This window comes from Virgibacillus halodenitrificans JCM 12304 (assembly GCF_001310895.1).
Taxonomy (GTDB): Bacteria; Bacillota; Bacilli; order Bacillales; family Amphibacillaceae; genus Virgibacillus_Q; species Virgibacillus_Q halodenitrificans.
This window is the reverse complement of the sequence record NZ_BAZS01000006.1, coordinates 57,672-115,342: the sequence shown is the minus strand read 5'-3', so window position 1 is coordinate 115,342 and position 57,671 is coordinate 57,672. Positions and strand designations below refer to the sequence as shown.

Here is a 57,671-nt window from a genome sequence, read left to right as displayed (position 1 = left end):
AAAGACTCATCCAGTTCATAAATCCGCTTAAAATTCTTATCAGAAGTATTTGCTTTCTCTACAACTTTTTGAGCAAGCTCAATGCCACCTTCTCCTCCATGTGCAAATACATCTGTTAAAGCTACTTCAAATCCCCTGGATTCGCACCAGTTACTGATAAAGCCTGTTTCGGCCTTAGTATCTGAAGGGAATTTATTAATAGCAACTACGAAAGGCAGGCCAAATGTTTCAATTGTTTCAATATGTTTTTTTAAATTTTCCATACCTGCTTTTAATGCTTCAACATTTTCTTGCTCCAGCTCAGCTTTCGCCATGCCTCCATGCATTTTTAAAGCTCTTACTGTTGCTACTATAACTACTGCCGCAGTATCAATATCTCCAGCCCTAGTCTTAATATCTAAGAACTTTTCTGCACCTAAATCAGCGCCAAATCCTCCTTCAGTGACAACATATTCACCAAGCTTAGCGGCTGTTTTTGTTGCGAGCACACTTTTACAACCATGGGCTATGTTGGCAAATGGCCCTCCATGTACAATGGCTGGAGTGTTCTCTATTGTTTGGACAAGATTTGGCTTAATTGCCTCTTTAAGTAGTAATGTTAATGCGCCTTCTACCTTTAGATCCTTAACCGTAATTGGTTGCTCGTCATATGTATAGCCTATAACCATTCTCGAAAGCCGGGCTTTCAAATCATTGATTGAAGTAGACAGACAAAGAACTGCCATAATTTCAGATGCTACAGATATATTAAAGCCATCTTCTCTTGGCACTCCGCGTAATGGCCCACCAAGACCTACTACTATTTGTCTCAGAGCCCGATCGTTCATATCCATAACGCGTTTCCATTCAATTCTACGTGGGTCAATATTCAATTCATTACCTCTGTGAATATGATTATCAATAATAGCAGACAGAGCATTATTAGCAGTAGTAATAGCATGAAGATCCCCAGTAAAATGCAAGTTGATATCCTCCATCGGCAAAATCTGTGAGAATCCCCCACCTGCTGCTCCTCCTTTTATTCCCATTACCGGACCAAGTGAAGGTTCTCTTAAAGCAATAACTGCTTTTTTTTCAATTCTATTTAATGCTTGTCCTAAACCTACAGTAACCGTAGATTTCCCTTCGCCTGCTGGTGTAGGATTTATCGAAGTAACTAGAATTACTTTTCCTTCTGGTCTATCTTTTAATTTATCTAATAAGTGCTCAGAGAGCTTAGCTTTTGTATGACCATATGGTTCCCAATCGTCTAAATCTAAACCTAGATCTGTAGCGATTGTATTGATTGGTTTCAGTGTGGCTTCCTGTGCAATTTCTATATCAGACTTCATGTATATGCCCCTCTCTAAATTCAGGTTTTTTAATATCTCTTTAAACGCTTTCATTATAACTTTAATTTTTGTACAAAGCTAGTAAATACACAATAATAATTACAGCGAATACCTTGACTGCTCTAGTGAAATAAGCTATATTAGACACAAGCAAAGAAGATGTATGGATTCATTTATAACACAGGCAGCTTCTATAGAAGTGGATGTAATTGTGATCCTACACTTCTATGGATGCTGCCTTTATTTATGTATCATGAATCTTCTTTGTATTACCACGTTACATGAGATAGCGTGAAAGTTTTTAGGAGGATTAATAACATGGAAAATGGAGTAGTAAAATGGTTTAACGCAGAAAAAGGATATGGTTTTATCCAGCTTGAAGAAGGAAATGATGTATTTGTACATTATTCCGCTATTCAAGAAGAAGGTTTTAAATCTTTAGAAGAAGGTCAACAAGTTTCCTTTGAAATCGTTGAAGGTGAACGCGGCCCACAAGCAGCTAATGTAATTAAAAACTAATTAAATTATAATTAATATAATATAAGCGGCAGTCGAGATGACTGTCGCTTTTTTTGGTTCTACTATATAAGTTGTGATTATCCAATGATTCGTAAAGTAAATAAACTCCGAACTAAAGTAGACTTATTTCTCTGTTAATGTAACAATAACACCGCTACGGAAAAATGCTGCGCTTTCCGGGGGCGGCTCTTACTGGAATAGCATGAGCTGAAGACCCTGCACGTAGAGTAGCAGAGGAAGCGGCTGAAGCTATGCTGGTGGAAAGAGACCCCTGTAGTGAAAATCGATGGGTCCATCTGCTTCCTTAAAATGAGATATACTTTAGTTCACAGTTGCTTCCTATTGTGAATATAAGAGATAATGTTTACACCTCAACATTTGCAATAGAACCTAAATTTTTGAACTAGAGAGCAATATATATTACTAGGTTAGCCATCTTGAGCTCCAGGGCCTCCACCAAGTGGAGAACGAGTGTTATTTCACAATCAAAAGCCCTCTACATTTTATCTACAAAAAAAGCACCTTGATTTATTGACCGTCAATCCGTATAATTAATTCTGTTGTTTTTCGCGGTTCGCAAACTCCCGCGTTATCAAAACTAAGGAGGAAATATTTCATGACAAATGAAGTTATTTGGTTATTATTTGCATTAGTTAATTTTTCTTTACTTCTCCTATTTTACAAGCTATTTGGAAAGATGGGACTATTTGTTTGGATAGGTATGGCTACTATATTAGCCAATATTCAAGTTTTAAAAACTGTTGAGCTTTTAGGGATGACAGCCACCTTAGGGAATATCATGTATGGTTCAGCATACTTGGCAACAGATATACTAAACGAAAAGTATGGCAAGCAAGATGCTAAAAAGGCTGTCTGGCTTGGATTCTCCACCCTAATTACTATGACTGTTATTATGCAAATCGCATTGACCTTTCAACCAGGTACAGAAGATATTGCACATAACTCTCTGGAAACAATATTTGGGCTTATTCCACGAATTGCTTTAGGTAGCTTGGCAGCCTATATTGTAAGTCAATACTTTGATGTCTGGATTTATGATAAGGTAAGAAAACTTCTTCCCTCAGATAAATATTTATGGGTCAGAAATAATGGAAGCACCGGAATAAGTCAATTATTAGATACTGCAGTCTTTTGCACAATTGCTTTTTATGGGAGCTTCCCGTTAAATATTTGGATAGAAATCTTTATTACCACTTATATAATTAAGTTTCTTGTTGCGATAATGGATACACCTTTTATGTATATAGCTAAGAATATGAATAAAAAGGATAGATGATCTCTCATCTATCCTTTTTAAATTGGGTTTTTTTTCAACAGTTTACTTTTCACTAATGCAGGAATATCCACTTTTAGAATTACTAAATGTACGAGTAAAAACAAAAAAGCAGTCATGTAGGCTTCAAACAAAAATGGCAAGAGGAACAACTCTGCAGTTAAAAGGAATAAATATGGTTGTCTAATCAATTTATATGGGCCTTTTTTAATTACAATTACATGGGGCAATTGAATATTTTTTGTGTTCCAAAACCTTCCCAAAGACATATAACACCATAATTTCAATAAAACTAAACAACAAAATAAAATAACCGGAAGGAAACTTATTAGAAATACAGACTTTTTGATGAGCAAGATCTCCAAAAGAATAGAAAAAATGGAGAAATGATACAAGAAGAAAAATGCTTTATTTCTAAAATTGTCCTTTTCCTCTCCTCCTCTTTCTCTTAACCAGCGTTCATTCCTTCTTGAAACTCTCCATTCCACGCTTCGAAGCCAAATAACTATTGTAAAAAACATAAAAATCCCCACTATCTGCATTAACCCCACTCCCATAATTTTTTATCAATCTACCAATTAGTTTGCACCGCTTTTCAAGAATTATTAACAAAAAATACACAGAAAATACACAAACTTTCTAAACCTATTTGTTAGTAAAATCTTTAAATAGCCTTTTATCAAGGTAATTGAACAAAATGTGAACTGTACCGCATTCTTAATATTTCTATTTGCAAATTGTGTATGATGAAAACAAGAAGAAAAACTTTATTTCAAGGGGTGAAGGAAATGAATGAAGTACATGGTAAGCATTCGAATACACCGAAAAAGGAAGAGCCTATTTTAAAGGGAACCTTTGTTTCAGTCCTATTAGTCGGAGTGTTTATAATTGTTAGTTGGGTCGCAGTCTATTTGTTGTTTATACTACGTTAGTGAAAAAGGAGGTTAAATTATGCATTTACACAAGTATGAGAAAAAATGGTTAATCTTTGGAATTAGTTCATTAGTTGTCTTTTTAATTATTTTAGGTTTTGGAGCGTTTTGGCAAGGTACGCATCCTCAAAGTCATGGGGTGACCATTGATCCGGAAAATGTTGAAGCTAACGAAGCTTTCAGGCCCGAAAATTTAGGGATTACAAAAATAGATGATAATAAATATATTGTTAATATTGTAGCTTCAGCTTTCAACTATGACTTTGGTACTGATGAAAATGGAGCTCCGTTAAAGCATATCCGAATTCCTAAAGGAGCAACTGTTCTTTTCCAAATCACTACAAAGGATGTTGTACATGGATTCAATATTGCTGGGACGAATGTAAACATGATGGTAGAGCCAGGCTATGTAAGTAGTATAGAAACTGTAATGGACCGTACTGGCGAATATACAGTTGTTTGTAATGAGTACTGCGGAGTTGGGCATCATTTAATGTTTGCGACTGTGGAGGTGTATGATTAATGGGACTAGAGAAGATAAAAAAGGTTTCAAATAATGAAATACTACCATTGACTATTTCTAAACAAGAATCAAGGCTATATATGTCATTTATATATGTTGCTATTATCTCTTTACTTATTGGTGGACTAATGGGTTTACTACAAACTCTCGTACGTTCGAATACAATAACATTGCCATGGGGGATCGGTTATTATCAAATATTAACTCTTCATGGAGTAGTACTTGCACTTGTTCTAACTACTTATTTTATTATAGGATTCCAGTTTGCATTAATGGGTAAAACGGTTGGAATATCATTGAAACAAAGAAAAGTTGCTTGGCTTAGCTTCTGGGTAATGATAGTAGGTACGGTGATGGCTGCAATAACTATTTTAATGGGGAAAGCAAGTGTCCTTTATACTTTTTACGCTCCCTTAAAAGCCCATCCTGTTTTTTATATTGGTTTAGCACTTGTAATTGTAGGCAGTTGGATTGCAGGATTTGTTAATTGGCACCAGCTATTTGTATGGAAAAAGAAACATCCTGGAGAAAAGTCTCCCCTACTTGCTTTTATGGTTGCAATTAATATGGCAATGTGGTTTATTGCTTCTCTTGGTGTTGCAGTTGCAGTACTTGTACAATTTATTCCATGGTCTCTGGGGTATGCAGAAACAATTAATGTACTTGTAAGTAGAACACTATTTTGGTATTTTGGCCACCCATTGGTATACTTCTGGTTATTGCCTGCTTATATGGCGTGGTATGCAATCATACCAAAAATTATTGGTGGCAAAATATTTAGTGATTCACTTGCAAGATTGTCGTTTATCCTATTTTTATTCTTCTCCATCCCAGTAGGGTTTCACCATCAATTAACAGAACCTGGGATAGATCCAGTCTGGAAGTTTATTCAAGTAGTGTTAACGTTTATGGTAATTATCCCAAGTCTAATGACTGCATTTTCAATGTTTGCTACTTTTGAGATTACTGGTCGTCGTAAAGGGTTTGGTGGATTATTTGGCTGGCTAAAACATTTACCATGGAAGGATGTAAGATTTCTTGCTCCATTTATAGGAATGCTTGCATTTATACCTGGTGGTGCTGGTGGTATCATAAATGCTTCTCATCAAATGAACGCAGTCGTTCATAATACGATTTGGGTAACAGGTCACTTTCACTTAACTGTGGCTACAACAGTCATTCTTACCTTTTTCGGTATTTCCTATTGGTTGATACCACATTTGACTGGAAGAAAGTTGACACCACAACTGAATAGATTAGGTATTATTCAAACTATTGTCTGGACAGTAGGAATGACCATCATGTCAGGTGCTATGCATATCCAAGGACTTTTAGGAGGACCTAGACGTTCAGCCTTTTCAGAATACGGTGGCACAGAACAAGCATCCAATTGGATTGGATATCAAGTAGCGCAAGCAATCGGAGGAAGCATCCTTTTTATTGGTATAATATTAATGCTTTATATTTTTATAAAATTAGCGTTCTTTGCTCCGAAAGGAATAGAAGAATTTCCAATAGCAGAGGAAGAAGAAGATGCAGAACCTACTCCAATGTTTCTCGAAAATTGGAAGCTATGGATTGCTATCACACTTGCATTAATTCTTTTTGCATACACGATTCCTTTTGTTGATATTATTCAAAATTCACCTCCTGGGTCACCACCTTTTTCTTGGCCTATTGGGAATTAGGGAAATAGAAATAAAATTCAATAAAAAAGAAGAGATAGCATATAGAGCTCCTCTCTTCTTTTTTTATTTCTCAATATTGTAAGCTTCCACCAAGGCTCTGTTTTCAACTGGAATTCGTATAAAAAGTAACAGAACATGCAGAATTGGAAATATTACTGCGGTTAAATAAGCACCAAATAGAAGAGGTATAATGAACAATTCAATACCTACAATAATGTAATTAGGATGTTTCACATATTTATAGGGACCTTTTTTAACCAATGAAAACTCCGGAGAAATTATTATTTTTGTATTCCAAAATTTACCCAATGATCGTATGCACCAAACTCTAATTAATTGAGTAAAAAGGAAAAGGGTAAAAAGAACAAGTGAGAATTGTTCTGTGGGAAAACCACGATAGCTAAATTCTATAATAATAGATATAAAAAATAAACCGTGTACAATCACAAACCATTTATAGTGCTCTCTTCCCCTTTCCACTCCACCCCTTTCTTTCATCCATAACTCATTATCTTTGGCAATTTTCAATTCCATAACCCGTTGAATAACAATAAAGATAAAAATTACCCACATAAACGTTAACAACATTATTCCCACTCCATTAAAATAAGCTCTGAACTGAAGCCAGGTCCTAAGGCGGAAATTATACTTTTTTCACCTCGGTTGTTATCTTTTATCATCCACTGTCTTAAAACATATAAAACGGTTGGTGAGGACATATTTCCGTGCTGAGAGAGAACTTTATAAGAATGTTTTAGTTTATTATCTGTCGTATTTAAAACTTCTCTCATCGCCTCTAACACCTTTTTCCCCCCAGGATGAGAAATAAATGAACTAATTTGTTTTTCAGTTATTTTATTTTCTTTCAGAAAACTATTTATGTGTCTATCCCAAAAGGTCTGAACCAAAGAAGGAATGCTTTTCGAAAAAACAACTTCCAATCCACTGTTCGTTACATTCCACCCCATTACTGAGGCACTTCCCTTCTTTGTTAGTGAACTATAATTAAGTAACTTCGGCGAGACCTGCTTTCGGTATGAGAGATAGGGTGAGTTTTTCCCAACTGCCAAAGTCGCACAAACTCCGTCTCCAAATAAGGCGCTACCTATAATGTTACTTTTCTTCATATCCCCTTTTTGAAAGGTTAAACTACATAACTCACAACATATTATTAATACTGTTTTATCTGGATTGGCAGTAATCCAATCATGTGCGCGTGATAAAGCTATAGCTCCTCCTGCACAGCCCAGTCCCCAAATAGGCATTCGATTGACATCTTCTCTAAAAGGACGTTCGTGAATAAGGTGAGCATCTATAGAAGGTGTTGAGATTCCAGTGCTTGAAACATATATAATCATATCTATTGCCTCGTAAGGAACCTCTTTCTCTAAAAAATCCTGATTTGTAAGGCAATCATCTATCGCATTAAGCGAATATTGAATAGCCAACTCCTTATATAAATCATTTCGTTCCTTGAATGAATGATCTTCCTTAAACCAAGTAGCAGGAACAGCAAATTGTCTTTTTTCCACCTGGGCGTTATCAAAAACAGACAATAATCTTGATAGACGTTTATCTGATGAAACAAATATTTCTTGCACGAGCTTTTTTATATCACCTTGACCTATTTCGTACTCAGGGACTCCAATTCCAGTTGAACAGATATGTGTCATGAACTCACCCTTCTCACTTTAGGTAATGTACTTAATCAAAGTCTGTAGATATCTGTGTATTTCTGTGTCAAGTAATTAATTAAATAAACAGGGTTTAATTTCTCTTGAGTTACGTCTTCTATGAGCTGAAGTGGTTTTTTCATTTTACCGTATTGATGAATATTTTGAGTTAACCAATGCTTAATAGAACCTAAATTTCCAGTGGATATCGCTTCCTTTACATTAACTTCTCTCGACAAAATATGATTAAATTGCGCAGCATACATATACCCGAGAGCATAAGAAGGGAAATATCCAAAGTCTCCTCCTGCCCAATGTATATCCTGTAATACTCCCTCTTTATCCGTGGGTGGCTTAATACCTAAATAATCTTGCATTTTCTCATTCCATAAGTTTGGCAGGTCACTAACTTTAATGTCTCCATTTATTAAAAGTTTTTCTAATTCGTAACGAATCATGATATGAAGTGGATATGTTAATTCATCTGCCTCAATTCGAATGAAGGAAGCCTTTACTTCATTAATTGCTTGATAAAATTCATTTAAAGGAACTTGTTGAAATGATGTTGGAGCAAACTTCTTAAATACTTCGTAGTGACTGCTCCAAAAAGCTTTACTTCTTCCTATAAAGTTTTCCCAAAATAAGGATTGTGATTCATGTATGCCCATGGAAGTTCCTGTAGCAAGTGGTGTAGAAGCAAGTTTTTCACTAATATTCTGTTCATAAAGGGCATGTCCACCTTCATGGATAGTGCCAAAGATTGCTGTCCTAAAATCACTCTCATCATATCTGGTAGTTATTCTTATATCATTTAAATTTAATGAAATGGCAAAAGGATGTATTGTTTCATCAAGTCTGCCTGACGAAAAGTCATAACCCATTCTGTTTAAAATTTCCTTACTGAATCCCTCTTGATCCGTTTTAGGAAAATGGGATTGAAGGATAGAGGAATCTGGTTTTAGTGAACTTTCATTTATCTTTCTTACTAGGGAACTAATTGCCTGTCTTAAGTCAGGAAAAACACGATCAAGCGTTTCGGTGGTTATACCTGGTTCAAAGTTGTGCAATAAAGCATCGTAGATATGATCTTCATAACCCCAATAAGTAGCGAATCTTTGGTTATATTCAACTAGTCTCTCCAAATAAGGCTGAAATAAAGCAAAATTCGCTTTTTCCCTTGCTTCTTGCCAAACTGCTTCTGATTTTGATTGTAGCATGACATAATTTTTATATTCATCAAGTGGTATTTTGCTATTTCTAATATAATTTTCTTCACATTCAAGCACTGCTTTTTTAATAATTTCATTCTCCGTGTCTTCTTTCAGCATATCTATGAAGTATTTCATTTTCTCGGAAGTTTGAAGCTGATGTGCTTTTTCTGCAAGGAAACCAACAACTTCTGAACGCTGTTCTACTCCCTTTTTAGGTATTTTTGTTCGCATATCCCATTGAGCCAGAGCCAGCATTTCTTTGTAAGAATTTAATTCACTTAACAAGTTCTTAAAATCTTTTTCCAATAACTCCTTATTACCCATATAACAAACTACTCCTTTATTTTGTTACCGAAGTATTGATAAAAATCTGTTCGAATAAAACCATTAAATAACTTTCTCTTTTTGGTTGATTTCTGGCCATATTCTTTTTCAAATTCTTCGTAAGCAGTCAGAATATAAACACTCCAGCTTGGATGATTTCGCATAATCAATCCCAAATTCCGGTAGATATCCGCCACTGTTTCTTTGTCGCCGAGACGTTGTCCATATGGTGGATTACCTATAATATATCCGTTATCTTTTCTAATAAACAAATCTTTAACCTGCATCTGTTTCCAAGAAATAAGATCTCCCAAACCGGCTTCTATCGCATTATCATTGGCTATACCAATCAATTTATGGTCAATGTCTGATCCAATAATATCAAGCTTTTGGTCATAATTAGCCTTGTCCTCAGCTTCTTCAAACGCCTCTTGCCAATATTTATTTTTAATAAAGCCCCAATTTTCAGAAGCAAATTCTCTATTAAACCCAGGGGCGATATTTTGACCAATTAATGCGGCTTCAATAGGAATAGTTCCTGATCCGCAGAAGGGATCAATGAGAGGGAATTCTGGTTTCCAGTTTGTTAGAAGAACAAGAGCTGCGGCCATCGTTTCTTTTAATGGTGCTTCTCCTTGTCCCACACGATAGCCTCTCTTATGAAGCCCAGCGCCGGAAGTATCCAGGGTTAAGGTTACTTCATCCTTTAATAAGGCTACTTCAACTTTATACATAGCCCCAGTTTCGCTCATTTTTGATGCAATACCATATTTTAGTTTAAGACGTTCTGCTATTGCTTTCTTAGTAATTGCTTGGCAGTCAGAGACGCTGTAAAGTTTGGATTTTACAGACTTCCCTGTAACAGGAAATTGTCCGTCTTCCGCAATGAAACTCTCCCAAGGTAAGGATTTCACAGATTCAAAAAGCTCATCAAAAGTTACTGCTTTGAATTTACCGACAAGTAGCCGCACACGATCAGCAGTACGAAGCCACAAATTACATCGGGGAATAGCAGAGACGGGAGCCTCAAAAATCACCTTTCCATTTTCTACTTCTGCTTCATATCCAAGCTGTTTTACTTCTTTAGCTACAACAGATTCTAAGCCCATTGCTGCTGTAGCAATTAGAGTTACATTTCTCATTTAATAATTCCTTTCGTTTCTAAAATAGTGTATCTAGATTAGCCTTAGTTTATCATAATCCTTTCTTGAATATGAAAACATAACCATCCGCCAATACAATAAGTTATGTAAAAACCATAACATAATAAAAAACCCTTTTTAGCATTTAAGCAAAAAAGGGTTCTCATTTAAAATATAATAGACCGTTAAATACTCGATAAGCCATGTTCTGTACCAATGTACTGCAATCGATGGTCAATCTCGTACATATGGATGTGATCATCTATCTACAAGTATATACTTGTCCTTCTTTCGGTTCGCTTCCCTACTGGAAGATGCCCCTACCATTATTTGGGTTGCTCACTCGCGGGGTTTACCTCGTTCCACCCGGATGTTTCCAAACCGGCTACGTCACTGTGGCACTTTCAAGGATAAATCCGTATCACAATGTGACTTAGGATGTCTCCTGCCGTTAACTGAAAAGGTTACCTTGACTTATGATTTCGTCAAGCACGAACACTACAAACATCACAGTTTGTGTGAGCATGGACTTTCCTCTGTATTATAAATACAGCGATCACCTGAGTATTTAACAATTTGCTAATAAATAGTTTACCACAGAAATAAAAGAAATTCAATCGGTGGGAATATTTTCCATTTATTATTCAGCTTGTTACATTTCACTATCTGATTCGTTAAACTTCTTTCCAAAAACTGCTTTTTCTAAATTTGAAAGTCTCTTCAATACATCATAATTAACTTGGGTGTTTTGCTGTACAGAAGATCTCGTTCTTGTTTGATCCTGAGAAGTTTTCTTCAATCGCTCATTCTCTTGCTGTAGTCTCTCTATCTCTTGGCTAAAGGTGTCATAGTCTTGAATCACGGAATCCAAGAACTCGTCTACTTCTTCTTGATTGTAACCACGCATCGCTGTCTTAAATTCTTTTTCAAGTATATCTTTTCCACTTAATTGCACTCTACTTAAACTCATTTAATCACCTCTTCATATTCGCATGCTCATTTTTTCAAATTTCTAACGGAAAGTCAATTTAAAGTATTATACCTGTAGTTACCAATTATATTTATTAATTAGCTATAGTATACCATTAAAAAAGGAACCTGAAAAAGATCAGCTTCCTTTACTTGAAATTTATGTGTTATTTATTATGTAAATCTGATGGTTGAAAGGAAAATGGCAATAATTCTTCCATGGTCACAGTTTTCACTTCATTTTCCAGGTTAGTCAAATGAATCCGCATATCAGAAGAAAAGAATTCGCTCATTACTTGTCTGCAAGAGCCGCATGGTGGTACAGGTCTTTGGGTATCTGCAACAACCGCCATTTCCTTAAATTCTTTTTCCCCATTGGAAATTGCGTTAAATATTGCGACACGTTCAGCACAACAACTTAAAGGATAGGCAGCGTTCTCGATATTACATCCTGTGTATATTCTTCCCGATCCAGTAAGAACAGCTGCCCCAACTTGAAACTTAGAATATGGTACATAAGCACATTCCTTTATTTTTATTGCTTTTTCAATCAACTGTTTTCTATACATCTGTATTCCCTCCTCAACGTGTGGAAAGATATTATATGCGAAAATAAAGTGAATGTAAAGCGGTTTCACTGATCTATTGAAGTTCTTCTATTAGTTGATCAAAAATATAAGTAATTGAATTGTAAAGTTCCATATACCTTTTCCTTCTTACATCAACATAATAGCTATGCAGGAGAACCAATTCCATATTTTCCTTTGTGGACGTAATTTGATGTGGGTGTACATTCACTTTCCTTTCTTTAACAGTTTGTAAACCTAAAGCCTCCCACTCTTCAAGTAAATCATATATAGGGTTGGTTTCTTCCTTAACCTGTTGAAAAAATGCTTTGTCCCTCATGCTGGCAGGAGGCTCGTTCATTTCATATTTGTGTTTCAGGAATATTAAATGATGTTTTAATGTTTTAGTTATATCTTGTAAATCCATATGCGTTTAGCCCGTCCTTTATCTAATTCTTCTTTTCTATACTTTATCATTTTAAGGTTTAAATAGCATTAATCATGATAACATTCTATTGTACCTCTAATAAATTTTTTTGTTTCGCTTATCTCTTTATAATGTGATTGAAAACAGCCCCATACCTCACTATCTATGCTTGTGGTTAACTTCTGATCCAACAAACGTAATTGATCTAACATATGTTGCAGAGACTCTTCTGTTGCTTTTTTATCTAAACCATTCCTTATTCGATCATTTTTTAACATGGCTAAACCCATTCTATCCACCCTCTCATGGTTTTTTTATAGTAATTCGCGATCTGGGCTGGTTAAACCTTCCCCTTCGACAAAAGTAGAAAAAAGCTTACAAAACAAGTGATTTATTTCATTTTTTCTGCCATGTTGAGACATACTACACACAAAAGGAGGGTTTATTTATGAGCAAAAAACTAAAACCTGATAAATCAGCAGAAACCATTCAATCAAAGTCTCTGAAACAGGGAGATAAAAAGTTAGCTGGTCCAAATCGCCCTTCAACTTAATAAAAGAGGAGAAAGCGGCACAAAAGACTTTTATATATTAAAAATCCGAACCGATTCATTACTATTACTGAATCACGGTTCGGATTTTTTACAAATTATTAATTTTTCATGGTTTGTTTTAAATGGTAATAAGCGTACAACATGGCCCTTTTTCGGTAAAAAGGTTTACCAATCTCCTTTATTTCTACTTTTTCATCTTCCATCCATTTTTTCTTTATACCGACCCAATTACTCCAATCCCGACGAATGATATCTTGATGTTCAATTACCGGATAAATCGTTCTCAAAGCGGGCGCAGCAGGCAGATTCACATTTATATATTGTTCATAGTCCTTTCGTGAACCTGTATGCTCACACTTCTTTGCAAAATTAATCGCTTGATGATAAATACTTGGTTCAAAAAGTATAGAAGCTAATTGTTTTCCTATCCTAATTCGTTTTGAGAGGTTCGAGAAGTCATGGACATAGATACCGTATAAAACTCCTGAAAATCCAGGAAAAACTGCAGCATTCATCATTAAAAAATCTTGGAGTAAATAAGGTAAACTGGTAAATACATGCTTACGAAAAAATGATTGCCTTATTACAGGAGCTTGTATTACATTCTGTTCATTAATAATTAACGATTTTACTAGTCGATTTAGATCCTTCGTTCTCCAGAAACTTTCCCATTCGTTTATCATAAATTGAGACGTATGAAAATTTCTTAATAAATAAAACAATGGTTTGTTTTGATAAATGGATAACTCGTATGTTAGTAACTGAGGATAGGCATCAGAAAAAATAAGCCAATTAGCACGTTCATACGTCATAAACATCCGGCTACGTTCCCTCTTATTTAACATATTGGTAAATGGAGAAAGCCATAAGTCGGTCATGTTATATCCGGCGTTCCTTGAGACCATACTGGCAAGGAATGACCATTTAATCTCTGGGTGTGCAACATAGTAATTAAAATAAGCTTTTGTACGTGATATGTTGTCCTTATTATGCTTCCTTGTTAATTTTGTTATATAATGAAGGTAATTAGTATCTTGAAGTGATAAATTCATTTCTCTTCTTCCTTTATTCAATGTTTATATTTAACTATCTGTATAAAGAAGGAAGTTTATACTTGTTTTTTATTATCAACGAGCTACTCTTATAGTATGATACAGTAATTCAAGGAGGAAACATGTTTGAAGTATCCAAATGGAAAAAGGCTTAACACATCTCAAAATACGATGCAGGCGAAGATGGGAAGTGTGTTTAGTAACCGTGGAATGACACTAGAGGACGACATCAATGCTACTAATAAATTTTATTTGGAAAGTAATAAAGCTATAATTCATAAAAAGCCTACCCCTGTACAAATTGTCAAGGTAAATTACCCTAAACGAAGTGCAGCTGTAATTACTGAAGCATATTTCAAACAGGCTTCAACAACCGATTATAACGGAGTTTATAGAAATAAGTACATTGACTTTGAGGCAAAAGAAACAAAAAATAAAACATTGTTTCCCCTGGCAAACGTCCACGAACATCAAATGGAACATATGAAATCAGTAACCGATCACGGTGGAATATGTTTTCTCATCATCCGGTTTTCTATGTATAACGAAACATACCTATTAGAGGCCGAAAATCTTTTTTATTATTGGCGAGAAAAGTTATCCGGTGGGAAAAAATCCATCCCTTATAGTGATATAGCAAAGAAAGGATATTTGATTCCTTTTCATTATCAAGCAAGAATTGATTACCTAGCTACAATAGATAAGCTTTATTTTTAGAGACGGAGGAATGAGCTATGGCAGATAAGAGCCAGACGCGTACAGCACGAAGAAAACAAAAGAAAACAAAAAAGAAACCAATATGGAAAAAGATATTAGTTGCGTCATTAATATTTGTTCTGGTGATTGGTTTGGGAGTGGCAGCAGTAGGTACTTACTGGATCGTAACTGCCCCCGACATTGAAGCATCAAAATTATCCGATCCTCTTGCTTCCCAGGTATTAGACAAAGATGGTGATGTTTTTGCTACACCTGGTGACCAAAAAAGGACGAAAATTGAGTATGATGATTTGCCTCAAATTTTGGTTGACGCTGTAACTGCTACGGAGGATGCCAGATTTTTTGAACATAGTGGTATTGATTTACGGAGAATAGGTGGAGCGGTTATCGCCAACTTTACCAATGGATTTGGTTCAGAAGGTGCCAGTACAATAACCCAACAGGTTGTCGAAAAATCCTTTCTTTCACCTGAGAAAAAGATTAGCTTAAAAGTACAAGAACAATGGCTTGCATTAAAGCTTGAAAGAAAGTATTCCAAAGAAGAAATATTGGAAATGTACTTAAACAAGATATTCTATGGAAGTAATGCTTATGGTGTAGCAAGAGCAGCTGATGTATATTTTGGGAAGAAGGAGTTAAGTGAGTTGACTCTTCCTGAGGCAGCAATTTTGGCTGGTCTTCCGCAAAGACCAACAGCATATAATCCTTTTAAAAATCCTGAACTAACAAAGAAACGAATGAATACTGTTCTAACTCTAATGGTTAGACATAATAAAATAACTCAGGAAGAAGCAGATGAAGCACGAAAAGTAGATATTCCATCATTATTAAATGAATCAAAGCCAGACTCCATCAAATATGACGCTTTTCTAGATCAAGTGCGAAAAGAAGTAAGTGAAAAATTAGATGGTGCAGACATCGATACAGATGGCTTAAAAATTCATACAACATTGGATAAAAATATCCAGGAACATGTTGAGTTCTTATTAAAGGATAAAGAAAATAGCCCTATTTCCTACCCAGATGAAGAAATGCAGGCAGGAATGGTAGTGCTTGACACCAAAAATGGCGCAATACGTTCTATTGGGGGCAATCGCAGTGAAAAAGCTGGTGGCTTAAATTATGCCATTGACTTAAACAGACAGCCTGGTTCCACAGCCAAGCCTATTCTATCTTATGGGCCTGCAATTGAATATGATAAGATTTCCACCTATCATCAAATTAATGATGACAAACCATATGATGAAGGTGTTGAAACTCCAATAAGAAACTGGAATAGACAATATGGTGGTTGGATGTCAGCAAGGTATGCTCTTGCCCAATCACTGAATGTACCAGCTGTGAAATTAGCAAAAGAAACAGGGCTTGATAAAGCACAAGAGTTCGGAGAAGGGCTTGGATATAAATTTGACAATGATCAGATAGATATCCGTGACGTTATTGGCGGGACAGGTACCGGAGTCTCCCCTCTTCAATTAGCTGGTGCCTATAGAGCATTTGGTAATGAAGGGATTTATAATGAACCATATGCTGTAACGAAAGTTGAGTTTCCGGATGGCAAAGTAGTTGAATTACAACCTAAACCAGAGGCTGCTATGTCTGATTACACGGCATACATGGTAACAGATATGTTGAAGAGTGTAATGACAGAAGGAACAGGAAAAGAGGCAAATATTCCAGGACTCCACGTAGCCGGAAAAACAGGTACTACCAACCACACAGAATTAGAAGGTAGTCCAGATTCATGGTTTAGTGGATACACTACAAATTATACAATATCAATTTGGACTGGTTATAATGATTACAATAAAACGTTGCCGAATACAAAAATTCCACATGCTTTATTTAAAAATACAATGACGGAGATTTCCAAAGATAAGGAAACAGCTGATTTTGAAAAACCAAACTCCGTTGTGGAAGTTGCAGTAGAAAAAGGATCGCAACCAGCAAGGTTACCAAGTGACTTTACTCCAAGTTCTCAAATAGTAAAAGAATTGTTTGTAAAAGGTACGGAGCCAAAGAAAACTTCAGAAAAATATGATGAGCTTGATCCTGTCAGCGACTTAAAAGCAACTTACGATAAAGAAAGCAACACGATTGATGTAAAATGGAAATATGATGCTGATGAAAAAGTGAATTTTGAAGTTAGCACAAGTGTTGACGGTGGAGAAATGCAAAGCCTATCATCGACAGAAGATAAGACTATACAGATTTCAGAAGTGGAGAAAGGTGCTGAATATACAATTCAGGTTGTTGCGGTAAGCAGTGAATCAAGCTCCATGAAGAGTGAACCTGTGACTACAAGTGTCAATATAACTGATGAAGAAGAGGAAGATACTGAAGAAGAAAATGAAGAGGAAGATAGTGCTGAAAATATTCCTGCTGTGAGTGGGTTAAGTGCAAAGTACAACGAAGAGAATTCCATTATTGATGTTTCTTGGAATTACAATGGTCCACCAGCATCCTTTGAAGTATCTGTAAATGGTCAAACTCAATCGGTACAATCAAACGGAATAGAAATTTCAGGTGCCTCCCCTGGCCAATCTTACACTATTCAGGTAACTCCTATTGGCCAAAAAGGCGCGAATAAAGATGCTAAGGGTGAACCGCAAAGTACTCAAATTACAGTACCGGAAAGTCAAAATGAAGAAACGAACGGAAATGAAGATTCTCAGGAAGATCAAAACAATGAAGACAACCAAGAAGAATCTGGTGAGGAAGGACAAAACGAAGAATAAGTTAATTTAAAAGAGGTAAACGCCATTTAGGCGTTTACCTCTTTATTTTGTGAGTATTAACCACACTTAACGTTTCTTCATTCTTTTTTTACCCTCTCTACAGACAACTAATAAAGGGCATTCAGAACAATTTGGATTCCTTGCCTTACAGTGATACCTTCCAAAAAAGATCATGCGATGATGTGTTACACTCCACTCTTCTCTAGGAACTTTACGCATTAAAGTTTCTTCTACTTCAATGACAGAATCTTTCCATCTACATATACCAAGTCTCTTAGAAACACGCTCAACATGAGTATCAACTGCAATAGCTGGTTCATCAAAAGCTACAGAAGCAACAACATTGGCTGTTTTTCGACCTACACCTGCAAGCTTCACTAATTCTTCTTTTGTATTTGGCACTACGCCATTATAATCCTTTAATAGAACCTCACATAACTTACGAATATTCTTTGCTTTGTTTCGATATAGTCCTATTGATTTAATATCCATTTGTAATTGCTCAAGAGATACAGCTAAATAATCCTCGGGGGTTTTATACTTTTCAAATAATCCCTCTGTCACTTTATTTACAAGTACATCTGTACATTGGGCAGATAACAAAACAGCTATTACCAGTTCGAAAGGATTACTATGCTGTAACTCGCATGCTGCTTCGGGGAACATTTTTTCCATTTCATCTAAACAAAATCTTATTTGTGTTTTATTTAACATATTAATCTTCCCCCTCTAACCAGTTATAGTAAAAGGATGTATCTCTTTTTTTGGTTTGCTCTTGTTGAGAAGAATTTCTCGTCGAGGAATGAAAACTTTTACTGGCTTCTCGGGCTTGTTCAACCGTGTTTATTCCTTTTTTCTTCCATTCTCTAAGTATACGATCAATATATTTAAAATTTAATTTCCCCATCAACACGGATTCTCTAAGCCCGGCTTTTATTAGAGAAGCAGATATTTTATCATGATCAAGCCATGTATTAATTGTTTCTATTTCGAACGGGGATAATGGCCTGCCAAACTCCTGTTCAAAGAGAATAAATATCGTACCGTCTTCATGCTTCTCCCCCACTTCCTCTACTTTAAATAATTTTTCCCAAAGGGGATTAAGGCTATATGCTTCAGTAAGTTGATTTCTGTTATTTTTTAGTTGCTCAATTAACAATAAATCTTTCTGAATAAGTTTACGCAAGATGTTAGCACATTCCTTTTCATCGATACTTAAGTCAGAGGAAAGCTCATAAGGTGTAGGGAAATTATTGTTTTCAATTGCAAAACGATGAATCTGTAGAATTACAACCATATCCGTTTCCGTCAACCCCAATTTGACATAAGAAGTCAAAAGCTGAACCGGGATATGAATTTGATTTTTTATAATTTGTTGAAAAGAAACGTATTTTGTCACAAAGAACACCTCATTCTTAGTATATCACGAAATGAAGGATAAGCAGATGAAATCCCCTGCTTAGAAGCAGAGGATTCCATAATAGGTAAATATTAATTACGGGTATAAGCGATTTAATAGTCTTGGAAAAGGAATTGTTTCTCTAACATGGTCTACTCCTGATAACCATGCAACAGTTCTTTCTAATCCAAGGCCAAACCCAGAGTGTGGGACACTGCCGTATTTTCTAAGTTCTAAATACCACTCATATGCTTCCCCAGTTAAACCATGCTGTTCATATCTTTCCTTCATTAATTCTAAATCATCAATCCTTTGGGAACCGCCTATGATTTCGCCATATCCTTCCGGAGCAATAAGATCTGCACATAGTACAACATCAGACCTGTCCGGATCAGGCTTCATATAAAATGCTTTTATTTCAGCAGGATAATTTGTAATGAAAACTGGTTGTTCAAAATTCTCTGCGATAGCTGTTTCATGTGGAGCGCCAAAATCTTCTCCCCATTCTATATCATCAAACCCTTTTTCCTTTAACAGTTCTATGGCATGGTCATAAGAAATTCTAGGGAATGGTGCTTTAATTTTTTCCAGTTTTGCTGTATCTCTCTCCAATACCGACAGTTCAAGCTTACAATTTTCCAATACACTTTGAACAACGAAACTAACGTATTGTTCTTGTATCTCAAGCTTTCGTTATGATCAACGAATGCCATCTCAGGCTCGATCATCCAAAATTCAATTAGATGCCGGCGAGTTTTTGACTTTTCTGCACGGAATGTAGGTCCAAAAGAGAATACTTTACCAAAAGCCATTGCAGCAGCTTCCATATACAGTTGACCGCTTTGGGATAGATATGCTTCTTCATCAAAGTATTTCGTATGAAATAGCTCCGTAGTACCTTCTGCGGAAGAACCAGTTAAAATTGGTGGATCAATTTTAACATACCCGTTATCATTAAAGAATTGATACGTTGAACGGATAATTTCATTACGAATCTTCATTACAGCATGTTGCCTTTTTGAACGTAACCAAAGATGTCTGTGATCCATTAAAAACTCTGTCCCATGTTCTTTCGGAGTAATTGGGTAGTCGTTAGCCTCATGTATCAGTTCAATATTACTTACTTGCATTTCATAGCCAAATGGCGAACGATTGTCCTCTACAATTTTCCCTGTTATGTACATGGATGATTCTTGGTTCATATTTTTTGCTAACTGAAATGTTTCTTCACTAACATCATTTTTAACTACTACTCCTTGGATGAATCCAGTACCATCACGCAGCTGTAAAAAAGCAATCTTACCACTAGATCGTTTATTGGCCAACCACGCTCCAATGGTTACTGTCTGTTCTATAAATTGTGGCGATTGTGAAATCGTTGTTTTCAAAAGAAGTCTCCTAGTTCTCAATTTAATGTTCTGATACAAATCGTTTAATTCTTTTAGCAGCTTCTTCTAAAGCTTCTGTAGATGTAGCATAAGATAAACGTACATTATCTGGGGAGCCGAAGCCGGAACCTGGTACTAAAGCTACTTTTTCTTCCTCAAGAAGAGCATTGACCCAGTCATCTACCGAATCAAACCCATAATTAGTAGCAGCTTCTCTCACATTAGGGAATAAATAAAAAGCTCCTTTTGGCTTTTGACAAGTAACCCCAGGAATATCTACCAGTAACTTATACAAAAGATTTAATCTCTCATCAAATGTTTTCTTCATTTCTTTAACTGGATCTTCGTTTGCAGAATAGGCAGCAAGTGCAGCATACTGTGCAATAGAAGTGGGATTAGATGTTGAATGGGAAGCAAGATTTGTCATTGGCTTGATTATTTTGCTTGTCCCGGCAGCATATCCAATTCTCCAGCCTGTCATAGAATGAGATTTTGAAACACCATTAATGACAATCGTCTGCTCCTTTAATTCAGGGCTCAATTGTGCTATTGAAACATGGTTATCTTCAGTGTATAACAGCTTCTCATATATTTCATCAGAAACAATAAGAATATCATGTTTCATACAGATTTCCCCAAGTTCTCTTAGTTCTTGTTCGTTATACACCATTCCTGTAGGGTTACTTGGTGAGTTAATAATAACTGCTTTTGTACTTGGATTTATTGCCTCTTCTAAAGCTTGAGGGGTAATTTTAAATTCGTTTTCTTCCTTAGCAGATAGAATAACTGGTTTCCCGCCTGCAAGTTTAATTTGCTCTGGGTAACTCACCCAGTAAGGGGCTGGCACAATTACTTCGTCTTCGTCATTTAAAATTACTTGAAAAAGAGTATACAAAGCATGCTTAGCTCCTGTAGTAACAATAACTTCGTCAGCATTATACTCTAAGTTATTATCTGTTTGAAACTTATTAATAATAGCTTTTTTTAATTCTGCTACACCACCGGATGGGGTATATTTAGTCAGACCATCATGCATAGCTTTTTCTGCAGCTTCAAGAATATATTCAGGTGTATTAAAATCCGGTTCACCTGCGCCTAAACCAATGACATCATGCCCTTGCATTTTTAATTCCTTTGCTTTTGCTGTAATTGCTAATGTAGTTGATGGTGTTAATGTTTTTACTCTCTTTGCTAAATCAATCATTTTTGATCACCTTTCTATTTAAACATTTGTTTAAAACGATATTGTTCATAGCGGGAACCATCATAGATGGATAAATAATCCAATACATATCTGTTGGCCTCATCTCTATAAGAAAGTTCCCAAAGCGGCTTATCATTTACTAATGCTGGAGTAATTTTTATAAATTCACAGCTAGAGCATTGCTGTCTCCATTCCTTTTTGATTGCCTCTTCTGTAATAATATCTGATTGATCTATAGTTGTAAGTTCTTTTTTCTTTTTTTGCAGGGGATAAAATATAATTTGTTGCTTATTATTATCCGTTGTACCAAAAATAACATGGTATGCTTCTTCTCCGTTAAATTTTCTAATTTCATCAATTTTCTCTATTGACGTTGCTTGTAAAATTTGTTTTTTTGTTTCTGCAAAGCCCTCTGTTTTACTATCTTTTAGATCAAGATATAAAAATAATACGTAAATAAAACAAGAAATGATTACGATTAAAAATATTATGCTGCTCCAAACAAACCCTCTATGTCTTGTATATTGTAAAGATCGCTTTATCTTCATCTTTATCATCCAATGATAAACCGAACATGAGATCTTGATATTTTAATGTTCGATTTAAAGTATCCACTATTTTATAAAGATCTGATGAATAATTTAGTTTCACTGTAGACAATGTCTCAATATTTTTATGTTTATCCATCTTAACCTCCTTCAGTAATACAATTCTTGTTTTATCAATATTTGTTAGTCATATTGCTAAGAACTTTGCAGATAATATAAATACTATTGTAATAAATAAAAGCTAATGTAAATGAATTTATTTATTTCAATAAAAAAATTCCTAACCTGTGCTTAATTGCTACTGATGTATTCTTCCAACATTAGTAGCTTTTTTTCTTAAAACCATTCCTTTGCTTGCTCCATTAGTTTTTGTGTAGAATCATTTGTTATTGGTACCTCAGGTATAGAATCTCTAAAATAACTGCCGTATTTGGCCGTGATCATTCTTGAATCACAAACAAATACAATACCGCGATCTGAAGCTGAACGAATTAATCTGCCAAAACCTTGTTTAAATCGGATCACCGCATTAGGAAGAGCAAGCTCCATAAACGGATTTTTCCCTTCATTTTTAAGGTGCTCCGATTTTGCCTCATAGATTGGGTGATCAGGTGGTTGAAAAGGAAGTCTGATGATCATTAAACAAGAAAGGTCTTCCCCTGGAATATCTACTCCCTCCCAGAAAGAGCTAGTTCCAAGTAAAATTGCCTGTTCAAAGGTTTGAAAATTCTTTTTTAATCTGGCGCGACTTCCACTGCTAATTCCTTGTGCGATAACCATATATTTGTCACTTTCCATTATTTCTTTTAATAAATAGTACGATTTTCGCAACATATCATATGACGTAAACAGTACAAGCATCCTGCCGTTTGTTATCTCAGCAAGTGACATAATAGCTTCACATGTGGCATAAATAAAATCATCGGGTTTTCCATATTTAATACTGGGAAAGTCATTAGGTATCATTAACTTAACCTGATCTTTATACGAAAAAGGAGATTTTATTTTTGTAGTTAAAACTAAATCTGATGGTAACCCCAGCCGATTCTGTATAAAGCTAAAAGACTGCTTCATCGTCAGGGTTGCACTAGTTAATATAACACTTTTCTTTTTTGTGAAAAAGTCATTGGTTAAAAAGTCAGCTATGTCTGTAGGCTCACTATATAAATATACAGCATTTTTCGCTCCATGTGTTTCAATTTCCATCCATTTCACATACTTTTCCCCATGATGATTAAAGAACAGTTCAGCTAACCGATCAATGAAAGATTGTAGTTGGTCTATATTTCCTTTCAATTCATCATGATCAAATTTTTCAAAAGTTTCTTCTTTCAGCAGGTCTGTCTCTATACTGGTGAGAATATGGATTAAATCCTTTAAGTAAAAAGAAACACGGGAAGCCATTTCTCTTATAGCCTTCCATTTATCCGGTATTTCGTTCTCATCTTCAAAGCGATATTGTATTCTTCCGACATCACTTAAAGATTTATTTTTACTATTCTGTGCCATAACATATTGAAACAGCGTACGAAATAATTCATCTATTTCATATTTCGCATCAGATAAGGTAGCATTCCATTTTTCTAAGGAAAGATGGTGTTGTTTATACGGATACTTTTCTATAAACTTACCTAAAAATTTAGTTTCCTCGGTAGTACCCAATTGATTGAGTATGTACTGCATGCTAATATAATCAAGTTTTTTACCATAATGACGAGAAGCTGTTTCCTCCAGATGGTGTGCTTCATCTACAATTATTTTATCATAACTGGGTAATAGCTTGTATTCATTAAAAATATCCGTGCATAATAAAGCATGGTTTGTAATAACGATAGAAGCTAGTTGTGCTTTTTTTCTTGCCTTTTGATAAAAAGATCTGGAAAACCAGGGAGATGATGGATCTATATATCCCTCTGATTCTGTAGATACTTTCTTAAAAAAATGAAATCCACTAGTTGGGAGCTGTATTTCCTCAATATCTCCTGTTTCCGTTTCAGTTATCCAAATAAGAAGCATTGCTTTCGTTAAAACAACATCATAATTGTCTTCATAAGGAGAAGCTAGCTCATGATTAAATTTTTCCAGACTAAGATAATGCGACTTTCCTTTTAATAGAGCTACTTGTATCGGAAAATTGACAATATCTCTCACTAAAGGGATTTCTTCTTCCAATAGTTGAGATTGCAATTGTGTCGTAAAAGTACTTATCACAATTTTCCGCTCCGAATATACAGCTTCGTACACTGCTGGAAGTAAGTAAGCCAATGATTTTCCAGTACCTGTCTCTGCTTCGATCAGAGCATGTTTTTGTAACTGGAATGCATCAAAAATCACTTCAGACATTTCTCGTTGACCATCTCTTTTTTCATAACTGGATAACTTATTCTGTAAAGCTCCATTCTCTTCATAAATACTGTCAAGGAAATCTCCAAATGAAACATGCTCCACCCCATGTTCTACTTGTGGGACTTCTATGTGTTTAAATGCAAGCCCCTGGTATGTTGCAATATTTTTTTGAACTATTTCTTCATACATAAGTTGCTTTTGTCTTTCTAACAGCAGTGGATATAGATCTGACTTTAGCTTCTTCTCCAATCTGATTAAATGTTCGATCGTTTCACCGGGCAATGCCCAAAGCTTTTCTTTAAGCTTTAAAAAGACTTTTCCGGTAACATACGCATCTGAGAGTGCTCGATGAGGTTCATCATGGTAAATTCCTAAGTATTCAGCCAGTTGTCCTAGTTTATAACTGGGTGCCTGGGGGAATAAAATTCGAGATAACTCTACAGTATCTAATACAGGATTCTTTAGTTGTTGAAATCCATTTATAGCAAGCTGCGTATTTAAAAAGCCTAAATCAAATGGCACGTTGTGTGCTATTAAATAGCTTTCCTTAAATAGCTCAATAATTTCCTCTGCTTTTTCAAAAAAAGAAGGTGCATCTTTAACATCCTCATTTGATATACCAGTTAGATTAGAAATAAATGGCGGTATTTTCTTATGAGGGTTAAGTAATGTAGAATATTGATCGACTATTTTATCCTTTTTTAATATAACAATACCAACTTCAATAATCCGATCGTCCTTCGTTGGAGAATGACCAGTAGTTTCCAAATCAATAACAACATATCTGTTCACTGTTTCACCTCATTTCTACCGCAAGCCTATCATAAAAAACTCTTACCTTTTCATGCGATAAGAGTTTTTACATCTTAACATCTAGCTAGTTACTTCAGTTAATGGCGGCTCTTGTTCTAGGAGTTGCTCAACTTCATTTTTCTCATTCATAATCGCTACTTTTGGACGGAATGTAGCTAACTCTTCAGGAAAAAACATTCCATAAGATACTATAATGACAATGTCCCCTTTTTGGACAAGTCGGGCAGCTGCACCATTAAGGCAAACCACTCCTGACCCTCTTTCTCCTGGTATAACATATGTTTCCAAGCGGGCTCCATTATTATTATTAACTATTTGTACTTTTTCATGTGGCAATATATTAACCAAATCCAAAATGTCCTGGTCAATGGTTACACTGCCTACATAATTTAAGTTAGCTTCCGTAACTCTTGCACGATGAATTTTTCCCTTCATCAATGTACGAATCATTGTGACTCCTCCTGTTTCCAAAAACGAATGATTTCTCCATCCTCATTCAATAATAAATTATCAATTAATCTGGCTCGCTCAAATTGAACTGCCAGTGCTATTATTACCTGTTGATTCATATCGGAAACTGGCTTCAATTCAGGGTAACTAAGCACTTCTATATAATCAATCTTACCGTCCGTATTATTGGAAATGATATTATTTATCTCTTTAATAATAATAGCAGGATTAAATTCTCCGTCAACAACAAGTTGGTGACCATGCTTGAGTGCTTTATACAGCCAATTTGCTTGAGCTCTTTCTCTCTTGCTTAGATTTACATTTCTGCTACTCTTTGCTAAACCATCCTCTTCACGAACTGTTGGTAAACCGATTAGAGAAATCGGAAAGTTTAAATTTTGGATTAACGCATCTATTACAGCAACCTGTTGTGCATCCTTCATTCCAAAATATACTTGATCGGGCTGTGTTATATGAAACAATTTTGTTACTACGGTTATGACTCCATCAAAATGCCCTGGACGAGCTTTACCGCACAACACATCAATTCGATCATTGATTGTCATTGTAATTTGCATCTTCTGTGGGTACATCTCATCAAGAGGAGGGATAAACAAGAAATCTACACCTACATATTCTGCCTTCCTAATATCCTCTTCTTCATTGCGTGGATACCTGTCAAAGTCCTCATTAGGGCCAAATTGCAGTGGGTTAACGAAGACACTAGAGACAACAGTATCATTTTCTTCTTTTGCTTTCTTCATAAGTTGGAGATGTCCGTCATGAAAAAACCCATTGTCGGCACAAACCCAATCTTTTTTTTCCCTTGCTTTAACAACTTAATTATATTCCGCATTTCATTCACTTCACGAATTATTTCCATAGTAATCCCCACTTCAATTTTCAGGTAGAATATTCTTATCCTTTATAAAGAAAGAATGTTTATCGCCAGGAAAAATAGATTCTTTTACATCTCTAATATATGTCTCTATTGCTTGTTGACCATGTGAGTTAAAGTCTCCATATTTATTAACAAATTTAGGAAGACGGTCAACACCATAATTTACTATATCATGATATACTAATACTTGCCCATCACAATGGGCTCCAGCACCAATTCCGATTGTCGGAATATTAATTGCTTCCGTTATTAGCTCCGCTAACTCTTTGGGGACACACTCCAAAACTAATGCAATGGCACCATGAGTACTTACTTCTTTAGCTTCATAAAGCAGTTTTGCTGCTGCATCTGCATCTTTGCCCTGAACTTTATATCCACCCAAGACGTTTACGGACTGGGGTGTTAAGCCTAAATGGGCAATGACGGGGACTCCTGCTTCGCTTAAACGTTTAATTAAGTCGAGGTTGTCCTTTGAAGCACCTTCCAATTTAATTGCTTGGGCACCTGTTTCCTGAAAAATTCGCTGGGCGTTTTTCATCGATTCCTCCATGGAAATATGATAGGACATGAAAGGCATATCCACCACGATAAACGTATTACTTGCCCCCCTTTGAACCGCCTTTCCGTGATGAATCATATCTTCAACTGTTACCTGGATGGTAGAGTTATACCCAAGTACAACCATACCTAATGAGTCTCCTACTAAGATCATATCTATTCCAGCTTGCTCTGCAAGCTTTGCTGATGGATAGTCATATGCTGTAAGCATGGTTATCTTCTCTTTAGTTTCTTTCATCTTCAATAAATCAATTCGATTTAACATTCTTCCACATCCTTAAACCATTCGATTTCAGCTGAATATAACTTTTTAATTTCGCCATCCTTTTGTTTTACCAATAATGCACCATCCTCAGCAATACCCGAAAATATAGCTTGGAATTGGTCACGTAAGGTAGTGATCGAAATCGATTCACCTATTTTAAAGCCATACCTCTCCCATTTCTTTTTCACTTCCGGGAAGCCATTTATCAAATAGGAATCATACGCTTTTTCAAACTCCTCTAATATAAGGTGGATAAATTGCTTAATAGAATGCTTTTCACTGGATTCTATCTTAAAGAGGTTGCTTTCGACTGAATTTCAATAGGAATGTCCTCTTTGGTCTGATTGATATTCATCCCAATTCCAATTATTACATATTGGATCTGATCCTGTTCAGCTTGCATCTCAGTCAAAATACCAGCAGTCTTTTTCTTGTTTATAAGTATGTCGTTTGGCCATTTGATCATCGGAGTAACGGTTGTGTTCTTTTGGACTACCTCTGCTAATACAGTAGCTGTTAATAAAGTTAATTGAGGTGCTAAATATGGTAGAATCTCTGGCCGGAGTATAATACTCATCCATATTCCTTTTCCCTTGGAAGAAAACCATTCCCTATTCAACCTTCCTCTCCCACTCGTTTGCTCGTCAGCAAGTATAATAGTGCCATGTGGCGAACCTTCCTGTGCCAACTGGTGAGCGATAACCTGAGTGGAAGGAGTAGATTCTTTATGAATAATTTTACTTCCTAGCCATGATGTATTTAAACCCCATTTAATTGTATTCTCGCTTAATTTGTCAGGGAAACTGATGATACGATACCCTTTGTTTGATTTACCTTCTATTTGATACCCGTCTTTTTCAAGGTTTTTCATATGCTTCCAGACTGCACTACGGGAAATACCGAGATGTTCAGATAACATTTGTCCGGATATATATGTATCCTTATCTTTTGCTAGCAAATCAATTAATTTGTTTCGGGTGGATTCCATCTTATCCACTCCTTTATTTCTTTATTATTATTTCGAAGGTTTCCTAAAACGATTTCTTTTTCCAAGTTATCCATAATTTGTCGGATCCACGGCCCTCTTCGCATGAAAGGAAATAAATCTATAATCTCTTGACCATTTATAGAAAGATCCACTTTAGAATGTATAGGTAATTTTTCATTAATAGTAAGTAATTTCTCCATGCTTAACGACACTGTCGGATCAGCTAATGTTACAATACGAAGGAACGGAGCAAGATATGGCTTTTTCAACTGATAGACCAGCATAGAATTAACTCCGAATCTTTTAAATAAGTAATAAGAATCCACTAAATGAAGGGCATCTTTTTTTATTTTATTGGAACATTTCCATTCCTTAACCCAATGGGCAATAGATATACTTGGTTCTACTATATGCATATATGCAATCACTTCACTAAAGCTCATGAGTGAATGTATGTTAGAGGGTAACTTTTTTATTAAGTTCGGAAACGATCTGAATACAGGTAGGAAGGAATCAACTTGGATTTCCTTCATGTAGTTAACAGCCTTCCTTATATCATTTCCAGCAAAAAGCTTGGAAAATTCATTCGTTAAACGCTCTACCGCAAGTGTATTAACCAGATGGGCTGCCTCTTTCATGTGTACTTTGGTATCAGGTGCAAGTGAAAATCCTAATTGGCTTGTAAATCGTAAAGCCCGAATAATGCGAAGCGGATCCTCTGCAAATCTTTCGTAGCCATTTCCTACAGTCCGAATAATCTTTTCCTTTAGATCTCTTCTACCTTCAAATAAATCTATGATATGGCCGCCTTTAGACATAGCCAAAGCGTTTATTGTAAAGTCTCTTCGTGCCAAATCTGCATCAATTTCATTCACAAATTCAACCTCATCCGGTCGTCTATTATCGGAATAGCTCCCATCAATACGAAATGTAGTTACTTCATAAGATTCTTTTTTATAACGGACCACCACTGTGCCGTGCTCAATACCGACTGGAATAACTTTATTAAAAAGCTGCTGAATGATCTCCGGCTTTGCAGAGGTAGCAATATCTACATCCCCAATTGGCCGATTAAGCAAATAATCCCTGACACAACCGCCAACGAAGTATGCCCGATGCCCGTTAGATTCAATTTTTGTTAATATATTTGTAGCAGTTAGAAAAGGTTCTGTTAACATAGTAATCACCTGTTATTCATTTCCAAGGTTATTATATAATTGCAGATATTGTCTGACAATTTTTTTAGAATGAAAGTGCTCCATAGCATGTGTTAATGAACGATTCGAGAATTCCACTAGTTTTTCAGAGTTCGTCAGTAACTCTATAGCATAAGCAGCTGCTTGCTCAGTATCCCCAATATTCACGAGATAACCCGTCTCTCCATGCTCGATAACTTCAGGTATCCCACCTGCCTTGTGCCTATACAAGGAACCTCACAAGCCATAGCTTCAAGTAACACGAGCCCGAAGCTTTCTTTCTCAGAGAGTAGAAGCTTTAAATCGGAAATTGATAATAAATCACTTATATTTTTTTGTTTTCCTAGAAAAAGCACCTTATCATTAATGCCAAGATCTTTTACTAACTGAACAATAGAAGTATATTCAGGCCCATCTCCAACTAGCAGAAGCTTACTCTTACAATGATGCTGGATCTTTTCAAACGTATATATGACGTCCTCAACCCTTTTTACCTTTCTGAAGTTAGATATATGAATGATTACTCTTTCATCAGCTTTTATTCCATATTGTTCTCTCAGATGAGGTAATTCCTTTTTCACATACTCTTTTTCATTAACAAAATTGTAAATAACAGAAATATCTTTTTGAACATCGAGCATTTCGTAAGTCTGTTCTACTAAATCATTTGAAACAGCAGTAACAGCATCCGATTGTTCAATTCCATGCTTTATCATTTTTTTAAATGTATGATCAATGCCAAGAACAGTGATATCGGTACCGTGGAGTGTAGTGACAATCTTTACATCTCTTTCTGCAATATCTCGCGCTAATATGGCACAAATAGCATGTGGCATTGCGTAGTGCACATGGAGTATATCCAATTTTTCCTCATCAATAACCTCTGCCATTTTAGTTGCTAGTGCAAGATCATAAGGAGGATATTGAAAAACCGGATAATGATTTAATTCCACCTCATGATAATAGATTTGTGGATAAATACGGTCAAGACGGAAAGGTATACTAGAAGTAATAAAATGAATCTGATGTCCTTGCTCTGCAAGAAGCATGCCTAACTCCGTTGCGATAACACCTGATCCACCAACGGTTGGGTAGCAAGTAATGCCTATTTTTTTCATTTCTCTTTATCCTTTTTTCTATTCGATTTCACAATATTTCTCCAGCTAAGATCGCCTCGCTCCAATCCCCTAATAAAAATTTCCGATGCAGCAATATTTGTCGCTAAAGGTATATCATGAACATCACATAGTCTCATCAATGCACTTACATCAGGTTCATGTGGTTGAGCTGTTAGAGGATCTCTAAAAAAGATCACCATGTCCATTTCTTGATTGGCAATCATAGCCCCTATCTGTTGATCGCCTCCGAGTGGTCCTGATTGAAATAAATGTATATTTAGACCTGTTGCCTCCATAATCATTGTCCCAGTTGTTCCTGTAGCAAATAAATGATGTTTTTTCAAAATGTGTTGGTATGCAATACTAAAATCAATGATCTTCTGCTTCTTTTTATCGTGTGCGATTAAAGCAATATTCATAGTATCTCTCCTACAGTAAGTTTTCCAATCCGTAAACAAGTTCTTTGCGTTCCATGACATTTTCGATGCCGAGTTTTATTCCTTCCATAAAAGACTCACGATTTATGGAATCATGTTTGATAGTCAAGGTTTGCCCTGCACTTCCGAACATCACTTCCTGATGTGCAACAAGTCCAGGTAAACGCACACTATGAATATGCATCCCGTCAGTAACTGCACCTCTTGCACCTTGTATGGTTTCTGATTCATTCGGGTGTCCTTGTCGTTTTAAGTCCCTTGTTTCTTTAATAAGCTCTGCCGTTTTAATAGCTGTTCCAGAAGGAGCATCAAGCTTATTATCGTGATGTTTTTCGATAATTTCTACATCTGAAAAGTACTTTGCTGCCATTTGTGAAAATTTCATCATCAGAACAGCTCCAATTGCAAAATTAGGAGCAATTAGACATCCTAAGCCTTTCTCCTTTGCAAGCTCAGATAATTCTTCGATCTGTTCTGTAGTGAAACCTGTTGTGCCTACAACCGGACGCATATTATGGTTAAGAGCAGATTTGGTATGTAAGTAACCTGATTCAGGAATAGTTAAGTCAATAAACACATCAGCATTTATCTCTTTAAAACATTGCTCATGGTTTTCATAAATCGGAACATCTATTTCTGGAAGTCCTTCAATATCAGATATTTGCTTCCCGCCATTTTTACGATCAATACATGCTACAAGTTTAAAATCTTTTTCTTTATTTACCATTCGTACGGCTTCTCCACCCATTTTCCCACGCGGTCCTGCAATTATAATATTTATACTCATTATCCATTTTCCTCTCTCATCAAATTAGTAGAATTATTTTCTAGTCCATCGATCTTTGTCTCTTGTTTCTATCTTACTGACCGAAGCTTCAAATGCCTCAGAGAGATCAATTTGTAATGAATTTGCAAAGCAGGTCAGTACAAATATAATGTCCCCAAGCTCTTCTTCAACGGTTTTCTCTTTTTCTGTTTTCTTTTTAGGTTTTTCCCCATGATAATGATTAACTTCTCGCGCCAATTCACCTACTTCTTCTGTAAGTCTTGCCATCAAACTAAGCGGTGAGAAATATCCTTCTTTAAACTGAGAGATGTATTGATCGACTCTTTTTTGTATTTCTTGTGTAGTATATATGGATTGATTAGTCATATTTCCTCCTTATAAAAGCTTTCCGATTATGTACCTGTTTTTATGGTAGCTAATCACGCGGGTTTTGACAAATTTTTTATTCTGATAAAAGGATTTTATTGTTCTATCATGCAATTTTGATTATAATGATAAAAGTATGCCGAAGTACCACATTTAAATGTTGGGAGGTACGTATTACGAATGCTGTTTGGCTTAAAAATTAAAAACATTGTATTTATTTTATTAGGGGCTGCTATTTTTTCTTTTGGGATTGTTCACTTTAATATGCAGAACAACTTAAGTGAGGGTGGTTTTACAGGTATAACCCTTTTGTTATATTTTCTATGGGAATGGGATCCTGCCATTACCAATATTTTATTAAACATACCACTATTCTTTATAGGTTGGAAATTTCTAGGTCGTAATACTTTTTTATATACAATAATAGGTACAATTGCTGTTTCTGTATTTCTAAGTATTTTTCAGGCAAATCAATTTAACTTGGGGCTCGAATCTGATATGACATTAGTGTCACTATTTGCCGGTGTTTTTATAGGGGTCGGTCTCGGAATAATCTTTCGCTTTGGAGGTACTACAGGCGGCGTAGATATTATAGCTAGACTTGTTAATAAATATGCTGGGTGGAGCATGGGCAGGACGATGTTCTTATTCGATTTTATAGTAATCACAACTTCTGTCTTCGTTATACTAGATCTGGTTCAGGGAATGTACACCCTTGTCGCTGTATATATTGGTGCAAGAGTAATTGATTTTATTCAAGAAGGAGCTTATTCGGCAAAAGGGGCAACAATTATCTCAAGTCAAAGTGATGATATTGCTGAAAAGATTCTTAAAGAAATGGATCGAGGAGTGACTGTTCTTGAAGGAAGAGGCAGTTTTTCGGGAGAAAAGAGAGATGTGTTATATTGTGTTGTAGCCAGAAATGAAATTGTCAGATTAAAAAGTATAATTAATTCTATAGATCCACATGCATTTGTAGCTGTAAGCACTGTACATGATGTATTAGGAGAAGGATTTACTCTGGATGAAAATAAGAATCCGTTACACGAAAATTAAAAAACAGAGGACCTCGACGTCCTCTGTTTTTTAGTCATTATTCCCGGCAAAGTAAATTAGTATAAAACGTACTAATTCTGCTACAGCTACCAAGGCTGCTGCAACATATGTCATTGCAGCGGCATTCAATACCTTCTTCGTTTCCCGTTCTTCATTATTTCTAATAACTCCTGTTGATACAAGCTGTGTCATAGCTCTGCTCGAAGCGTCAAATTCTACTGGTAATGTTACCAATTGGAATAAAACAGCAGCTGACATAAAAATAATACCAAACAGCAGTAAATTACTCATCTGCAGGAAAATACCCGCTAAGATTAAAAAGAAAGATATATTTGAACCGAAACTTGCCACTGGCACTAGAGCACTTCTAAATCTAAGAAAAGCATATTCCTCTGCATCTTGGATAGCATGTCCTACTTCATGAGCCGCAACAGCAGAAGAGGCCATCGATTGACCGTGAAAGTTTCCAGTAGATAGCCTCACTACCTTTTTTCTAGGGTCATAATGATCGGAGAGCATCCCTTTTGTTTCTTCAATAGAAATGTTATACAAACCATTGTCATCAAGTATCTTTCTAGCTACTTGTGCACCAGTCATTTGGGAAGAAGTTGCTTTTTTCGAGTATTTATTGTACGTGTTTTTTACTTTCGATTGAGCCCAGATTGGAATAATCATTAAAAGGGCAATATATATTATATACCCACCTAATCCACCTAACACCTTTGCATTCCTCCATTATTAGAATAAAATATCTATAGGTCAATTTTAGTCAAATCCAAGTAATTAGTCAACTAAATCGTCCTTTTGCATTTTCTTGTTTTTCTCGCCTTTATATTTTCTCCAACTTACGTAAGATAATGTAATACCAATACACCCACCAACTATTATAACAGTCCAGATAAGTAGTCCCAGACCATTACTTTGTGTGTCTACAACAGTGGTGCCAAGTTGGATTTCAGCTTTTACCTGTAGTGGAAAAAAGTAAGAGCTAAAAATAATCCCTATGCTGAAGAGGATTAACCAAAGAAGTGTAATTCTTTTACAACCTGCCATAGAGATCACCTCAATATACATATTCTATTACAATATATGTAACGAGTCGGCGTTATATAACAAAGAAAACGGATATTTATCTTTTATTATTTGTAACTGTTAATCGATAAGCAATAATAATGGATATAATGCTTAGCCAGAATGTAAAGTAACCTATTTCATTCATATATGAAGTAAGTGATGAGTAGATTGGCATCATTTCAAATACGTAATCAATGATGTCATTGTGAAGTGTCCATATTCCAGCAACAACTATATGTCTTAGTTTAATTTTATAATAAGGGGCGTACAATAACCCCTGAATCGCCATCGCTCCATGTGAAGCAATTAACATATAACCTTGCCAGCCTAAGTCGCCCTGTACCAACCATGTAAGCCCATTCATCGCAACCGCCCAAACTCCGTATTTAAATAAAGTAATTATGGCAAGTGCTTCTATGTAAGGAAAGTGCTTTTTGAAAATAAAAAGAAGTAAAAATATAGTAAAAAAAAGACTTGCTGTAGGACTATCAGGTACAAAAATCATAAAGATTGGAGGAGTAATTTTCAATTGACTCTCATACCAGATATATCCATATATCGTTCCGACTAAGTTTACAATAAAAAGAAAGATTAAAAATTTCCTGTCTGTTAATATGTATCTAATCATAAGTTCACCCTTTCCTATCGAGACTAGGTTTTCAGGTAATAAAACACCTTCACCCCATTCTTGGGTGAAGGTGTATGAGTTAGTATCTTATTCTGCTCCTTCGTTTACGGAAACAATGAAGTCAACTAACTGTTTAAGTTCTTCATCTGTTCCTTGGAACTGATCTGGAGGCATGCTGCCAATACCCTCTTGGGCAATTTTTGCAATCTCTTCAGCAGAGTGTTCAGTTCCAATAAGTGCTGGAGCTGCCGGACCACCTGTTAAATCTTCACCATGGCAAGACATACAATTACCTTCGTATATAGCATAGCCAGGACCTTCTTTATCAATTTCAATTGCAGATGGCGGAATAGGCTTATTCGCTTCAGCTCTTGTTTCCCAATCCACATGTGAAGAAGATTCATAAGTAAGCCACATAACAGCAGCTAGACCAAGGAGCATCATTCCTACAGCAACCGGTCTTTGATGTGGTCTCCTACCTGGTCCTTGGTCTAAAAATGGTGCAAGTAAAAGTGCACCGAACGCTAAACCAGGTAATACAATTATACCTATAAGGCTAAAAGTACCACTGGCAAATTCATATTTTAATAATTGGTATAGAAACAAGAAGTACCAATCCGGCAATGGTATATAGCTGCATTTGTAGGATCGGCCATCCCTTCAAGTGGTGAAGGGTGAGCAACTGTCAAACTTAGGAATCCTACTAAGAATACTGCCCCTACTAACCATTCTTTTAATAAAAAGTTAGGCCAGAAAGCTTCTGTTCTACCAGGATATTCAGAATAATCTTTTGGTATATTCGGTTTCCTTTCAGCAGAGATACGGGAATCTCCGACAAACTTCATACCTTTACCCTTATGCACAGCTTTCCCCTCCTTTTTATAATGGTCCAGAAATACCTTGTCTACGTATTAATATAAAGTGCACTGCTAGTAGAGCAAATAAAGCACCCGGCAAGAAAAACACATGAATTGCGAAGAATCGAGTCAGCGTTTGAGCACCAACAATATTCGGGTCACCAGCTAGCAATGTTTTTAAATCACCGCCGATAAATGGAACTTGTTCGGCAATTTCAAGACCAACCTGAGTTGCAAAATAGGCTTTATTGTCCCATGGAAGTAAATAACCAGTAAATCCAAGGCCGAGCATAATAAAGAAGATCAGGACTCCAACCATCCAGTTAAGTTCCCGCGGTTTCTTATATGCCCCTTGGAAAAACACACGTAAAGTATGTAATAAAAGCATTACGATAACGACACTTGCACCCCAGTGATGCATACCACGAACAATTTGCCCATGAGCAACCTCTGTTTGAAGATAATAAACGGATTTCCAAGCATTTTCAATATCTGGTACATAGTACATTGTTAAAAACATTCCAGAAAGAATTTGAATAACGACAACAAAAAATGTTAATCCCCCAAAACAGTATACAAAAGCAGAGAAGTGATGGGCAGGGTTAACATGTTCCGGAACTTCGTGATCTGCAATATCGCGCCATATAGGCGTAATATCGATTCGATCATCAATCCAATCATACATTTTCTGCAGCATAATCGATTACGCCTCCTCTCTTAATTGTGGTTCTCCGAGGAATAACATTCCATCCTTGACTTCCTGCTCATAAACATCCAGTGGCGCTAATGGTGGTGTACCAGGTACGTTTGTCCCATCTTTATAATAGCGTCCATCATGACATGGGCAGTAGAATTGGTTTGGATATTGATCGCTTCCTTCCCATGATACTACACAACCTAAGTGCTTACATATTGGGGAAAAAGCTTGTATATCCCCATTGTCATCTTTAAATACCCAAGCAGATCTGCTGACTTGAGATTCATACCAGCCGTCTACCTGATCAATTTTCCAGTCAACACGCTGTGGTTCGTTTGTAATATCTTCCACTGCTAGTCCAACATTTATTAGACCGCCGTGTTTTTCTTCCTTTAATACTGGGTCAACAGCCATACGTAACATTGGAGCAAGCATACCCGCTGCCATAAAACCCCCGACACCTGTAAGCGTATAATTTAAAAATTGTCTACGGGATACTTGTTGCTTTTCTTCGCTCATGATTTTCCCCCCTCTTTTACGATAATCACGGACATTAAAATTAAAATCAGATTACTAGGACATTACCATAATAGCGCAAACTGGTAATTCGGTCAATGATTTATCAAATTTGTTCTTAAAAAGACATAGAATCAATTAATTACCTACCAATAAGACCTCATAAACTCTGTTAACTGCTCTACTTGATCTTTTATTACTCCGTGCATTTCTGCAGATTGCAAGTCCCCTGATTGGATGCCAGGAATCCAAAGCAAGGTACCGTTTAATTGACTCTCTACTTTTTTCCAAGAGGAATCAAATGATATAAAGAATATATGTGAAAACGGTTGAGCTTGAAGATTATTAACCCAGCCATTCACTCTTTGTACTTCCATCTCTTTTTCGGCAGTTTTCACGTAATTATATATAGGGGTTAATAACAATCTTCCAGTCAATTCTTTTTCAATTTCAGAGCATAGCAGTGTAAGGACTTCATGTTGAAATGACATTTTTTCTAAGTCAGTATCATTTGAAAACTGAAATGGTGCTAAAGGTAAAATTATTGTGTCGATATACTCCTTTGCCTGAACATACTGTTGCAAGTCAGCTTTTTTCCACTTCATACTTATCAACCCTTCTTAACTAGTATTTAACAAATTAAAAAAATTATTACATTACACATAAGTTTATCTTATGCGAACAAAAAAAATCAACCTATTGCCTTAGCAATTTAGGTTGATTGGATTCTTCCTTTAATTTAAGTAACTTATTAGTAAAAAGAGTAAACTTTTCTTGATTATTTTCATCTAATGCCCGATCAATTTCACCTAATATATGAGTCAATTTGTATTCATATAAGGACTTTTCCAATAATAGTTCAGCTTGTTGCTGGTCTTTCTCTGTTATAAAATATTCATCTGGAATATAAGGATTTTCTTCAAGCACAGAAACATAGAAAGCATTTTGATAGGATTTCTTAAAATTCAACTGTAAGTATAATGGATCTTCTTGGTTCAAACGAATATCATGAAAAGATTTCTCAGCATCTGTGGTAACCAGTTGATTCTTATAAAAACGAAAAGGTGTTTCCTCTGAACAATGGCTTGTCATAATGATACCACGTGGACAAAATTTCGCTTCTCTTACAAAATGAACATTTGCCAGAACATCTTTATGATTTACTAAGTAATTTAAAATCCAAACACTTTCCCGCTTTTTAAGTTGATAATGATTTAGAAACCACTGTATAAAACTCTTTTTGTCCTGGACAGAAACAGGAGTTTGCATTTTTTAATGGCCTCCTTTATATTCTATTATGTTTTATTTCAACAAACCAGATAGAATTCCCTTTATTTACTCTTCTTCAGCTTGTTCCAGTCTCTCAACAAATTCCTCAATCTCGTCATCCACTGGAGTTAACTGAAGATATGCTCTAAATACCTCTGTTGCTTCCTTGCTCCTCCCTTCTTCTAATAGAAAATAACCATATTCTTTCAAGAAGTCACTGTCTTGGTTTAAATTATTGTATGCTTCTTTATAGTGATTTAATGCATCTTTAAATTTTTCAATTTCATTATATGCTCGAGCAAGCTCCCATTCGTATAAAGGATCTGTTGCTCCAGTATTCTTTATTTCGCTAAGCAGATCAATAATCCCTGCAAAATCATCTCGTTTTTTTAATAATTCTATTAAAAATAATATTGCTTCCTTATAATCGGGGTCTAATGCAATTGCTTCTCTTACCCATTGCTCACTATCCTGGTTTTGATCCAACTTATGTGCCAAGTTACCAGCTACAAAATACAGCTCCTTATTAAATTCATCTATTTTAATTCCTTTTTTAGCTGTGTCATATGCTTCTTTCAACATTCCCTCTTCTTCATAAACCGTTGCAAGATGTACGTAAACGGTATGATAATAGATATCTATTTCAATAACATGTTCCCATGCCTTAATTGCAATATCCTTACGTCCTGCTTGGGATGCAGTAATTCCGTATTTAAACAATGTATCTGGATTTTCGCTCTCAATATCTTGGTAAAAAGTAAGTGCAAGTTCATATTCTCCTGCTGCTGCATACGATTCAGCTAACCGGTCATTAATGGAAACGTTAGCAATTTCCTTTTCTTTTGGAAGTACTTTTTCGTAGAAGGTTGCAGCCTTTCTATATTCACCGATAGAAAAAAACAGTTCCCCTAAAGCGAAATCGATAATGAGTTCATTAGGCTCGAATTGTTTTGCCTGCAATAGCTTCTGTTCAGCAACCTCAAACAGTCCTTGAGCTTGATATAAATCTGCTAACTGAATCAATGCCTGTACGTATGCTGGGTCATCCTCTTTTATATTGTTTAATAATCCCATTGCTGCCTCATCTTTATCCAATTCAATGTACACATCTGCCAAGGTTACTACCAATTCAGTTTCACCTGGATACTGTTGTACTAATTCTTCAAGTATCGTGCTTGCTTCCTCCAAATACCCCCACTGCATGTATAATTCCGCAATCGTATATTTCTCTTCCTCGTCAGCAAGAGGCAGGTAATCTTCCAGTACTTCAATAGCTTTTTCAGTCTGATTGCTCTCCATCAGGTTTACTGCTTCCTTAATTTTTTCCATTTTCTCCACACCCCTAGCGTTTAATTTCAATTAACATGATTTTAATCATAACTAAAATTAAATACATGTTCAAATAAGAAAGAATCTGTAACAAGTACAGATTCTTTCTTATATTATTTAATTTTTTTCAGATCTTCAAAAAAGGAAGGATAAGAGATAGATATTGAAGAGATATCATCAATAACGACCTCGTCTTCAGCAATCAAGGATGCAATTGCTGCCATCATAGCAATCCGATGATCATGATATGATGTAGCCTTGCCACCATGTAATTTTGCTTCTCCATGGATTTTCATCCCATCTTCAGTTGGCTCAATTGTTGCACCTAGGGTCGATAAGACGTCGTCGACTGCGGCAATTCTATCAGTCTCTTTAACACGTAACTCTTTTGCATCTTTAATAATGGTAGTTCCTTCGGCTTGAGTAGCAATTAATGCAAGAATAGGAATTTCATCAATAAGCCGAGGAATTATTTCCCCACCAATTGTCGTACCTGTTAATTTTGAATAACTAACAATAATATCCCCTAGTAACTCCCCACTAATTGTTTGCTTATTCCTAATTTGAATGTTTGCCCCCATAGAAATCAGCACATCAATAATACCTGTTCGTGTCTGATTTAACCCAACATTTTTTAATGTTAATTTACTTCCTGGTACGATTAGTGCTGCAGCTATAAAAAAAGCAGCTGAAGAAATATCTCCAGGTACGTGTACGTCAGTAGCTACTAACGTTTTTTCATTTGTTATAGTAACCTGCTTTCCTTCTGTTTTAATAGATGCTCCAAAAGCTTTCAGCATATTTTCTGTATGGTCACGGGTTTTTGTTCGTTCCGTAATTTTTGTTGCTCCTTCTGCATGTAGTCCTGCAAGTAAAACAGCTGATTTAACTTGGGCGCTTTTCAGTGGCATTACATAATCAATACCTTGCAATTTTGAACCTCTAAGTGATAAAGGTATATAGCTCCCTTTCTCTCTACCATCAATTACTGCGCCCATTTGTCGTAATGGTTTTATCACTCTATCCATCGGACGTTTGGAAAGCGAAGAGTCTCCGTATATGGTCGTAAATAGTGGTAATCCTGCCAGAAGTCCAATCATTAATCTTGCTGTTGTTCCGGAATTACCGAAATACAACGGATTTTCCGGTTCTTTAAGGCCAGCTATCCCATTTCCTTGAATGGTAAGTGTTGTATTTTGCTTTTTTATTTCGACACCCATTTCTTGAAAAGCTTGGACAGTGCGCATGCAATCCTCTCCATCAAGAAAGTTGGTCACTGTTGTCTCCCCTTCTGCTAACGATGCCAGCATAACGGATCTATGTGATATAGATTTGTCACCGGGGACATGAATTTCTCCTGAAACAGGTGTTTTAACAGGCTTTAGTATAACCTCACTCATTTCTTTCACATCCTAAGTTATTAATTATGTTTTTCAATATAAACTGTCCTTCAATCATTATAAAACATAACAGGATCTCTAATTATTTCTCTATCATGGTTTCATAGCCATTAGCTTGTAATACCTGATCGCTCTTTTTCTGTGCTTCCTCACTTGAAAAACTTAAACGTAATGCACCATTTATACCTTCCCTTATCTCAAGTATCTGTATATTATTTATGCTAATTCTGTAACTGGCAAGCAATTGGGTAACAGTCGCAAGAGCTCCAGCCTGGTCTCGAATATCGACGTAAATATCATAAAAGGAAGGAATAGCTCCTTTGTCTGAGACACCCAATCCGTCTCGAAATTGCTTTGCCTCGTTTAGATATGTAATCATCTCATCTTTATTATTATCATCAAGTAAATTTTTTAAATAATGCATTTCCTTAATCCATTCTTCAAGCAAATGTGACATTTTATAGCGATTATGATAAAAAATATCCTGCCACATTGTAGGGTTACTTGAAGCAATTCTTGTGATATCACGGAACCCTCCTGCTGCCAGATTAGGTAAAAATGAATGCATGTCGTTCCATTTTCTTGCTTGATGAACAAGAGAAGATGCTATTAAATGTGGAAAATGAGAAACTACCCCAGTCATTTCATCATGCTCTGTCTGATTTAATATGACAAACTTACTTTTCGTATTTACTAATAGAGTTTGAAGTAAATACGTATCTTCACTATTTGCGTAAATGGAAGGAGTCAATACATAAATGGCGTTTTCAAACAAATGTCCTCTTGCTGCCTGAATACCTTTTTTATGAGAGCCAGCCATAGGGTGTCCACCAATAAACGTAATGTGTTTGTTTGTTAACGTATCAGCTATACGCATGATATTACTCTTTACAGAGGAAACATCTGATACAATTACTTTTTTATTAAATGTAAGAGCATTTAACTCTTTTAATAGATAGATGGTTTGAGTAATAGGCGCAGCTAGTATAATAAAATCAGCTCTAACGGCATCCTTTTGGAACTCTGTTGCTGCTTCGTTAATTATTCCATTTTCTAAAGCATAGTTCATTACTTCTTCACTTACATCATAACCAATTACATGATTATCAGCTGATAAGACAATAGATTTAGCTATTGAACCACCAATTAATCCTAATCCTGCAATAACAATTGTCTTTTTCAAAATTTAACGCTCCTTGCTCACTTGCTGTTCCAACTCATAAAGAATCCTTTGCAGTTCCTTCATGTCATCTTTTTGTCCAAGTGTTATTCTAACAGTCTGTGGGCAGCCCAACAATTCACCAGGTCGAACTATAAACCCTCTTTTTAACAAGAAGTCAAAGACTTCCATACCACTTATAGGAGTCTTAACTAAGATAAAATTTGTTTCTGTAGGGTAATAACCCCATTTTATTTGGTCTAAGAATTTTTCAAAGTCATGCTTGACCTCCACATTATATCCCAATGTTTCATCTAGAAAAGACTCATCTTGAATAGCAATAACTGCTGCCTTTTGAGCAATGGATGATGTATTAAAAGGCCCTCTTACAACATTCAACTTCGAAATAACCGATTCATCTGCTATACCATAACCAACTCGTAAACCAGCTAGTCCATATGCTTTTGAAAACGTCCGGAGAATAATTAGATTTTTATGTTGAGATAGTAATGTGATCGCAGAAGGATCAAACTCTTTAGACAAATATTCATAGTATGCTTCATCTAATACGATAAGTACGTGTTTTGGGCATTTTAGCATAAACTCGTGAAGTTGGTTCTTTGATATAATGCCACCAGTTGGGTTATTAGGTGAGCAAAGCCACATAATCTTTGTATTTTCGTTTACCATCTGAAGCATCTGCTCTAGATTGTGCTTACCTTCAATCGTAGGGACTTCCTTTACCTCTGCCCCCTCAATAAGAGCATGATGTCTGTATTGAGGAAAAGTCGGTGTGGCCATAACAGTGTTCAATCCAGGTGCCAAAAAGGCACGGCACAGCATTTGAACAATTTCATCAGATCCGCTACCAAATACTAACTGACTCTCTGTCACCTGCCATTTATCAGCAACTGTTTTTCGCAATTCTCCGGCATTTCCATCCGGATAGATATTTAATTCCTTTATATTGTCTGTTAAAAATGTTTCTACCTTTTTAGAACATCCATATGGATTTTCATTGGATGCTAATTTTACAATTCGAGACAGTCCGTATTCATTCTGAATATCCTTTACTTGTTTCCCAGGCTTGTATGCGGAAAGCTGCTCTAAAACCGGTTTCCCCTCCATTGACTCTTCACCTCTTGTTCTTCACTAAATCTGGACGTAGCTTTACTGCCTCATTATGAAAGATGTGTTTTATATTTTGTTGGTCTTTTTCCGTATTGATTACCATCATAATGCGTATACAGTTTGGCAAGCTGCCAGGCACATCTATTTCAGTCATACACATTACTGGAACAAAAGTGTAACCAGGTAATTCACGAAGTGCTTTGGCAGGAAAAGCTGCATTTAAATCTTTGGTAACAGAGATAAATACATGTGAAACATCATTTGCTTCAATGTCATTTGCATTAACCATTTCTTCGAACAATGCTTTTGTGTTAGCAATTATTTGTCCTTCTTCATTACTTAAAACAGATGTTGCTCCTCGCAAACCCCTCGTCATGCTACCACCAGCTTTCTTAAAAATTGTTTTAGATAGCTACTCATATCCTCATCACTTATTTCTTTTATAACTGGTTCACCTACACTTTTAAGCAGCACCATTTGAATGCGGTGATTCAATGTTTTTTTGTCTGTTTTCATTAATGTAATTAAATCATTAACATGGAGTTGCTCTAAGAACAAAGGATAGTTATTGTTTAATAACCATCTATATAAAGGCTCATAAGGTAATTTTATCGTATAAACAGCTTCACTTACGTACATAGAGAATAATAAGCCAATGCCAATAGCTTCCCCATGTGTTAATACCCCGTACCCCAACGTAGTTTCCAAAGCATGACCTAGCGTATGTCCAAGATTCAAATACTTTCTCATACCTTTTTCTTTCTCATCTGCCTCTACAATGGCAGCTTTTATTTTTATACCAGACCGTATATGATTATGTAGCTGATCTTGAGAAAGACTCATTAAATCTGAGCTTAGGATAGACTGGAACAGTTCTTCATCCGCTATAAGACCTTCTTTTATAAGTTCAGCATACCCGGAACGAACTTGTGACCTTGGCAGAGTTGATAATGTATCAATATCATACAATACAGCTTTTGGTGGATAAAAACTGCCAATCAAGTTTTTTCCAAGCTGATGGTTAATAGCGACTTTCCCTCCGACACTGCTGTCATGTGCAAGAATAGTAGTAGGCATTTGAATATAATCAATACCACGCATATAAGTTGCTGCCACAAAACCTGCTAAATCACCAACGACGCCTCCGCCCAGTGCTATAATCAGTGACTCTCTGTCCAGCCCATATGTAAGAGCTTCTGTATGCAGTTTTTCAAATAAAGCAAAACTTTTTGATTGTTCACCAGCTGGGATAATGCTTGTGAATATGTTCTCAGCCTGCAGGTTACTCATAACTTCATTTAGATATTTTTCTGCGACTTTATCGTCTGTAATAACTAGAATGGTAGAGTACGGTTTTGGCAATAATGCATTAATATCGTAACGAATTCTGTTTCCAATTATTATCTTATATTGATGTATTTCCGAGTTAATTATTAACTCATCCATTTAAAAACACCTGATTTCTTCACGATAATCGTCAATTGCTTTCTTTAAAGTAGGAAATTGATCACTTGGAAATTGTTCAGTTATAGCTTTAGCTAGTTCAAACGCTACGACATGCTCCATGACTACAGCAGCTGCAGGGACAGCACATGCATCTGATCTCTCCACTGTAGCTTTGAATGGCTCTTTAGTTTCGATATCGACACTTTGCAACGGTCTCTTCATTAACGTAGGAATAGGTTTCATTACTCCCTTTACAACGATTGGCATCCCAGTTGTCATACCACCTTCGAAACCCCCGAGGCGATTTGTTTTACGATAGTAGCCTATCTCCTCATCCCAAGCAATTTCATCATGTACCTTGCTTCCATTTCTTTTGGCAGCTTCAAATCCAAGACCGAATTCTACACCTTTAAAGGCGTTTATACTCACGACACTGCCAGCAATGCGACTATCTAATTTTCGATCGAAATGGACATATGATCCCACACCCGCAGGCATGCCTTCTACATAAACCTCAACAACTCCACCAATTGAGTCGCCTTCTTGCTTTGCCTGGTCTATCGCGTCCATCATTTCCTGTTCTACATCTTTATCCAAAACTCTCACTGGCGAATCTTCAGAAATTGTCTGCCTATCTTTAATGCTAAGCTCTTCTACTTCCTTTGCTTCAATTCCGGCAATTTCTTTTACATAGCCAGAAATTTCGATACCTAATTGCTTTAATAATGTTTTTGCAACAGCACCTGCTGCAACTCGTGCTGCTGTTTCTCTGGCAGACGATCGTTCTAACACATTACGAATATCTCGGTGTCCATATTTCATAGCACCATTTAGATCAGCATGGCCTGGTCTGGGTCTGGTTATAACACGTCTGATTTTTGCATCAGCTTCGATAGGATCTTCTCCCATAATATCCACCCAATGCTTAAAATCATCATTGTTTATTACTAAAGTAATTGGCGAGCTAATGTGTATCCATGTCTAATACCACTGGTTATCTCCACAAGATCTTTTTCGATCTGCATTCGTTTTCCGCGTCCGTGACCTTTTTGGCGGCGCAATAATGATTCATTGATGTTTTCTTTAACTAGAGGCATGCGAGCTGGTACACCTTCAATTATTGTAGTTAGTTTTTTTCCATGGGATTCCCCTGCTGTTAAATAACGCAATGAACATTCTCCTTTTGAATTTTTTCTAATAACTATATCATAAGTTCATTTCATTTTGGGATAAAATTTAGAAAAAAGCAACTTATTTATCATGTTTTTTTATTCCTTGTCAAATGTAAGCGTATACAGTATTTCAGTATTTTTATTTGTACACATGCTAACGTAAAATAGGCATTTAAGCTAAACATGGATGTTCGTACATAGAAGATGATGTTAGTTAGTATATTTTTACATAAAAAAACCGAACTAATTCGAAATATAGTACCTCGAATAAAGTTCGGTCTCTTAAAGATTTTTCCATCTGTTTATACTTGAATTACATTTCCTTCTTTCTTGTAAAAGAAAGTATCCAGTAATTGCAGTTTATAATCTTTTGGGCTGAAAATTTGTTCTGTGCTTCCGACAAATAATATCCCATTGGAATTTAACGATCTGCCAAAATTCATATAGATCTCTTCCTTCGCTTGGTCAGTAAAATAAATAAGAACGTTGCGGCATATAAGCAAATCGACATCTTTTGGGTAACTGTCTGCCAATAAGTTGTGTTTTTTGAAAGAAATATTTCTTTTTATCGTAGGTGAAACAGAATAGAGGCCTTCCCTCTCAATAAAATATTTTTTAAGGATTTCGGCAGGCAACTCTTTTAATGCATTTTTGCCATAAATTCCTTCCTTTGCCTTAAGCAATACGTTTTCATCAATGTCTGTTGCTATAATTTCAGCTTTTGCTTCCGGAAAATGCTCCTTAAGCATAATAGAGACTGAATAAGGTTCTTCACCAGTGGAACAAGCAGCACTCCAAACCTTTATACTATTCTTTTGTTGAAGTAACCCTGGTATAATATTATCTTTTAGCACTTGCCATCTTTTCGGGTTCCGGTAAAACTCGGAAACGTTAATTGTTAAGCGGTCGACAAATTCATTCATTAATTCTTTCTGATTAATCAATTCTTCATAGTAAGTATGAAAGTTTGCGAAGCCTCGTTTATTTCTCAATGAAATAATACGCCTTTTCATTTGGGCTTCTTTATATAAACTCAAATCTATACCGATTCTTTTTTTTATTTCAGCAATAAAATCATCATAATCACTTATCATTTCATCATGCCTCTCCGCTATAATAAGGCCAATATTTAGGTTCTAATATATATGTGTTAGTGTTATTCACTGATTCGCAAAAAAGATATACTGCGACGTAACTAAGAATATAGAGGCTGCGTAAATCCACCGCTACGGGGAAATATTCCGCTTTCCGCGGGCGGCTGATGAGCCTCCTCACGCTACGCGTTCCGGGGTCACATCTAGGCCTCTCCTCCCGCAGGACAAGGAAAGCTTCGTCAGCAAGGCATCGCACGAAGAAAATGTGTATTTTCATTTTCGAGGAGTCTCCATATTCCCCCTTCGCTACTATTTCCTATTATATCTACGAAGGATATGCTGTGTACGAATTGATTGGAGTGGAGGGCGGCAAAGAAGACACTGCGAGATAACGAGCAGATGTCGCACTTGTACCCGGAGGTGTGAAAGCGTCCGCCTGAAACGCAAATCAATGGGGCACTTCTCCTCAAATATTTCACTGAGCTTTTCATTAATAAAGTTACATCGCAGTTTACTCCTACTATGAATGTACTAGTTAGAAATTGTTCCCTAACATTTGCAATCAAACCACAATTTATTTCTTAATAAAAGCCTCCGCTTAAAACGGAGGCTTGCAATGATATATAGCATTCCTTGCTATGAAAATTAATAAATCCAAGAGCTGTCTTGTTTTTCATAAGAAACTAACTCATTGTTATCAAAGAACAAATTAATTTCTCTTTCAGCGCTTTCAGGTGAATCTGATCCGTGGATTACATTTTTCCCTACTGTCATGCCAAAGTCTCCACGAATAGTACCAGCAGCAGCTTCCAATGGATTTGTCTTACCCATCATATCGCGAGCTGTAGTGATAACTTTTTCACCTTCCCAAACCATAGCAAATACAGGGCCGGATGTAATAAAGTCGACCAACTCACCAAAGAATGGTCTTTCTTTATGTTCTCCATAATGTTCTTTAGCTAAATCATCAGAAATAACCATAAGTTTAGCGCCAGCTAATTTAAATCCTTTTGATTCAAAACGTTTAACTATTTCTCCTACCAAATTGCGTTGTACTCCATCTGGTTTTACCATTAAGAATGTTTTTTCCATAATCTACACCTCTTCTATGTAATATAAGCTAAAAATGAGCGATAGCCAGTACCAACGTTTAATCGACTTAGGCTAGTTTCACTTCTTTTACTCGATAAAATTCTACCAAAACTTCCGTAAAATAACAAATAAATTATGACCGTCTATTACCAATATACTTAGCAATATCTTTTAATGTACTCTTTGCTTTCTTTTCAGGAGTTTTATCCAACATGTGAAGTGCCTTTTCTAAATACAGATTGCTCATCTCATAAGATCTTTCAATTGCATTTGTAGAGTGCAGATGAGACAGAATTGGTTGTATATCTGTTTCAGTTATCTCTTCCTTCTGGCTAAACAAATTCTTTACCTTCGAATTAAAAGATTCATCTTCCATTGCAAATAGCACAGGTAATGTTATGTTCCCTTGCAATAAATCATTTCCAACAGGTTTACCAAGTTCTTTTGGCGAAGAAGTAAAATCTAAAATGTCATCAATAATTTGATAAGACATGCCTATATAATACCCGTATTGATAAAGTCGGTTCGCATCTTTCCTGGATACCCCTGCTGCTAAAGCACCCAATTGACAACTGGTAGCAATTAATAAAGCTGTTTTCCTTTTAATTCTTCGTAAGTAATCCCTTAATCCCTGATTATAATTATATTTATCTTTAATTTGCTCAATCTCGCCCACACATACTTCCACGATTGTTTTTGAAAGAATGCGGTGAATGGCAATATCATTTAATGTAGTAATCTCCTCTAGGGCTCTCGCTAGTATATAATCTCCAGTATACATAGCTATCCGATTTCCATACAACCTTCTTATTGTAGGCTGACTTCTTCGTATGTCTGCATCATCAATTACATCATCATGTACTAATGTAGCCATATGGATCAATTCAAGGGTCACTGCAACTGTTTTCAGCCGTTCTATGTCACATTCCCCAAAACGACCGGATAGCAACACAAAGATAGGACGGATTCTTTTCCCGCCCGCTTTCAATAATTCTATAGAAGCCTCACGCAATACAGAATGGTCGGCCTGTATTACTTTATTAATTGATTGCTCAATTAAATCTAAGTCCTTTTTTAAGTATCCATATGTTTTAGCTAATTTCATGTGGGTCACCTTTTATTTCATAGAAAATGTCTGTTCTGAATAACTTTTTCTGCATTTAGTCATTCTTTAAAGCCCATATGCATGGCAGCTACTCCACCTGTATAGCTTTTTATATCCACCTTTGAAAATCCTGCTTCCAAAAACATCTTTTTAAGCTCTTTTTTATCAGGAAAATTCTTTGCGGACTCATGTAACCATGCATACTCTTTATAGCTTTTGGCAAATAACCGGCCAAAGGCAGGCATTATAAAACGGAAATAAAAATAATACAATTGTCTAAAACCAATCAATTCCGGTTGGGAGGTTTCTAAGCAAACAACCTTGCCACCGGGCTTAACTACCCGATACATTTCTTGTAAAACTGTCAGGTAATCAGGAACATTCCTTAAGCCAAATCCGATCGTAACGTAATCAAACGTATTATCTTTAAAAGGCAGTTCCATTGCATTACCATGAATGAACTGAAGTTGCTTGATATTGTGTTCCTCTTTCTTCTGTTTAGCTACAGATAGCATATTTTCACTAAAATCAAGTCCTATTATTTCTCCAGAGGTACCAATTTCTTCAGCAAGTGAAATAGCCCAGTCTCCGGTTCCGCAACAAACATCCAGTGCCATAGCACCTTCTTCAACTTGCATTCGTTTCATTACATCCTTTCGCCAAGCTTTATGGCGCTGAAAAGAAATAATGGAATTCATGGCATCATATTTATTGTAGATCTTTTCAAAGACATGATGTACACGTTCTTCTTTTGATTGTTGTTGAGACATAAATTATCCACCCTCTGCAAACATTGACTTACCATGCCATACTTTCTTCAATAAACCCTCTACTTGGATGCCGTGAAGTGAATGACAATCCGGTAATGTGCGTAAATAACCATTAATTTTTTGCGATTTATGTTTAATAATTTCATCTATCTTCTCTACGATTGATGAATAAGTCCATTCTGGATAATAGGCCTGCCAATGATTGATAATAGAATTTTCTTTTGTTTTTATAAAAATTAATTTATTTACATACATCCAGTCTTCGATCAAAGGCATAATGGTTACATTTCCCACATAGCGTGCTAACGATAGTGCTACTAGTGATTCTGTTTTCATAACGAAATCCAAATGCTCTATAAAAGTATTTGCTTCGTGGTAATATACTTTCATTTTATATTCATTAATCTCTTTAATGGCTGTTGCGAGTTTATGTATAAGATCAATTTCCTCAAGCTCTGAAAGCAACATATAGTATAGTCCACTATAATAATCTCCTGCCAGTACTCTCAGCTGTTTTTCTAGTTTTTCTGTTTTACTTTCCAGGCCATTTATTTCAGCTGGAACGTGATCATGTGTATCCAAGGCTATTTGCACAAGCATTGCTGTAATTATAATTTGCTCTTTTTTGTTTTTCGAAAAATCAGTACCTTCCATAATGCCAGACAAAATAAGCAGTTTTCCTTCATCAACAAAGGGCTGTTTTATATATTTATTAAGAAATGAATGCTTCATTCTATCTTCCAGTAAAGTTTTGATAGTTGTTGAGGTATTCAAAAAATCACCCTAGCCCTTCTAACCGTCAGTAATCGCATTTGCTATTATAGCATAATTTTAGTAAAAACGTTAATCAATATTCATGGGAAAACTATTTATACATTAATTATTATCTATTTCTCCATGACTTGTTTGAATAATTGCTTTACCACGAACTTTTACGGCCGAAGTATGTTCTGTAAATTGAGCAATCATAACTTCATTTTTATCCAGTTTTTCGGAATGGTGAAAACGGGTATCAGTACCTCTCGTTAAACCAATTACGTTAACTCCGTCTTCCAATGCTCTAATAACAAAAAAATCACTTTTACTGTCCATAATAACCTCCTGTTTGCTTATTCCCTCGTACAAAACCTATTATCTAAATATTTATACTAATGCTTGAGTTAATATCTTATTACTAAAAAAAAGATACGCCGAAGCGTATCTTTTTTGCCCTATGTAAAATTTATTATTTTACAATGTCTTTAAGGGCTTTACCTGGTTTAAAAGCAGGTACTTTGCTTGCTGGGATTTCAATTTCTTCCCCAGTTTGCGGGTTACGGCCTTTACGGGCTGAACGCTCGCGTACTTCAAAGTTACCAAACCCGATTAATTGTACTTTGTCACCATTTTTAAGTGAATCCATGACAGATTCAAAAACTGCATCTACTGCTTTAGTTGCATCTTTCTTAGAAAGATCGCTTTTCTCAGCTACAGCATTCACTAGGTCTGTTTTGTTCATGACATTCACCTCCTCCCAAAATCTTTCAATCGACATAGGAACAAAAGAAGTTATTCTCATTTGTTCACCAATTTGCCTACTTTTATACATAAAAGTCATCTTTTTCATTGATGACAAGGCTTATAATAACCGAGTTCGCGATAAAATTCAACAATAAGTAACTAATTTTTACCGATTTATTTAGAAAAAACCTGTTTTCAAGGAAAAAAGCACAATATTAGCCAAAATATGGGATGAATTTAATGATTGCGAACAGGTTGCTAAGCCTATTATACATATACGACAGAGAAATCAATTTTCCTGCCGTTGTTAAAAAAGAATAAAAAATAGCAGCTGGGTTACAGCTGCTATAAAATAATTGCTATCAATCCACCTGAGCCTTCATTGATGATTCGCTCCAAGGTGTCTTTTAATTTATATCTTGCATTTTCAGGCATGAGAGCAATCTTAGCTTGAATACCTTCTCGAACAATAGAACTTAATGAACGACCAAAGATATCTGATTCCCATATAGATAGTGGATCTTCTTCAAAATCCTGCATTAAATATCGTACTAATTCTTCACTTTGCTTCTCTGTACCAATTATAGGGGCAAATTCCGATTCAACTTCTACTTTAATCATGTGAATGGACGGTGCCACGGCCTTCAACCGAACACCAAATCTTGATCCTTGTCTGATAATTTCAGGTTCATCTAATAACATATCTTCCAATGAAGGAGCAGCGATACCATATCCTGTCTGCTTAACCATTTGTAATGCTCCTGAGACTTGATCATACTCTCTTTTTGCATGAGCAAAATCTTGCATTAGCTGAAGAAGGTGGTCTTTTCCTCTAATTTCCTCTCCAACAATTTCTTTTAATACTTGATCATATAAATACTCTGGTGCATGCAAATCAATTTCCGCAACTCCTTCTCCCATTTCCATTCCTGCTATATTCGCTTTATCAATATAATCAAATTCGGAAAATTCCCCTACTATCTCGTCAACATCCCGTAATCGCTTAATATTCTTTACTGTTTCTTGAATGGTGTCCTGATAGTTCTTTCTCAACCAGTGATTTTCCTTTAACACCATCACCCAACTTGGTAAGTTTACATTTACCTCTAAAACTGGAAATTCGTAGAGCGCTTCTCGCAAAACATTATGGACATCATGTTCAGTCATTGATTCTATACTCATAGAAAGTACAGGTATGTCATGTGTTTCGCTCAATTCCTGCCGTAACAGTTCTGTTTCCTGACTAGTTGGTCTTGTAGAATTGATGACCATTATAAATGGCTTACCCACTTCCTTTAATTCCTCAACAACTCTAGCCTCTGCATCTAAGTAATCATTTCTTGGGATCTCCCCTATGGTCCCATCAGTTGTAACGATTACTCCGATAGTTGAATGTTCCTGAATTACTTTTCTCGTACCAATCTCTGCAGCGTCGTGAAAAGGTATGGGATCTTCATACCAAGGTGTATGAATCATTCTGGGGCCATTCTCATCCTCAAAGCCTTTTGCCCCTTCTACTGCATATCCAACACAATCAACAAGTCTTACATTTACATCTAATCCTTCATCTACATTAACTGATACTGCTTGGTTAGGAATGAACTTTGGTTCTGTAGTCATTATTGTCCTGCCAGCAGCACTTTGCGGTAATTCATCGTGTGCTCTTGCTCTTTCGCTTTCCTCTTCAATATTAGGGAGCACAACCAACTCCATAAACTTTTTAATAAACGTTGATTTTCCTGTACGGACTGCTCCCACTATTCCTAGATAAATATCTCCATTTGTCCGTTTTGAAATATCTTTAAAAATATCAACTCTTTCCAAAAGATCCCCTCCCGATCTCCGTACTTTTATTAACGTACAATCTACGAACTATTGACATTACAAGTCTATGATGTTGTCCTATCAAATTATGACTAAAAATATGTGTAAATAAATATATTTCGTAAGTAAAAATGGATAACAAAAAAAACCCTTGCAACAATATATGTTACAAGGGAGTTAATATGTTATATTATTTATTTTTCATAAATACAGGTTCACCATTTTTTATTGTGTAAGGTAAAGAGTAGACAGGTAAAAACGGAGTATTTTCAGCTAGAATATAACGTATATCATCGCCTTCTTTATAGGAATGATCATATTCTTTTAAGGCATTATTTAAATCTATCCGATAATCAACAAATAAATCTCCATTTACATCCATTACTAATTGGAGATTTTCCTGTGAGTATGGACTAACTATTTTTGGTGCAGCATCAAAGCCAAGCTTTTTGTAATCAATAGTAAAAATACCATCAGAAATTTCCTTTTTATACGGTGGATATATATGTTTATCTCTATAAATATCCAGCTTAACATTTATCTTTCGAATAGCTTCAGTAATTCGAAGGTCGATTAATTTGACTTGCGGATTATCCTCTGGATAGATTAACGAGTATTGATATACTCCGCCGTTTTCATATGCATTCCCTGGTATATCAGTTAGTAAATTGCTTTCTTTTAGAGCTGAAAAATCTATTAAATATTTTTGAAAGATGGGTGTGTCGCTTGGTTTTGTTTTAATAGGTACCAAGCCATTCGTTCCTTCCTTGTACTTCTCAACAGCCTGTTGTACTGTATCCAGTTGTAGTTCATTAGGTGATTGGTTTTTTGAAAGTTCACTCTCAGGATACATACACCCAGTAAGCAATCCTATAATAACCAGTAAATAAGTTAATTTATATGTAAATTTCATTTTTGCAACCTCCCTGGTTAACTTAGCCACCTGTTGGACCACTAAAGACAATATATAATATAATTATACTCCCTAAAAGAAGAGATATATAAGCAAGAATTGAAATGATGCCAGACAGCCATCCATTTAGCTTATTTCTGCTTAGCCAGATTAACCCTATAGCCAAAAATAATAATAGCATTCCGGCAAAAGAGATATACATGTTCAGCATTGATTGTGACATTTTATTTCTCACTCCTATTAATGACTTTTTAACTGCAAACTGTATTATACCATAAGCTACTTGGATGCATAATAAAAAAATCAAGGTTTAAACACATAAAATATAAATAAAAGTTTACCTTATTAATTGGATTTTACAGCATTTGATATAAAGTTAATTTTTTTTTACTACAACATAAAAAAGCACAGTCCTAGTAGTAATGAAAACAGACTGAATTTATCTCATGAAACATTGATTTCAATTATTCACCTTCTCAAAAGCCAATTTAATTATGGAAAATCTCAACTAACTTAATGCTTAATGCGTTATAAGTTTATTTCAGCACATATACATTGACTTAAGACCTTGAGTGGGTAAATGCCCTTTCGATTTAGTTTGTTAGCTTATCAACTATTGAAATGATATACAGATATTAGATATTGCGATTTTCTAAGCAATAAAAAATCCGAGATAAAGGGGGCTATCTTTATCTCGGGTTGACTAAATAACATCCACAGCAACTCTATTCTTGAATGCTTGTGCGATTTATTTTATGCAAGTATACCTGTTAATGTATCCTCACTTGCCCAAGGACAATTACTTTTTAAATAATTCATTTAACGATTGCATATCTGCAGGCATTTTATTTTTTACAATAGATTCAACTATTTTATTCTCTTTCTCTTTTGAAACCGGCTTATTGGCTATTTTAGATAATTGACGAACCAACCGCCGGACTGTTTTTTCATCAGTAAAATCAGCATTCTTCACCGAATCTGCTACTTTAAAAACATCTTCGGGTTTAATATTTGCATTCTTTTGGATCTTGTCAAAAAGTCCCTTCTGAAAGTTATTCACATACTCTCCTCCTTGCTGATATCCTCAACATATTGTATGCAAGAGAGTATTGACGTGTTATTGCGAATATCTTTCCATAAGTAATTTAGCAAGATCATCCATTTCTTCCCGTTTTGTTCGGTTCATTAATTGATCAACAACATCACGAGGATCTTTATCTTCAAATATTACTTGGTAAATGCCTGTAGTAATAGGCATTTCAACCTTTTGTTCATTTGCAAATTGATGAGCTGCCTTTACGGTTCTAACTCCCTCAACGACCATCCCCATTTGTTCCAAAACATCATCCAAATTATTACCTTTACCGAGCAAATTTCCTGCACGCCAGTTTCGGCTATGGACACTCGTACAGGTCACAATAAGATCGCCAACTCCTGGAAGTCCTAAGAAACTTAAAGGGTTTGCCCCTAAAGTGGTCCCTAGTCTGGCAATTTCCGCCAAGCCTCTTGTAATTAATGCAGCCTTTGCATTATCCCCATAACCTAGACCATCAGAGATGCCTGCACCAAGAGCAATAATGTTCTTTAGTGCTCCACCAAGTTCAATCCCAATAATATCAGGGCTTGTGTAAACACGAAAGACTTCATTTATAAATAAATCTTGCGCGTGTTTAGCCAACTCAATATTCAATGCGGATACAGTAACAGTAGTCGGTTGTCTTAAGGCCACTTCCTCTGCATGGCTTGGGCCCGATAATACAACAATATCTTCATTGTCATATTGACTCAACTCATCGCTAATCATCTCGGACACACGTTTTAATGAAACAGGTTCAATACCCTTAGAAGCATGAATAATATTCACTTTCTGCTCAAGAACCTCGTTAAGCTGTTTGCATACTTCCCTAATTGCCTTTGTTGGAACTACGATTACAATTGCTGTTACATCTTTTACAGCACTCTTTAAATCATGATAAGCATTAATTTCTTTAGGTATTATAACATCTAAGTATTTCTCGTTTTTATGAGTTGTATTAATTAATTCCGCCTGTTCTTGGCGATGTGTCCACAATCGTACATCATGTCCATTATCTGCCAAGACAATGCTCAGCGCAGTTCCCCAGCTCCTGCCCCTAATACAGCGACTTTTTGCATCAAGATCTCCTCCTTTATTGCCTTCTTCTTGGGAATAATTTTATGGGTGTCCCCACAAAGCCAAAAGCGTCCCTTATTTTATTTTCTAAAAATCGTTGATAAGAAAAGTGCATAAGCTCCGGATCATTGACAAATACAACAAATCCCGGTGGCTTCACTGCAACTTGGGTAGTATATAATACTTTTAATCTTTGACCCTTCATAGTAGGAGTTGGGTTCATAGCTAATGCATCCATAATAACATCATTTAAAACATTTGTCGGAACACGTTTTGCGTGATTTTCGCTAGCCAGCTTTATCGCAGGCAGCAATGTGTGTAATCTTTTTTTCGTTTTCGCGGATAAAAATACGATTGGAGCATAATCAAGATATTGAAAATGGGCTCTAACATTCGCTTCAAACTCTTTCATTGTTTTATCATCCGTCTCTATCGTATCCCACTTATTTATAACTATAACAATTGCTCGTCCAGCATCATGGGCATAACCGGCAATTTTTTTATCCTGCTCTCTAATACCCGTCTCTGCATCCAATAATACAAGAACTACATCTGATCGTTCTATCGCCTTTAGGGCCCGAAGTACGCTATATTTCTCTGTTGTCTCGTAGACCTTCCCGCGTTTACGCATACCAGCTGTATCAATTATAACAAAATCCTGATCATCCTATGTAAGTGGGTGTCAATAGCATCTCTTGTAGTTCCTTCAATCTCACTAACAATCACACGCTCTTCATTTAACATGGCATTGACCAATGAAGATTTTCCAACATTAGGTCTGCCAATTAAACTGAAATAAATCGTTTCCTCATCCTTCGTCTCTTCCTCTTTCTCTGGAAAATGACCTACTACTTCATCAAGCAAATCCCCTAATCCTAAACCGTGTGAACCTGAAATAGGAAATGGTTCCCCAAAGCCAAGGGAATAATATTCATAAATATTTTCCCGCATCTCCGGGTTGTCAATCTTGTTCACCCCGAGCACAATTGGCTTATTTGACTTATAAAGCAGTTTAGCAACTTCTTCATCGGCTGCAGTAATACCTTCTCTTCCATTTACCAAGA

57 protein-coding genes, 1 other RNA gene and 7 pseudogenes (2 of these 65 cut by a window edge) are annotated in these 57,671 nt (G+C 35.9%); 8 read left to right on the top strand and 57 right to left on the bottom strand.

The features are described from left to right. A protein-coding gene (locus JCM12304_RS05565; RefSeq protein WP_060678946.1) for a formate--tetrahydrofolate ligase crosses the window boundary here: on the bottom strand, nucleotides 1–1,331 show its 5' portion. Its footprint begins 340 nt before the window's first position; the window shows 1,331 of its 1,671 coding nt (coding positions 1–1,331); its start codon is at nucleotides 1,329–1,331; its stop codon lies off the left edge, out of view. A 318-nt stretch (nucleotides 1,332–1,649) separates the two neighbouring features. Between JCM12304_RS05565 and JCM12304_RS05560 the strand changes: the two genes are divergently transcribed. Next, on the top strand, nucleotides 1,650–1,850 hold the full coding sequence (locus JCM12304_RS05560) for a cold-shock protein (RefSeq protein WP_019378425.1): 201 nt from the start codon (nucleotides 1,650–1,652) through the stop codon (nucleotides 1,848–1,850). 616 nt (nucleotides 1,851–2,466) lie between these two features. Further along, nucleotides 2,467–3,147, top strand: coding sequence for a queuosine precursor transporter (locus JCM12304_RS05555; RefSeq protein WP_060678943.1), 681 nt, complete (start codon nucleotides 2,467–2,469; stop codon nucleotides 3,145–3,147). Between the two features lie 17 nt (nucleotides 3,148–3,164). Here JCM12304_RS05555 and JCM12304_RS05550 read toward each other — a convergent pair whose 3' ends face one another. Beyond that, nucleotides 3,165–3,686 (bottom strand): isoprenylcysteine carboxyl methyltransferase family protein, encoded by a 522-nt coding sequence (locus tag JCM12304_RS05550; RefSeq protein WP_060678941.1) that lies wholly within the window; start codon nucleotides 3,684–3,686, stop codon nucleotides 3,165–3,167. A gap of 246 nt (nucleotides 3,687–3,932) precedes the next feature. On the opposite strand from JCM12304_RS05550, the gene JCM12304_RS05545 reads away from it, so the two are divergent. From JCM12304_RS05545 to JCM12304_RS05535, 3 genes are read left to right on the top strand one after another with little or no spacing between them, the layout of a single operon-like run. Then, entirely contained in the window at nucleotides 3,933–4,076 is a 144-nt protein-coding gene (locus JCM12304_RS05545) for a hypothetical protein (protein ID WP_019378422.1), read from the top strand. 19 nt (nucleotides 4,077–4,095) lie between these two features. Next, entirely contained in the window at nucleotides 4,096–4,599 is a 504-nt protein-coding gene (locus JCM12304_RS05540) for a cytochrome c oxidase subunit II (RefSeq protein ID WP_060678939.1), read from the top strand. Then, nucleotides 4,599–6,287, top strand: a complete 1,689-nt coding sequence (locus JCM12304_RS05535; protein ID WP_060678938.1) for a b(o/a)3-type cytochrome-c oxidase subunit 1 — start codon at nucleotides 4,599–4,601, stop codon at nucleotides 6,285–6,287. The genes JCM12304_RS05540 and JCM12304_RS05535 overlap by 1 nt, the downstream gene beginning before the upstream one ends. A 63-nt stretch (nucleotides 6,288–6,350) precedes the next feature. Here the strand turns inward: JCM12304_RS05535 and JCM12304_RS05530 are convergent, their stop codons facing one another. The 10 genes from JCM12304_RS05530 to JCM12304_RS05485 all read right to left on the bottom strand — a co-directional run bounded on the left by JCM12304_RS05530 (nucleotide 6,351) and on the right by JCM12304_RS05485 (nucleotide 14,204). After that, the gene (locus tag JCM12304_RS05530) at nucleotides 6,351–6,821 is read right to left on the bottom strand and encodes an isoprenylcysteine carboxyl methyltransferase family protein (RefSeq protein WP_223280531.1); all 471 of its coding nucleotides are present in this window, start codon (nucleotides 6,819–6,821) and stop codon (nucleotides 6,351–6,353) included. Nucleotides 6,822–6,874: 53 nt separating this feature from the next. Then, complete coding sequence (locus JCM12304_RS05525; protein ID WP_060678934.1) at nucleotides 6,875–7,960, bottom strand: type III polyketide synthase; 1,086 nt, start codon at nucleotides 7,958–7,960, stop codon at nucleotides 6,875–6,877. Between the two features lie 35 nt (nucleotides 7,961–7,995). Further along, nucleotides 7,996–9,495, bottom strand: coding sequence for a carboxypeptidase M32 (locus tag JCM12304_RS05520; protein WP_060678932.1), 1,500 nt, complete (start codon nucleotides 9,493–9,495; stop codon nucleotides 7,996–7,998). An 8-nt stretch (nucleotides 9,496–9,503) separates the two neighbouring features. Then, the gene (locus JCM12304_RS05515; protein WP_060678930.1) at nucleotides 9,504–10,637 is read right to left on the bottom strand and encodes a THUMP domain-containing class I SAM-dependent RNA methyltransferase; all 1,134 of its coding nucleotides are present in this window, start codon (nucleotides 10,635–10,637) and stop codon (nucleotides 9,504–9,506) included. A 192-nt stretch (nucleotides 10,638–10,829) separates the two neighbouring features. After that, nucleotides 10,830–11,205: RNase P RNA component class B (gene rnpB / locus JCM12304_RS05510), an RNA gene on the bottom strand. A gap of 84 nt (nucleotides 11,206–11,289) precedes the next feature. Next, nucleotides 11,290–11,607, bottom strand: a complete 318-nt coding sequence (gpsB, locus tag JCM12304_RS05505) for a cell division regulator GpsB (RefSeq protein ID WP_019378415.1) — start codon at nucleotides 11,605–11,607, stop codon at nucleotides 11,290–11,292. A 166-nt stretch (nucleotides 11,608–11,773) separates the two neighbouring features. Further along, nucleotides 11,774–12,175, bottom strand: a complete 402-nt coding sequence (locus JCM12304_RS05500; RefSeq protein WP_060678928.1) for a cytidine deaminase — start codon at nucleotides 12,173–12,175, stop codon at nucleotides 11,774–11,776. A 73-nt stretch (nucleotides 12,176–12,248) separates the two neighbouring features. Further along, nucleotides 12,249–12,599 (bottom strand): DUF1798 family protein, encoded by a 351-nt coding sequence (locus JCM12304_RS05495; RefSeq protein ID WP_019378413.1) that lies wholly within the window; start codon nucleotides 12,597–12,599, stop codon nucleotides 12,249–12,251. A gap of 68 nt (nucleotides 12,600–12,667) precedes the next feature. Continuing rightward, nucleotides 12,668–12,889 (bottom strand): hypothetical protein, encoded by a 222-nt coding sequence (locus JCM12304_RS05490; protein ID WP_019378412.1) that lies wholly within the window; start codon nucleotides 12,887–12,889, stop codon nucleotides 12,668–12,670. A 361-nt stretch (nucleotides 12,890–13,250) separates the two neighbouring features. Beyond that, the gene (locus JCM12304_RS05485; protein WP_060678926.1) at nucleotides 13,251–14,204 is read right to left on the bottom strand and encodes a DUF2515 family protein; all 954 of its coding nucleotides are present in this window, start codon (nucleotides 14,202–14,204) and stop codon (nucleotides 13,251–13,253) included. A 126-nt stretch (nucleotides 14,205–14,330) separates the two neighbouring features. Here JCM12304_RS05485 and recU point away from each other — a divergent pair, with 126 nt between their 5' ends. Both recU and JCM12304_RS05475 read left to right on the top strand, forming a co-directional pair. Next, nucleotides 14,331–14,921 (top strand): Holliday junction resolvase RecU, encoded by a 591-nt coding sequence (gene recU, locus JCM12304_RS05480; protein WP_019378409.1) that lies wholly within the window; start codon nucleotides 14,331–14,333, stop codon nucleotides 14,919–14,921. 17 nt (nucleotides 14,922–14,938) lie between these two features. Next, complete coding sequence (locus JCM12304_RS05475; RefSeq protein ID WP_060678923.1) at nucleotides 14,939–17,659, top strand: transglycosylase domain-containing protein; 2,721 nt, start codon at nucleotides 14,939–14,941, stop codon at nucleotides 17,657–17,659. Between the two features lie 66 nt (nucleotides 17,660–17,725). On the opposite strand, the gene nth is transcribed toward JCM12304_RS05475, so the two are convergent. The 17 genes and pseudogenes from nth to JCM12304_RS05400 all read right to left on the bottom strand — a co-directional run bounded on the left by nth (nucleotide 17,726) and on the right by JCM12304_RS05400 (nucleotide 32,423). Continuing rightward, on the bottom strand, nucleotides 17,726–18,373 hold the full coding sequence (gene nth / locus JCM12304_RS05470; RefSeq protein ID WP_060678921.1) for an endonuclease III: 648 nt from the start codon (nucleotides 18,371–18,373) through the stop codon (nucleotides 17,726–17,728). A 1-nt stretch (nucleotide 18,374) separates the two neighbouring features. After that, nucleotides 18,375–19,058: a DnaD domain-containing protein gene (locus JCM12304_RS05465; protein WP_060678919.1), complete on the bottom strand. Its 684-nt coding sequence runs from the start codon at nucleotides 19,056–19,058 to the stop codon at nucleotides 18,375–18,377. A 96-nt stretch (nucleotides 19,059–19,154) separates the two neighbouring features. Next, nucleotides 19,155–20,446: pseudogene (gene asnS, locus JCM12304_RS05460) on the bottom strand (asparagine--tRNA ligase). A gap of 22 nt (nucleotides 20,447–20,468) precedes the next feature. Then, nucleotides 20,469–21,647, bottom strand: a complete 1,179-nt coding sequence (locus JCM12304_RS05455; protein ID WP_060678966.1) for a pyridoxal phosphate-dependent aminotransferase — start codon at nucleotides 21,645–21,647, stop codon at nucleotides 20,469–20,471. A gap of 17 nt (nucleotides 21,648–21,664) precedes the next feature. Continuing rightward, nucleotides 21,665–22,198, bottom strand: a complete 534-nt coding sequence (locus tag JCM12304_RS05450; protein ID WP_060678917.1) for a cell wall elongation regulator TseB-like domain-containing protein — start codon at nucleotides 22,196–22,198, stop codon at nucleotides 21,665–21,667. Continuing rightward, nucleotides 22,161–22,337, bottom strand: a complete 177-nt coding sequence (locus tag JCM12304_RS18980) for a YpmA family protein (RefSeq protein ID WP_019378402.1) — start codon at nucleotides 22,335–22,337, stop codon at nucleotides 22,161–22,163. The genes JCM12304_RS05450 and JCM12304_RS18980 overlap by 38 nt, the downstream gene beginning before the upstream one ends. 197 nt (nucleotides 22,338–22,534) lie before the next feature. After that, on the bottom strand, nucleotides 22,535–25,336 hold the full coding sequence (dinG, locus tag JCM12304_RS05445; protein ID WP_060678916.1) for an ATP-dependent DNA helicase DinG: 2,802 nt from the start codon (nucleotides 25,334–25,336) through the stop codon (nucleotides 22,535–22,537). Between the two features lie 81 nt (nucleotides 25,337–25,417). After that, nucleotides 25,418–25,807 carry an aspartate 1-decarboxylase gene (gene panD / locus JCM12304_RS05440; RefSeq protein WP_060678914.1) on the bottom strand — a complete coding sequence of 130 codons (390 nt, stop codon included), beginning with the start codon at nucleotides 25,805–25,807 and terminating at the stop codon, nucleotides 25,418–25,420. After that, nucleotides 25,804–26,690 (bottom strand): annotated as a pseudogene (gene panC / locus JCM12304_RS05435) (pantoate--beta-alanine ligase). Before panC ends, panD begins: the two are co-directional and overlap by 4 nt. A 13-nt stretch (nucleotides 26,691–26,703) precedes the next feature. Then, complete coding sequence (gene panB, locus JCM12304_RS05430) at nucleotides 26,704–27,531, bottom strand: 3-methyl-2-oxobutanoate hydroxymethyltransferase (protein WP_060678912.1); 828 nt, start codon at nucleotides 27,529–27,531, stop codon at nucleotides 26,704–26,706. Further along, complete coding sequence (locus tag JCM12304_RS20295) at nucleotides 27,525–27,740, bottom strand: biotin protein ligase-related protein (protein ID WP_369813138.1); 216 nt, start codon at nucleotides 27,738–27,740, stop codon at nucleotides 27,525–27,527. The genes panB and JCM12304_RS20295 overlap by 7 nt, the downstream gene beginning before the upstream one ends. Nucleotides 27,741–27,817: 77 nt before the next feature. Next, a complete protein-coding gene (locus tag JCM12304_RS05425) occupies nucleotides 27,818–28,519 on the bottom strand; it encodes a biotin--[acetyl-CoA-carboxylase] ligase (RefSeq protein WP_369813137.1) in 702 nt (233 codons plus the stop codon). Next, nucleotides 28,495–29,697 (bottom strand): CCA tRNA nucleotidyltransferase, encoded by a 1,203-nt coding sequence (locus JCM12304_RS05420; protein WP_060678910.1) that lies wholly within the window; start codon nucleotides 29,695–29,697, stop codon nucleotides 28,495–28,497. Before JCM12304_RS05420 ends, JCM12304_RS05425 begins: the two co-directional genes overlap by 25 nt. Nucleotides 29,698–29,709: 12 nt before the next feature. Continuing rightward, nucleotides 29,710–30,833, bottom strand: a pseudogene (gene bshA / locus JCM12304_RS05415) (N-acetyl-alpha-D-glucosaminyl L-malate synthase BshA). Further along, on the bottom strand, nucleotides 30,830–31,252 hold the full coding sequence (locus tag JCM12304_RS05410) for a methylglyoxal synthase (RefSeq protein ID WP_060678908.1): 423 nt from the start codon (nucleotides 31,250–31,252) through the stop codon (nucleotides 30,830–30,832). The pseudogene bshA and the gene JCM12304_RS05410 overlap by 4 nt, the downstream one beginning before the upstream one ends. Nucleotides 31,253–31,262: 10 nt before the next feature. Continuing rightward, nucleotides 31,263–32,057, bottom strand: coding sequence for a 4-hydroxy-tetrahydrodipicolinate reductase (dapB, locus tag JCM12304_RS05405; protein ID WP_060678899.1), 795 nt, complete (start codon nucleotides 32,055–32,057; stop codon nucleotides 31,263–31,265). 33 nt (nucleotides 32,058–32,090) lie between these two features. Continuing rightward, nucleotides 32,091–32,423 (bottom strand): nucleotide pyrophosphohydrolase, encoded by a 333-nt coding sequence (locus JCM12304_RS05400; RefSeq protein ID WP_019378392.1) that lies wholly within the window; start codon nucleotides 32,421–32,423, stop codon nucleotides 32,091–32,093. Nucleotides 32,424–32,603: 180 nt separating this feature from the next. Between JCM12304_RS05400 and JCM12304_RS05395 the strand changes: the two genes are divergently transcribed. Further along, a complete protein-coding gene (locus JCM12304_RS05395; RefSeq protein ID WP_019378391.1) occupies nucleotides 32,604–33,479 on the top strand; it encodes a YitT family protein in 876 nt (291 codons plus the stop codon). A gap of 30 nt (nucleotides 33,480–33,509) precedes the next feature. Here the strand turns inward: JCM12304_RS05395 and JCM12304_RS05390 are convergent, their stop codons facing one another. From JCM12304_RS05390 to der, 28 genes and pseudogenes are all read right to left on the bottom strand, one after another. Then, nucleotides 33,510–34,199: a zinc metallopeptidase gene (locus JCM12304_RS05390; RefSeq protein ID WP_019378390.1), complete on the bottom strand. Its 690-nt coding sequence runs from the start codon at nucleotides 34,197–34,199 to the stop codon at nucleotides 33,510–33,512. 63 nt (nucleotides 34,200–34,262) lie between these two features. Further along, nucleotides 34,263–34,532, bottom strand: coding sequence for a sporulation protein YpjB (locus JCM12304_RS05385; protein WP_060678897.1), 270 nt, complete (start codon nucleotides 34,530–34,532; stop codon nucleotides 34,263–34,265). Nucleotides 34,533–34,608: 76 nt separating this feature from the next. Then, on the bottom strand, nucleotides 34,609–35,181 hold the full coding sequence (gene lhaT, locus JCM12304_RS05380; protein WP_060678896.1) for a lipoprotein heptaprenylglyceryl N-acetyltransferase LhaT: 573 nt from the start codon (nucleotides 35,179–35,181) through the stop codon (nucleotides 34,609–34,611). An 87-nt stretch (nucleotides 35,182–35,268) separates the two neighbouring features. Further along, a pseudogene (locus tag JCM12304_RS05375) lies at nucleotides 35,269–36,044 on the bottom strand (c-type cytochrome). Nucleotides 36,045–36,060: 16 nt separating this feature from the next. Beyond that, nucleotides 36,061–36,735: a menaquinol-cytochrome c reductase cytochrome b subunit gene (gene qcrB, locus JCM12304_RS05370; RefSeq protein WP_019378386.1), complete on the bottom strand. Its 675-nt coding sequence runs from the start codon at nucleotides 36,733–36,735 to the stop codon at nucleotides 36,061–36,063. Between the two features lie 6 nt (nucleotides 36,736–36,741). Then, complete coding sequence (locus JCM12304_RS05365) at nucleotides 36,742–37,254, bottom strand: QcrA and Rieske domain-containing protein (protein ID WP_019378385.1); 513 nt, start codon at nucleotides 37,252–37,254, stop codon at nucleotides 36,742–36,744. Between the two features lie 143 nt (nucleotides 37,255–37,397). Continuing rightward, entirely contained in the window at nucleotides 37,398–37,856 is a 459-nt protein-coding gene (locus JCM12304_RS05360) for a DUF2487 family protein (protein WP_019378384.1), read from the bottom strand. 91 nt (nucleotides 37,857–37,947) lie between these two features. Further along, entirely contained in the window at nucleotides 37,948–38,520 is a 573-nt protein-coding gene (locus JCM12304_RS05355) for a ReoY family proteolytic degradation factor (protein WP_019378383.1), read from the bottom strand. Nucleotides 38,521–38,586: 66 nt separating this feature from the next. Further along, complete coding sequence (locus JCM12304_RS05350; protein WP_060678894.1) at nucleotides 38,587–39,849, bottom strand: tetratricopeptide repeat protein; 1,263 nt, start codon at nucleotides 39,847–39,849, stop codon at nucleotides 38,587–38,589. A 113-nt stretch (nucleotides 39,850–39,962) separates the two neighbouring features. After that, nucleotides 39,963–41,249 carry a 3-phosphoshikimate 1-carboxyvinyltransferase gene (aroA, locus tag JCM12304_RS05345; RefSeq protein WP_060678892.1) on the bottom strand — a complete coding sequence of 429 codons (1,287 nt, stop codon included), beginning with the start codon at nucleotides 41,247–41,249 and terminating at the stop codon, nucleotides 39,963–39,965. Nucleotides 41,250–41,331: 82 nt separating this feature from the next. Further along, a complete protein-coding gene (locus JCM12304_RS05340) occupies nucleotides 41,332–42,432 on the bottom strand; it encodes a prephenate dehydrogenase (RefSeq protein WP_172675256.1) in 1,101 nt (366 codons plus the stop codon). Nucleotides 42,433–42,435: 3 nt separating this feature from the next. Beyond that, a complete protein-coding gene (gene hisC / locus JCM12304_RS05335) occupies nucleotides 42,436–43,536 on the bottom strand; it encodes a histidinol-phosphate transaminase (protein WP_019378379.1) in 1,101 nt (366 codons plus the stop codon). 7 nt (nucleotides 43,537–43,543) lie between these two features. After that, complete coding sequence (gene aroH, locus JCM12304_RS05330) at nucleotides 43,544–43,915, bottom strand: chorismate mutase (RefSeq protein WP_019378378.1); 372 nt, start codon at nucleotides 43,913–43,915, stop codon at nucleotides 43,544–43,546. After that, on the bottom strand, nucleotides 43,912–44,985 hold the full coding sequence (gene aroB, locus JCM12304_RS05325) for a 3-dehydroquinate synthase (RefSeq protein ID WP_060678889.1): 1,074 nt from the start codon (nucleotides 44,983–44,985) through the stop codon (nucleotides 43,912–43,914). The genes aroH and aroB overlap by 4 nt, the downstream gene beginning before the upstream one ends. After that, a pseudogene (aroC, locus tag JCM12304_RS05320) lies at nucleotides 44,986–46,154 on the bottom strand (chorismate synthase). It lies immediately after the preceding gene. Between the two features lie 305 nt (nucleotides 46,155–46,459). Further along, nucleotides 46,460–47,251, bottom strand: coding sequence for a CheR family methyltransferase (locus JCM12304_RS05315; RefSeq protein ID WP_157360433.1), 792 nt, complete (start codon nucleotides 47,249–47,251; stop codon nucleotides 46,460–46,462). A 645-nt stretch (nucleotides 47,252–47,896) separates the two neighbouring features. Then, nucleotides 47,897–48,343 carry a nucleoside-diphosphate kinase gene (ndk, locus tag JCM12304_RS05310; protein WP_060678887.1) on the bottom strand — a complete coding sequence of 149 codons (447 nt, stop codon included), beginning with the start codon at nucleotides 48,341–48,343 and terminating at the stop codon, nucleotides 47,897–47,899. 133 nt (nucleotides 48,344–48,476) lie between these two features. Then, nucleotides 48,477–49,448 (bottom strand): heptaprenyl diphosphate synthase component II, encoded by a 972-nt coding sequence (gene hepT, locus JCM12304_RS05305; RefSeq protein ID WP_060678884.1) that lies wholly within the window; start codon nucleotides 49,446–49,448, stop codon nucleotides 48,477–48,479. A 59-nt stretch (nucleotides 49,449–49,507) separates the two neighbouring features. Further along, complete coding sequence (menG, locus tag JCM12304_RS05300) at nucleotides 49,508–50,218, bottom strand: demethylmenaquinone methyltransferase (RefSeq protein ID WP_019378372.1); 711 nt, start codon at nucleotides 50,216–50,218, stop codon at nucleotides 49,508–49,510. 3 nt (nucleotides 50,219–50,221) lie between these two features. Continuing rightward, nucleotides 50,222–50,950, bottom strand: a complete 729-nt coding sequence (locus JCM12304_RS05295; protein ID WP_019378371.1) for a heptaprenyl diphosphate synthase component 1 — start codon at nucleotides 50,948–50,950, stop codon at nucleotides 50,222–50,224. Between the two features lie 144 nt (nucleotides 50,951–51,094). After that, a complete protein-coding gene (mtrB, locus tag JCM12304_RS05290; RefSeq protein ID WP_060678882.1) occupies nucleotides 51,095–51,310 on the bottom strand; it encodes a trp RNA-binding attenuation protein MtrB in 216 nt (71 codons plus the stop codon). A gap of 133 nt (nucleotides 51,311–51,443) precedes the next feature. Next, nucleotides 51,444–51,716, bottom strand: a complete 273-nt coding sequence (gene hbs, locus JCM12304_RS05285; RefSeq protein WP_033354088.1) for a non-specific DNA-binding protein Hbs — start codon at nucleotides 51,714–51,716, stop codon at nucleotides 51,444–51,446. Nucleotides 51,717–52,063: 347 nt separating this feature from the next. Next, nucleotides 52,064–53,542, bottom strand: coding sequence for a stage IV sporulation protein A (gene spoIVA, locus JCM12304_RS05280; protein WP_019378368.1), 1,479 nt, complete (start codon nucleotides 53,540–53,542; stop codon nucleotides 52,064–52,066). 190 nt (nucleotides 53,543–53,732) lie between these two features. After that, on the bottom strand, nucleotides 53,733–54,455 hold the full coding sequence (locus JCM12304_RS05275) for a YphF family lipoprotein (RefSeq protein ID WP_060678880.1): 723 nt from the start codon (nucleotides 54,453–54,455) through the stop codon (nucleotides 53,733–53,735). A gap of 22 nt (nucleotides 54,456–54,477) precedes the next feature. Then, the gene (locus JCM12304_RS05270; RefSeq protein WP_019378366.1) at nucleotides 54,478–54,678 is read right to left on the bottom strand and encodes a DUF2768 domain-containing protein; all 201 of its coding nucleotides are present in this window, start codon (nucleotides 54,676–54,678) and stop codon (nucleotides 54,478–54,480) included. Nucleotides 54,679–55,254: 576 nt separating this feature from the next. Then, nucleotides 55,255–55,515 (bottom strand): stage VI sporulation protein F, encoded by a 261-nt coding sequence (locus JCM12304_RS05265; RefSeq protein WP_019378365.1) that lies wholly within the window; start codon nucleotides 55,513–55,515, stop codon nucleotides 55,255–55,257. Between the two features lie 57 nt (nucleotides 55,516–55,572). Continuing rightward, nucleotides 55,573–56,609 (bottom strand): annotated as a pseudogene (locus JCM12304_RS05260) (NAD(P)H-dependent glycerol-3-phosphate dehydrogenase). A gap of 14 nt (nucleotides 56,610–56,623) precedes the next feature. Further along, a pseudogene (gene der / locus JCM12304_RS05255) lies at nucleotides 56,624–57,671 on the bottom strand (ribosome biogenesis GTPase Der) (it continues 262 nt past the right edge of the window).

Excerpts from the sequence above, each read along its gene's own strand:
- JCM12304_RS05450 (WP_060678917.1), bottom strand. The coding sequence starts at position 22,198 with ATGAAGATAAAGCGATCTTTACAATATACAAGACATAGAGGGTTTGTT.
- mtrB (WP_060678882.1), bottom strand. The coding sequence starts at position 51,310 with ATGGACAGTAAAAGTGATTTTTTTGTTATTAGAGCATTGGAAGACGGA.
- JCM12304_RS05515 (WP_060678930.1), bottom strand. The coding sequence starts at position 10,637 with ATGAGAAATGTAACTCTAATTGCTACAGCAGCAATGGGCTTAGAATCT.
- JCM12304_RS05385 (WP_060678897.1), bottom strand. The coding sequence starts at position 34,532 with ATGGCAGGTTGTAAAAGAATTACACTTCTTTGGTTAATCCTCTTCAGC.
- JCM12304_RS05530 (WP_223280531.1), bottom strand. The coding sequence starts at position 6,821 with ATGGAATTGAAAATTGCCAAAGATAATGAGTTATGGATGAAAGAAAGG.
- JCM12304_RS05410 (WP_060678908.1), bottom strand. The coding sequence starts at position 31,252 with ATGAATATTGCTTTAATCGCACACGATAAAAAGAAGCAGAAGATCATT.
- nth (WP_060678921.1), bottom strand. The coding sequence starts at position 18,373 with ATGTTAAATAAAACACAAATAAGATTTTGTTTAGATGAAATGGAAAAA.
- JCM12304_RS05495 (WP_019378413.1), bottom strand. The coding sequence starts at position 12,599 with ATGGATTTACAAGATATAACTAAAACATTAAAACATCATTTAATATTC.
- JCM12304_RS05400 (WP_019378392.1), bottom strand. The coding sequence starts at position 32,423 with ATGACTAATCAATCCATATATACTACACAAGAAATACAAAAAAGAGTC.
- JCM12304_RS05355 (WP_019378383.1), bottom strand. The coding sequence starts at position 38,520 with ATGCAAACTCCTGTTTCTGTCCAGGACAAAAAGAGTTTTATACAGTGG.
- ndk (WP_060678887.1), bottom strand. The coding sequence starts at position 48,343 with ATGGAAAAAACATTCTTAATGGTAAAACCAGATGGAGTACAACGCAAT.
- JCM12304_RS05275 (WP_060678880.1), bottom strand. The coding sequence starts at position 54,455 with ATGAAATTTACATATAAATTAACTTATTTACTGGTTATTATAGGATTG.
- hisC (WP_019378379.1), bottom strand. The coding sequence starts at position 43,536 with ATGGAGGGGAAACCGGTTTTAGAGCAGCTTTCCGCATACAAGCCTGGG.
- menG (WP_019378372.1), bottom strand. The coding sequence starts at position 50,218 with ATGTCTCAACAACAATCAAAAGAAGAACGTGTACATCATGTCTTTGAA.
- JCM12304_RS05425 (WP_369813137.1), bottom strand. The coding sequence starts at position 28,519 with ATGGAATCCACCCGAAACAAATTAATTGATTTGCTAGCAAAAGATAAG.
- JCM12304_RS18980 (WP_019378402.1), bottom strand. The coding sequence starts at position 22,337 with ATGGATAAACATAAAAATATTGAGACATTGTCTACAGTGAAACTAAAT.
- panD (WP_060678914.1), bottom strand. The coding sequence starts at position 25,807 with ATGATTCGTACATTGATGAAGGGAAAAATTCATCGTGCAAGAGTTACG.
- aroA (WP_060678892.1), bottom strand. The coding sequence starts at position 41,249 with ATGAGTGAGGTTATACTAAAGCCTGTTAAAACACCTGTTTCAGGAGAA.
- aroB (WP_060678889.1), bottom strand. The coding sequence starts at position 44,985 with ATGGATGAGTTAATAATTAACTCGGAAATACATCAATATAAGATAATA.
- dapB (WP_060678899.1), bottom strand. The coding sequence starts at position 32,057 with ATGAGTATAAATATTATAATTGCAGGACCGCGTGGGAAAATGGGTGGA.
- qcrB (WP_019378386.1), bottom strand. The coding sequence starts at position 36,735 with ATGCTGCAGAAAATGTATGATTGGATTGATGATCGAATCGATATTACG.
- JCM12304_RS05525 (WP_060678934.1), bottom strand. The coding sequence starts at position 7,960 with ATGACACATATCTGTTCAACTGGAATTGGAGTCCCTGAGTACGAAATA.
- JCM12304_RS05295 (WP_019378371.1), bottom strand. The coding sequence starts at position 50,950 with ATGAAGCATTCATTTCTTAATAAATATATAAAACAGCCCTTTGTTGAT.
- JCM12304_RS05350 (WP_060678894.1), bottom strand. The coding sequence starts at position 39,849 with ATGGAAAAAATTAAGGAAGCAGTAAACCTGATGGAGAGCAATCAGACT.
- lhaT (WP_060678896.1), bottom strand. The coding sequence starts at position 35,181 with ATGATTAGATACATATTAACAGACAGGAAATTTTTAATCTTTCTTTTT.
- JCM12304_RS05365 (WP_019378385.1), bottom strand. The coding sequence starts at position 37,254 with ATGAGCGAAGAAAAGCAACAAGTATCCCGTAGACAATTTTTAAATTAT.
- JCM12304_RS05485 (WP_060678926.1), bottom strand. The coding sequence starts at position 14,204 with ATGAATTTATCACTTCAAGATACTAATTACCTTCATTATATAACAAAA.
- JCM12304_RS05535 (WP_060678938.1), top strand. The coding sequence starts at position 4,599 with ATGGGACTAGAGAAGATAAAAAAGGTTTCAAATAATGAAATACTACCA.
- JCM12304_RS05560 (WP_019378425.1), top strand. The coding sequence starts at position 1,650 with ATGGAAAATGGAGTAGTAAAATGGTTTAACGCAGAAAAAGGATATGGT.
- JCM12304_RS05500 (WP_060678928.1), bottom strand. The coding sequence starts at position 12,175 with ATGTATAGAAAACAGTTGATTGAAAAAGCAATAAAAATAAAGGAATGT.
- aroH (WP_019378378.1), bottom strand. The coding sequence starts at position 43,915 with ATGACGAGGGGTTTGCGAGGAGCAACATCTGTTTTAAGTAATGAAGAA.
- JCM12304_RS05475 (WP_060678923.1), top strand. The coding sequence starts at position 14,939 with ATGGCAGATAAGAGCCAGACGCGTACAGCACGAAGAAAACAAAAGAAA.
- JCM12304_RS05395 (WP_019378391.1), top strand. The coding sequence starts at position 32,604 with ATGCTGTTTGGCTTAAAAATTAAAAACATTGTATTTATTTTATTAGGG.
- JCM12304_RS05540 (WP_060678939.1), top strand. The coding sequence starts at position 4,096 with ATGCATTTACACAAGTATGAGAAAAAATGGTTAATCTTTGGAATTAGT.
- JCM12304_RS05420 (WP_060678910.1), bottom strand. The coding sequence starts at position 29,697 with ATGTTAACAGAACCTTTTCTAACTGCTACAAATATATTAACAAAAATT.
- JCM12304_RS05520 (WP_060678932.1), bottom strand. The coding sequence starts at position 9,495 with ATGGGTAATAAGGAGTTATTGGAAAAAGATTTTAAGAACTTGTTAAGT.
- JCM12304_RS05545 (WP_019378422.1), top strand. The coding sequence starts at position 3,933 with ATGAATGAAGTACATGGTAAGCATTCGAATACACCGAAAAAGGAAGAG.
- JCM12304_RS05555 (WP_060678943.1), top strand. The coding sequence starts at position 2,467 with ATGACAAATGAAGTTATTTGGTTATTATTTGCATTAGTTAATTTTTCT.
- JCM12304_RS05360 (WP_019378384.1), bottom strand. The coding sequence starts at position 37,856 with ATGAAGTGGAAAAAAGCTGACTTGCAACAGTATGTTCAGGCAAAGGAG.
- JCM12304_RS05490 (WP_019378412.1), bottom strand. The coding sequence starts at position 12,889 with ATGGGTTTAGCCATGTTAAAAAATGATCGAATAAGGAATGGTTTAGAT.
- JCM12304_RS05550 (WP_060678941.1), bottom strand. The coding sequence starts at position 3,686 with ATGCAGATAGTGGGGATTTTTATGTTTTTTACAATAGTTATTTGGCTT.
- hepT (WP_060678884.1), bottom strand. The coding sequence starts at position 49,448 with ATGAAATTAGCTAAAACATATGGATACTTAAAAAAGGACTTAGATTTA.
- JCM12304_RS05315 (WP_157360433.1), bottom strand. The coding sequence starts at position 47,251 with ATGATAAGTGATTATGATGATTTTATTGCTGAAATAAAAAAAAGAATC.
- JCM12304_RS05270 (WP_019378366.1), bottom strand. The coding sequence starts at position 54,678 with ATGTCACAATCAATGCTGAACATGTATATCTCTTTTGCCGGAATGCTA.
- hbs (WP_033354088.1), bottom strand. The coding sequence starts at position 51,716 with ATGAACAAAACAGACCTAGTGAATGCTGTAGCTGAGAAAAGCGATCTT.
- gpsB (WP_019378415.1), bottom strand. The coding sequence starts at position 11,607 with ATGAGTTTAAGTAGAGTGCAATTAAGTGGAAAAGATATACTTGAAAAA.
- panB (WP_060678912.1), bottom strand. The coding sequence starts at position 27,531 with ATGTTAAATCGAATTGATTTATTGAAGATGAAAGAAACTAAAGAGAAG.